58 protein-coding genes, 2 tRNA genes, 1 rRNA gene and 1 pseudogene are annotated in these 55,460 nt (G+C 41.6%); 61 read left to right on the forward strand and 1 reads right to left on the reverse strand.

The features are described from left to right. From rrf to rsmI, 14 genes are all read left to right on the forward strand, one after another. Nucleotides 1-91, forward strand: a 5S ribosomal RNA gene (gene rrf, locus M2369_RS18315); the annotation flags it as partial. 170 nt (nt 92-261) lie between these two features. After that, nucleotides 262-453 carry a sigma factor G inhibitor Gin gene (locus M2369_RS18320; RefSeq protein ID WP_017359334.1) on the forward strand — a complete coding sequence of 64 codons (192 nt, stop codon included), beginning with the start codon at nt 262-264 and terminating at the stop codon, nt 451-453. Between the two features lie 128 nt (nt 454-581). Next, the gene (locus M2369_RS18325) at nt 582-1,196 is read left to right on the forward strand and encodes a 5-bromo-4-chloroindolyl phosphate hydrolysis family protein (RefSeq protein ID WP_017359333.1); all 615 of its coding nucleotides are present in this window, start codon (nt 582-584) and stop codon (nt 1,194-1,196) included. Nucleotides 1,197-1,217: 21 nt separating this feature from the next. Further along, entirely contained in the window at nt 1,218-2,279 is a 1,062-nt protein-coding gene (locus tag M2369_RS18330; RefSeq protein WP_259255581.1) for a toxic anion resistance protein, read from the forward strand. Nucleotides 2,280-2,356: 77 nt separating this feature from the next. Beyond that, nucleotides 2,357-3,763, forward strand: a complete 1,407-nt coding sequence (locus M2369_RS18335; protein ID WP_259255583.1) for an aminotransferase class I/II-fold pyridoxal phosphate-dependent enzyme — start codon at nt 2,357-2,359, stop codon at nt 3,761-3,763. Further along, a complete protein-coding gene (tmk, locus tag M2369_RS18340; protein WP_007496237.1) occupies nt 3,760-4,398 on the forward strand; it encodes a dTMP kinase in 639 nt (212 codons plus the stop codon). The genes M2369_RS18335 and tmk overlap by 4 nt, the downstream gene beginning before the upstream one ends. A gap of 79 nt (nt 4,399-4,477) precedes the next feature. Continuing rightward, the gene (locus M2369_RS18345; RefSeq protein WP_012008640.1) at nt 4,478-4,807 is read left to right on the forward strand and encodes a cyclic-di-AMP receptor; all 330 of its coding nucleotides are present in this window, start codon (nt 4,478-4,480) and stop codon (nt 4,805-4,807) included. Between the two features lie 12 nt (nt 4,808-4,819). Further along, entirely contained in the window at nt 4,820-5,260 is a 441-nt protein-coding gene (locus M2369_RS18350) for a YaaR family protein (RefSeq protein ID WP_259255586.1), read from the forward strand. Nucleotides 5,261-5,271: 11 nt separating this feature from the next. Continuing rightward, complete coding sequence (gene holB / locus M2369_RS18355; protein WP_024719351.1) at nt 5,272-6,261, forward strand: DNA polymerase III subunit delta'; 990 nt, start codon at nt 5,272-5,274, stop codon at nt 6,259-6,261. Nucleotides 6,262-6,263: 2 nt separating this feature from the next. Beyond that, the gene (gene ricT, locus M2369_RS18360; RefSeq protein WP_024719352.1) at nt 6,264-7,091 is read left to right on the forward strand and encodes a competence/sporulation regulator complex protein RicT; all 828 of its coding nucleotides are present in this window, start codon (nt 6,264-6,266) and stop codon (nt 7,089-7,091) included. A gap of 14 nt (nt 7,092-7,105) precedes the next feature. Continuing rightward, the gene (gene yabA / locus M2369_RS18365; protein ID WP_007496228.1) at nt 7,106-7,459 is read left to right on the forward strand and encodes a DNA replication initiation control protein YabA; all 354 of its coding nucleotides are present in this window, start codon (nt 7,106-7,108) and stop codon (nt 7,457-7,459) included. Nucleotides 7,460-7,514: 55 nt separating this feature from the next. After that, the gene (locus M2369_RS18370; RefSeq protein WP_017359328.1) at nt 7,515-8,258 is read left to right on the forward strand and encodes a tRNA1(Val) (adenine(37)-N6)-methyltransferase; all 744 of its coding nucleotides are present in this window, start codon (nt 7,515-7,517) and stop codon (nt 8,256-8,258) included. After that, nucleotides 8,245-8,544, forward strand: coding sequence for a GIY-YIG nuclease family protein (locus M2369_RS18375; RefSeq protein ID WP_019744059.1), 300 nt, complete (start codon nt 8,245-8,247; stop codon nt 8,542-8,544). Before M2369_RS18370 ends, M2369_RS18375 begins: the two co-directional genes overlap by 14 nt. Continuing rightward, on the forward strand, nt 8,519-9,400 hold the full coding sequence (rsmI, locus tag M2369_RS18380; RefSeq protein WP_039170319.1) for a 16S rRNA (cytidine(1402)-2'-O)-methyltransferase: 882 nt from the start codon (nt 8,519-8,521) through the stop codon (nt 9,398-9,400). The genes M2369_RS18375 and rsmI overlap by 26 nt, the downstream gene beginning before the upstream one ends. Before the next feature lie 44 nt (nt 9,401-9,444). Here the strand turns inward: rsmI and M2369_RS18385 are convergent, their stop codons facing one another. Continuing rightward, nucleotides 9,445-9,735, reverse strand: a complete 291-nt coding sequence (locus M2369_RS18385) for a transition state genes transcriptional regulator AbrB (protein ID WP_087975202.1) — start codon at nt 9,733-9,735, stop codon at nt 9,445-9,447. Nucleotides 9,736-10,250: 515 nt separating this feature from the next. Between M2369_RS18385 and metG the strand changes: the two genes are divergently transcribed. From metG to lysS, 47 genes and pseudogenes are all read left to right on the forward strand, one after another. Beyond that, nucleotides 10,251-12,251, forward strand: coding sequence for a methionine--tRNA ligase (gene metG, locus M2369_RS18390; RefSeq protein ID WP_041506541.1), 2,001 nt, complete (start codon nt 10,251-10,253; stop codon nt 12,249-12,251). 81 nt (nt 12,252-12,332) lie between these two features. Further along, entirely contained in the window at nt 12,333-13,100 is a 768-nt protein-coding gene (locus M2369_RS18395; protein ID WP_017359325.1) for a TatD family hydrolase, read from the forward strand. A gap of 244 nt (nt 13,101-13,344) precedes the next feature. Then, entirely contained in the window at nt 13,345-14,547 is a 1,203-nt protein-coding gene (locus tag M2369_RS18400) for a G5 and 3D domain-containing protein (RefSeq protein ID WP_259255594.1), read from the forward strand. 160 nt (nt 14,548-14,707) lie between these two features. After that, the gene (gene rnmV, locus M2369_RS18405; RefSeq protein WP_008341876.1) at nt 14,708-15,268 is read left to right on the forward strand and encodes a ribonuclease M5; all 561 of its coding nucleotides are present in this window, start codon (nt 14,708-14,710) and stop codon (nt 15,266-15,268) included. Next, nucleotides 15,261-16,139, forward strand: a complete 879-nt coding sequence (gene rsmA / locus M2369_RS18410; RefSeq protein ID WP_008341873.1) for a 16S rRNA (adenine(1518)-N(6)/adenine(1519)-N(6))-dimethyltransferase RsmA — start codon at nt 15,261-15,263, stop codon at nt 16,137-16,139. Before rnmV ends, rsmA begins: the two co-directional genes overlap by 8 nt. Nucleotides 16,140-16,428: 289 nt before the next feature. Next, nucleotides 16,429-17,313, forward strand: coding sequence for a sporulation peptidase YabG (yabG, locus tag M2369_RS18415; protein WP_007496216.1), 885 nt, complete (start codon nt 16,429-16,431; stop codon nt 17,311-17,313). Nucleotides 17,314-17,526: 213 nt separating this feature from the next. Continuing rightward, nucleotides 17,527-17,784, forward strand: a complete 258-nt coding sequence (veg, locus tag M2369_RS18420) for a biofilm formation stimulator Veg (protein WP_003217979.1) — start codon at nt 17,527-17,529, stop codon at nt 17,782-17,784. A 162-nt stretch (nt 17,785-17,946) separates the two neighbouring features. Beyond that, complete coding sequence (locus M2369_RS18425) at nt 17,947-18,132, forward strand: small, acid-soluble spore protein, alpha/beta type (protein WP_017366434.1); 186 nt, start codon at nt 17,947-17,949, stop codon at nt 18,130-18,132. Between the two features lie 147 nt (nt 18,133-18,279). Next, complete coding sequence (ispE, locus tag M2369_RS18430) at nt 18,280-19,149, forward strand: 4-(cytidine 5'-diphospho)-2-C-methyl-D-erythritol kinase (RefSeq protein WP_017359321.1); 870 nt, start codon at nt 18,280-18,282, stop codon at nt 19,147-19,149. 55 nt (nt 19,150-19,204) lie between these two features. Beyond that, entirely contained in the window at nt 19,205-20,038 is an 834-nt protein-coding gene (gene purR / locus M2369_RS18435; protein WP_007496210.1) for a pur operon repressor, read from the forward strand. Between the two features lie 38 nt (nt 20,039-20,076). Then, entirely contained in the window at nt 20,077-20,454 is a 378-nt protein-coding gene (gene ridA / locus M2369_RS18440) for a 2-iminobutanoate/2-iminopropanoate deaminase (protein ID WP_008341860.1), read from the forward strand. A gap of 225 nt (nt 20,455-20,679) precedes the next feature. Continuing rightward, nucleotides 20,680-20,976 (forward strand): septation regulator SpoVG, encoded by a 297-nt coding sequence (spoVG, locus tag M2369_RS18445; protein WP_008357439.1) that lies wholly within the window; start codon nt 20,680-20,682, stop codon nt 20,974-20,976. A 198-nt stretch (nt 20,977-21,174) separates the two neighbouring features. Continuing rightward, nucleotides 21,175-22,545 (forward strand): bifunctional UDP-N-acetylglucosamine diphosphorylase/glucosamine-1-phosphate N-acetyltransferase GlmU, encoded by a 1,371-nt coding sequence (glmU, locus tag M2369_RS18450; protein ID WP_259255606.1) that lies wholly within the window; start codon nt 21,175-21,177, stop codon nt 22,543-22,545. A 22-nt stretch (nt 22,546-22,567) separates the two neighbouring features. Then, entirely contained in the window at nt 22,568-23,521 is a 954-nt protein-coding gene (locus tag M2369_RS18455) for a ribose-phosphate diphosphokinase (protein WP_003217907.1), read from the forward strand. Nucleotides 23,522-23,659: 138 nt separating this feature from the next. Then, nucleotides 23,660-24,286, forward strand: a complete 627-nt coding sequence (locus M2369_RS18460) for a 50S ribosomal protein L25/general stress protein Ctc (RefSeq protein WP_259255607.1) — start codon at nt 23,660-23,662, stop codon at nt 24,284-24,286. Nucleotides 24,287-24,426: 140 nt separating this feature from the next. After that, the gene (gene pth / locus M2369_RS18465; RefSeq protein WP_007496201.1) at nt 24,427-24,993 is read left to right on the forward strand and encodes an aminoacyl-tRNA hydrolase; all 567 of its coding nucleotides are present in this window, start codon (nt 24,427-24,429) and stop codon (nt 24,991-24,993) included. 55 nt (nt 24,994-25,048) lie between these two features. Then, nucleotides 25,049-25,279: an anti-sigma-F factor Fin gene (gene fin, locus M2369_RS18470; protein WP_003217967.1), complete on the forward strand. Its 231-nt coding sequence runs from the start codon at nt 25,049-25,051 to the stop codon at nt 25,277-25,279. 67 nt (nt 25,280-25,346) lie between these two features. Further along, nucleotides 25,347-28,880, forward strand: a complete 3,534-nt coding sequence (mfd, locus tag M2369_RS18475) for a transcription-repair coupling factor (protein ID WP_019743557.1) — start codon at nt 25,347-25,349, stop codon at nt 28,878-28,880. Between the two features lie 139 nt (nt 28,881-29,019). Then, the gene (spoVT, locus tag M2369_RS18480) at nt 29,020-29,556 is read left to right on the forward strand and encodes a stage V sporulation protein T (RefSeq protein ID WP_007496196.1); all 537 of its coding nucleotides are present in this window, start codon (nt 29,020-29,022) and stop codon (nt 29,554-29,556) included. Nucleotides 29,557-29,762: 206 nt separating this feature from the next. Further along, on the forward strand, nt 29,763-31,367 hold the full coding sequence (locus M2369_RS18485; RefSeq protein ID WP_259255609.1) for a putative polysaccharide biosynthesis protein: 1,605 nt from the start codon (nt 29,763-29,765) through the stop codon (nt 31,365-31,367). Further along, on the forward strand, nt 31,357-32,841 hold the full coding sequence (gene yabN, locus M2369_RS18490) for a bifunctional methyltransferase/pyrophosphohydrolase YabN (protein WP_259255610.1): 1,485 nt from the start codon (nt 31,357-31,359) through the stop codon (nt 32,839-32,841). The genes M2369_RS18485 and yabN overlap by 11 nt, the downstream gene beginning before the upstream one ends. Then, nucleotides 32,838-33,098, forward strand: coding sequence for an RNA-binding S4 domain-containing protein (locus M2369_RS18495; RefSeq protein ID WP_008341839.1), 261 nt, complete (start codon nt 32,838-32,840; stop codon nt 33,096-33,098). Before yabN ends, M2369_RS18495 begins: the two co-directional genes overlap by 4 nt. Before the next feature lie 74 nt (nt 33,099-33,172). Next, entirely contained in the window at nt 33,173-33,481 is a 309-nt protein-coding gene (gene yabP / locus M2369_RS18500) for a sporulation protein YabP (protein ID WP_007496190.1), read from the forward strand. Next, nucleotides 33,478-34,116, forward strand: a complete 639-nt coding sequence (gene yabQ, locus M2369_RS18505; RefSeq protein WP_039170118.1) for a spore cortex biosynthesis protein YabQ — start codon at nt 33,478-33,480, stop codon at nt 34,114-34,116. The genes yabP and yabQ overlap by 4 nt, the downstream gene beginning before the upstream one ends. A gap of 18 nt (nt 34,117-34,134) precedes the next feature. Beyond that, on the forward strand, nt 34,135-34,509 hold the full coding sequence (locus M2369_RS18510) for an FtsB family cell division protein (RefSeq protein WP_007496186.1): 375 nt from the start codon (nt 34,135-34,137) through the stop codon (nt 34,507-34,509). An 82-nt stretch (nt 34,510-34,591) separates the two neighbouring features. Beyond that, nucleotides 34,592-34,990, forward strand: a complete 399-nt coding sequence (locus M2369_RS18515; RefSeq protein ID WP_003217901.1) for a S1 domain-containing RNA-binding protein — start codon at nt 34,592-34,594, stop codon at nt 34,988-34,990. A gap of 179 nt (nt 34,991-35,169) precedes the next feature. Beyond that, a tRNA-Met gene (locus M2369_RS18520) sits at nt 35,170-35,243 on the forward strand. 25 nt (nt 35,244-35,268) lie between these two features. Then, nucleotides 35,269-35,340, forward strand: a tRNA-Glu gene (locus M2369_RS18525). 202 nt (nt 35,341-35,542) lie between these two features. Beyond that, nucleotides 35,543-38,026 (forward strand): stage II sporulation protein E, encoded by a 2,484-nt coding sequence (gene spoIIE / locus M2369_RS18530; RefSeq protein ID WP_025206603.1) that lies wholly within the window; start codon nt 35,543-35,545, stop codon nt 38,024-38,026. 76 nt (nt 38,027-38,102) lie between these two features. Further along, nucleotides 38,103-38,837, forward strand: a complete 735-nt coding sequence (locus M2369_RS18535) for a vWA domain-containing protein (RefSeq protein ID WP_008341829.1) — start codon at nt 38,103-38,105, stop codon at nt 38,835-38,837. After that, nucleotides 38,821-39,831 (forward strand): protein kinase domain-containing protein, encoded by a 1,011-nt coding sequence (locus M2369_RS18540; RefSeq protein WP_056703768.1) that lies wholly within the window; start codon nt 38,821-38,823, stop codon nt 39,829-39,831. Before M2369_RS18535 ends, M2369_RS18540 begins: the two co-directional genes overlap by 17 nt. Before the next feature lie 96 nt (nt 39,832-39,927). Beyond that, nucleotides 39,928-41,350, forward strand: a pseudogene (gene tilS / locus M2369_RS18545) (tRNA lysidine(34) synthetase TilS). Beyond that, a complete protein-coding gene (gene hpt / locus M2369_RS18550) occupies nt 41,347-41,886 on the forward strand; it encodes a hypoxanthine phosphoribosyltransferase (RefSeq protein WP_007496175.1) in 540 nt (179 codons plus the stop codon). Before tilS ends, hpt begins: the two are co-directional and overlap by 4 nt. A 95-nt stretch (nt 41,887-41,981) precedes the next feature. Continuing rightward, on the forward strand, nt 41,982-43,886 hold the full coding sequence (gene ftsH / locus M2369_RS18555; RefSeq protein WP_024719367.1) for an ATP-dependent zinc metalloprotease FtsH: 1,905 nt from the start codon (nt 41,982-41,984) through the stop codon (nt 43,884-43,886). 164 nt (nt 43,887-44,050) lie between these two features. After that, entirely contained in the window at nt 44,051-44,827 is a 777-nt protein-coding gene (locus M2369_RS18560; protein WP_008341820.1) for a type III pantothenate kinase, read from the forward strand. 15 nt (nt 44,828-44,842) lie between these two features. Next, complete coding sequence (gene hslO, locus M2369_RS18565) at nt 44,843-45,718, forward strand: Hsp33 family molecular chaperone HslO (RefSeq protein ID WP_007496169.1); 876 nt, start codon at nt 44,843-44,845, stop codon at nt 45,716-45,718. Nucleotides 45,719-45,764: 46 nt separating this feature from the next. Then, entirely contained in the window at nt 45,765-46,673 is a 909-nt protein-coding gene (locus M2369_RS18570) for a peptidyl-prolyl cis-trans isomerase (RefSeq protein ID WP_396126130.1), read from the forward strand. Nucleotides 46,674-46,750: 77 nt separating this feature from the next. Further along, complete coding sequence (gene cysK, locus M2369_RS18575) at nt 46,751-47,674, forward strand: cysteine synthase A (RefSeq protein ID WP_017359310.1); 924 nt, start codon at nt 46,751-46,753, stop codon at nt 47,672-47,674. Between the two features lie 124 nt (nt 47,675-47,798). Further along, nucleotides 47,799-49,217 (forward strand): anthranilate synthase component I family protein, encoded by a 1,419-nt coding sequence (locus M2369_RS18580; protein WP_249670788.1) that lies wholly within the window; start codon nt 47,799-47,801, stop codon nt 49,215-49,217. A gap of 13 nt (nt 49,218-49,230) precedes the next feature. After that, the gene (gene pabA / locus M2369_RS18585) at nt 49,231-49,824 is read left to right on the forward strand and encodes an aminodeoxychorismate/anthranilate synthase component II (RefSeq protein WP_008341810.1); all 594 of its coding nucleotides are present in this window, start codon (nt 49,231-49,233) and stop codon (nt 49,822-49,824) included. Then, nucleotides 49,821-50,669, forward strand: a complete 849-nt coding sequence (gene pabC, locus M2369_RS18590; RefSeq protein WP_061417642.1) for an aminodeoxychorismate lyase — start codon at nt 49,821-49,823, stop codon at nt 50,667-50,669. The genes pabA and pabC overlap by 4 nt, the downstream gene beginning before the upstream one ends. Before the next feature lie 9 nt (nt 50,670-50,678). Further along, nucleotides 50,679-51,536 (forward strand): dihydropteroate synthase, encoded by an 858-nt coding sequence (folP, locus tag M2369_RS18595; protein WP_259255613.1) that lies wholly within the window; start codon nt 50,679-50,681, stop codon nt 51,534-51,536. Continuing rightward, complete coding sequence (gene folB, locus M2369_RS18600) at nt 51,529-51,891, forward strand: dihydroneopterin aldolase (protein WP_024719372.1); 363 nt, start codon at nt 51,529-51,531, stop codon at nt 51,889-51,891. The genes folP and folB overlap by 8 nt, the downstream gene beginning before the upstream one ends. After that, a complete protein-coding gene (gene folK, locus M2369_RS18605) occupies nt 51,888-52,391 on the forward strand; it encodes a 2-amino-4-hydroxy-6-hydroxymethyldihydropteridine diphosphokinase (RefSeq protein WP_203143928.1) in 504 nt (167 codons plus the stop codon). Before folB ends, folK begins: the two co-directional genes overlap by 4 nt. Continuing rightward, nucleotides 52,343-52,576 (forward strand): helix-turn-helix domain-containing protein, encoded by a 234-nt coding sequence (locus M2369_RS18610; protein ID WP_008341798.1) that lies wholly within the window; start codon nt 52,343-52,345, stop codon nt 52,574-52,576. Before folK ends, M2369_RS18610 begins: the two co-directional genes overlap by 49 nt. Continuing rightward, nucleotides 52,569-53,570, forward strand: a complete 1,002-nt coding sequence (gene dusB, locus M2369_RS18615; RefSeq protein ID WP_008341796.1) for a tRNA dihydrouridine synthase DusB — start codon at nt 52,569-52,571, stop codon at nt 53,568-53,570. Before M2369_RS18610 ends, dusB begins: the two co-directional genes overlap by 8 nt. A gap of 90 nt (nt 53,571-53,660) precedes the next feature. Beyond that, nucleotides 53,661-55,160: a lysine--tRNA ligase gene (gene lysS / locus M2369_RS18620; protein ID WP_057078729.1), complete on the forward strand. Its 1,500-nt coding sequence runs from the start codon at nt 53,661-53,663 to the stop codon at nt 55,158-55,160. Nucleotides 55,161-55,460 lie beyond the last annotated feature (300 nt).

Consider the following 55,460-nt stretch of genomic DNA (forward strand, 5'->3'; position numbering starts at 1 on the left):
CACCCGTTCCCATACCGAACACGGAAGTTAAGCTCTTCAGCGCCGATGGTAGTTGGGGGTTTCCCCCTGTGAGAGTAGGACGCCGCCAAGCTTTTCAAAGGATCAGTTCCAGTCGGAACTGGTCTTTTTTGTATTTTAAAAAAGGAACAAACACTCGATCTGGCATGGATACATATACTAAACTATCATCTAAAACATTCTTAATTTTGTATACAATTGAAAGCGCTAGGGCATACTGAAGCTATAAGTGGAGGTGTCACAATGAGCAAAAAAGAGCGAGAAGCAATTTGTTTGATTTGTGAAGAGAAAAAAACAAAGGGAATTTATTTATATCATCAGTTTTTATGCCGAGATTGTGAACGGAAGTTAATTTCTACATCAACCTCGGATCCTAGTTATGCTGATTATGTAAGAAAGCTTAAAAATCTTCATACGCCGCCTTTGTATTCATAGACCATTAGATGGTCTTTTTTTATGGGCAATCGGGGATTGGGCCTGTTTTTTGGAACTTAGTTTGGACATCAACCGTAATAAATAATAAGATAAACAGAGAGCCTGATTATTCATAGGAGTCGATGAACATGAAATCAATTTTTTACACATTTGTATGGGCCGTTCTCTCTACTCTTTTTTCGCTGGTGATTTTAACTGTCAGTATTGGTGTTTTCCATCATCATGTTGGATTGTCGATACTGTATGCGATGATTGGGTGGGGTGTGATGTTTGCAGGAAGCCGATGGGCTGCCTTCCAGTTGTTTTTGAAGAAACACGGACTGTCTCGCAGTGATTATGTATATATTAAACAGCACTTAAAAGAAGCTGGGCAAAAGCTGGTTCGTTTGAAGAAAGCTTTATTTGCTGTGAAGAACGTACAGACGATCAAGCATAATTATGAAATTCTTCGGCTTGCACGACGCATCTATACGATAACAAAAAAGGAACCGAACCGGTTTTATGATGCACAGCGGTTTTATTTTGAGAGTTTAGATTCTGTTGTTGAATTAACTGAGAAATATGCACTGCTGTATAATCAGCCGAATCGTAGCCATGAGCTTGAAATGACATTAAGCCAAACTCGAGTCACGCTGACTGAACTGCAAAAGCAATTAACGAATGATTTACAGCAAGTTTTAGGAAGAGATATAGAAGCACTTCATATTGAACTTGAAGTGGCCGATAAAATGATTAAAAAATAGACATGAAAGGAGTCAAACTCGATGAAACCAGAAGATCCAGTCATACCACCAGCCCCATCTACTACAGATCTTCCGTTTCGGGTGTTTGATACCTTATCTGATGAGGAAAAGCAGGAGGCGCTACAGCGAGCTGAGAAGATCCCTGACCATCCACAAAAACTGCTTTTCTATGGCACACGTGTGCAGGAACGATTGTTAGAACAATCAAAACAAATGATGCAATATGTGGAGAAAAAAGATATTGACCAAATCGGAGACGTTCTAGAAGCTTTTTTACAGCAACTGCATTTAGTGGAGCCAGAGGATTTATTGCCAAAGAAGCGAGGCTTTTTTTTAAGGTTATTTCAGCGAGAAAAGCGTTCTACTCAGGAGATCATATCTCGTTTTAAACAAGCAGAAGCACAGATAGAGAGATTGTCAGCAAGGCTTCGTTACGCAAGAGGCGTGTTAATTTCGGACCATAAGTTATTGGAGCGTTTATTTGAAGAAAATCAATCATACTTTCAAGAGATGACGTTACAGGTTGCAGCAGTTGAAGCAAAATTGACGCTGTTAGAGCAACATGCCCTAACAGAATCACAGTCACATGATCGGACATTAGAGGAACAATTGATGAGTCGGGAAGTCGATGAAGAAGAATATATGGAGAGATTAAAAGAACGGAAGTATGATTTGTTGTTGAGCCGTCAAATCGCACTGCAATGTAATGCCCAAATTCGAATGATTCAGCATACAAACCATACATTAGCCAATCATATTCAATCAACTGTTTCCGCATCAATTCCTTTATGGATCAACCAAATGTCGATTGCGTTCAATCATATTCAGCAGCGAGCCAATTCAGCGCTTGAGCAGCGTATCCAGCAAACATATGAACAGGTATCGAAGCAGCAAGGACAGCTGATTGAAGATGCATCCTTAACGCCTATAGATACGTTGAAAAAGGTTCAGCACCAATTGGCCGAAACATTGCAGGAAACGTTGCAGGTAAAAGAACATGGGAGCCAAGAACGAGCTCAATTAAAAAGTAGCATGCATGAGGCAGAGCAGAAGCTGGTGAATCATAAACCAATAAAGGAATGAGAATCCATCTTTCAGTTCACTTGTTTGAACGTTATAATAGATATAAGATATCGTTTAAGTGAAAAGGGTCGATTTGTTTGAAAACACCTTTATATACAGCATTATCACAACATGCGGAAAAGAAGCCCTATTCTTTTCACGTTCCGGGACATCACAATGGAGATGTCTTTTTTGATGAGGCACGGTCCTATTATGCATCCATTCTTCAGCTGGATGTGACAGAACTTGAAGGTCTAGATGATCTTCACCATCCGACTGGGGTGATTCAAGAGGCAGAGGATTTATTGGCAAAGCTATATGGAGCTAAACAAAGTTTTTTCCTTGTGAATGGCACAACCGTTGGCAATTTGGCGATGGTGATGTCTGCGTGTCAGGCTGGGGAGGGCATTTTCGTTCAGCGAAATTGTCATAAGTCTGTGTTCCATGCGATTGAGCTTGCGGGAGCGACGCCTATTATGTTAGAAACTGAGAGTGATCCGCACTTGCACGTCCCAACTCATGTGACGGAGGAAACAGTTAAACAAGCTATGGCGACACATCCTAACTGCCGGGCAATCGTTTTGACATATCCGAACTACTACGGACATGCAGCTGATTTATCAGGACTCATTCAAATGTGTCATGAAGCTGGCATCATTGTATTAGTTGATGAGGCACATGGTGCTCATTTTGTATTAGGCGGTGCCTTTCCTCCATCTGCCCTTTCCTATGGAGCAGACGTGGTGGTACAATCAGCACATAAAACCCTTCCGGCAATGACAATGGGGTCTTATCTCCATCTTCAAGGAGACCGAATTGATATGAAGCGGATAAAGACGTTATTAACGATGCTTCAAAGCAGTTCACCTTCCTATCCAATTATGGCTTCGTTAGATGTGGCGAGAGCTTATGTGGAGGAGTTGAAGGGAAAAGGGTTAATGGACGAAATCCTGAGAGACTTGGCAAAGCTGAAAGCACAGTTCAATATGATTTCCAATCTCGAAGTGGTTGAGTCTGACTCTTTACCTATGGATCCATTAAAATGTGTCATTCGTTCAACAAAAGGGCTGACAGGCTATGAACTCAAAAAGGTGCTTGAGTCGGTGGATGTTCATCCAGAACTTGCGGATGAACATCAAGTCTTACTCGTTTTTGGTCTAAGGCAGACAAAGGACATTCCTTTTACAGCTATAGAGCAGGCTCTTCAGCAAAGTGATTCATTGCTTGTAAAAAAAGAACCTCAAACGGGATCGCTCTTCTTAGAGGACGATCAGCAAAAGCGAGATGTAGAAGCTGTTCCATTCGAAAAAGCAGTTGGCCGGATTAGTGCAGAATCGGTCATTCCCTATCCGCCTGGCATTCCTTTGATGATTAAAGGAGAACCGATTGAATCAGATCAAATTGCGACGTTAAGCCGTTTGCTTGGGCATCAAGTTCATGTGCAAGCAAGTCAGGTGATTCACCAGAGAAAATTATATGTTTATATAGAAGAGGAGACACTATGAGCGGTATGTTTATTACGTTTGAAGGGCCTGAGGGTGCTGGAAAAACGACAGTGATTCGAAAAGTGTACGAAGAAATGGAACGTCAAGGCTATGCAGTGATGGCGACACGTGAGCCTGGAGGCATTGACATTGCAGAGCAAATTCGTGAAGTCATTTTAAATGAAAAAAATACAAAAATGGACGCAAAAACAGAGGCATTGCTTTATGCAGCAGCTAGAAGGCAGCATTTGGCTGAAAAAGTAGAACCGGCATTGAAGCGGGGGGAAACTGTTTTATGTGATCGTTTTGTCGACAGCTCCCTTGCTTATCAGGGCTATGCGAGAGGGCTTGGGATTGAAGAAGTCAAATCCATTAATGATTTTGCCATTGATGGTACGATGCCGCAAATGACCATTTACTTTTCCATTACACCAGAGGAAGGTCTAAAGCGAATTGATGCCAATCAAGGAAGAGAAAAAAATCGATTAGACATGGAAACATTGAATTTTCATCAAATGGTCAGAGAAGGATATGAGCTGCTGATTGCGCAATCACCAGAACGATTCCGTGTAGTAGATGCGTCTCAGCCTGTTCAGGATGTCTTTAATGAGGTGTTTCAGCTGATTCAGGACACATTAAAGAAAAATCAAATATGACCTCATTCCCAATCGTTGTTATAATATAGAGGAAGACATCGGCATGTCACCTGTGCCTAAAATGAAGGAGGCCAATCAAATGAAATTAATTGTTGCCGTTGTACAGGATCAAGATAGCAGCAAGTTATTGAAAATATTGACCGAACATCAATTCGGCGTGACAAAATTAGCTTCGACTGGTGGATTTCTAAAGTCTGGGAATACGACTTTTATCATTGGTTGCGATGATGTCCGAGTGGATAAAGCGTTACAGCTAATCAAGGAAAATTGCCGTAAACGTGATCAAATGATCGCGCCTGTATCACCAATGGGTGGAAATGCAGATTCATATGTACCATACCCTGTTGAGGTTGAAGTTGGTGGAGCTACCGTCTTTATTCTGCCAGTTGAACAATTTCATCAATTTTAAGGATGGGTTGCTGTGAAAATTAATCAAGATATGCGGCTGCTTTTAGAAAAGCGTGAACTTCAAGCGATGAAAGGAAGCCAAACTTCAGCATCGTTTAAATCATCGATGGAGACACAAAGCGGTAAAATGCGTTTAGAGCAGCTGACAGTCATGCTGAGCGATATCGAAGTCTTCGGCAAGAAACTGACAAAGTCACGAAACCTTAAAGATTTGGCTAAGTTTAAAGGACTTGTGAAACGCTTTGTAAAAGAAACAGTCGATAATGGATTAAATATAGAGACATCAAGGAGCTTTGACATTTATGGCAACACACGAACACTCGCTTTAGTCAAAGCATTAGATGAAAAGCTGATTGAGTTAACAGAGGATATGATGAATCAAGAGAAACCCTCGATTGATTTGCTTGAACGTATTGGAGAAATAAAAGGTTTATTGATTAACCTTTACACATAGAGAGTGATAACATGGCAATTAGCTGGGATGACATGAATGATCTACAGCCGCGCGTCATGCGGCTGATTTTTAATAGTATTGATAAAGACCGACTGGCTCATGCTTACTTATTTGAAGGAAAAAAAGGGACAGGAAAGCTAGATGCTGCGATGCTTTTAGCGAAGAGCTTTTTTTGTTTGGAAGCAGGAGTGAAACCATGCGAGTCCTGTCAAAACTGCAAAAGAATTCAGTCTGGCAACCATCCAGATTTACATCTAGTGCAGCCTGACGGTCAATCAATTAAGAAGGCGCAAGTGCAGGCTTTGCAGGAGGAATTTACAAAAGCAGGCGTAGAATCGCATCGGAAAATGTATATCATTCTCCATGCGGACAAAATGACGGTCAATGCTGCGAACAGTTTATTAAAGTTCCTAGAGGAGCCCAACCGGGAAACGATGGCAGTTTTAATCACCGAACAATCGCATAAAATGCTGGATACGATTATTTCAAGATGTCAGATGCTTAGCTTTCAGCCGCTGCAGCCGCAATCTTTGGAGCAGCAGCTTTTACAAGAAGGCGTGTCTCAGGATCTCGCAAGGCTTTTGTCGAATTTAACCAATAATTTAGCAGAAGCACTCGAATTAAGTCGAAATGATCAGTTTGCAGAGTCTAGAGCGAAAGTGATAAAATTGTATGAAGTCTTACACCAGCGAAAAGAACATGCATTTTTTTATATACAAGATCAATGGATGCCTTTTTTCAAAGAGAAAGACCTTCAAGAAACTGGTCTTGATATGCTTTTATTTATATATCGTGATGTATTGTCGATTCAAATAGGAAATGAAGATAAAGTCATTTATCAAGACTTATTCCAGACAATGAAGCAGCACGCGCTGCATTCCACACAGCAAATGGTGACGAATCAGATCCTTGCTGTATTAGAAGCGAAAAAGAGACTTCAATCCAACGTGAATGCCCAAGGGCTAATGGAGCAATTGGTGTTGATGTTGCAGGAGGGATAAGCTTGTACAACGTAATTGGTGTTCGCTTTAAAAAAGCGGGCAAAATCTATTATTTCGATCCTAATGGATTTCATATAGAAAATGATAGTTGTGTCATTGTAGAAACGGTTAGAGGTGTTGAGTACGGGCAAGTGGTCATCGCCAATAAAAAAGTAGATGAACACGATGTGGTTCTCCCTTTGCGTAAGGTGATTCGCGTCGCAGACGAACGAGACCGGCTCATCGTTGAGGAGAACAAAGAAGCAGCGATGGCAGCCTTTGACACATGTCTTCAGAAAGTAAGTGAACACGGCCTGGAAATGAAACTGGTCGATGTCGAATTTACATTCGACCGCAACAAGGTCATCTTCTATTTTACAGCGGATGGCAGAGTAGATTTCCGTGAGCTGGTCAAGGATCTTGCATCTATCTTCAAGACGAGAATTGAACTTCGTCAAATCGGTGTAAGAGACGAGGCGAAAATGCTAGGCGGCATTGGTCCGTGTGGACGTATGCTTTGCTGTTCAACTTTCTTAGGAGATTTTGAACCTGTGTCCATTAAAATGGCAAAAGATCAAAACCTCTCGTTAAACCCTACCAAAATTTCAGGGCTTTGCGGTCGTTTGATGTGCTGCTTGAAATATGAGAATGATGAGTACGAAACAGCAAAAGAACAATTACCGGACATCGGTGAAACGATTCAGACGTCTAATGGCTCTGCAAAGGTAGTAGGGCTTAATATTTTAGAACGAATTTTGCAAGTTGAATTAACCGGGCAAGAAAAAGTGATAGAATATACTTGGGAAGAATTAATACAAGAAGGCGTTGTATCTGCACAAACAACTGAGTAACGAGGTGTGCCACCTTGGATAAAAAGGAACTATTTGATACGGTGATTAATTTAGAAGAACAAATCGGTTCTCTTTATCGCCAGCTAGGTGATTTGAAAAATCATATCGGTGAAGTGATTGAAGAAAATCACCAGCTGCAGATGGAGAATCAGCACTTGCGTGAACGTCTGGATCAATCCGATCGAGATAAATCGTCTGAGGCAGAGCATGATTCTGCCCAGAAGCCAAGTCATTCTGATATAGGAGAAGGTCATGATAACCTCGCTCGTTTATATCAGGAGGGCTTCCATATTTGTAATGTACATTATGGGAGCATTCGGAAAGAGGGAGACTGTTTGTTCTGTCTGTCATTTTTAAATAAAAAATGAGAAAAGGCTTCCGCTGAATCGGGAGCCTTTTTCACAGGAAAAGAAAGGATACATCATGGTTTCGTTAAGAGAAGATGAACGTTTAGACTACTTGCTTGCAGAAGATATGAAAATTATACAAAGTAAAACGGTGTTCGCCTTTTCATTGGATGCAGTGTTATTAGCAAAATTTGCGTATGTGCCGATTCAAAAAGGGGAGATTATTGATCTTTGTACGGGAAATGGCATTGTTCCATTGCTGCTTTCGACGAGATCTAAAGCCTCTATTACAGGGGTTGAAATTCAAGAACGCCTGTTTGATATGGCAAAGAGAAGTGTGGCGCATAATCAACTGGAGCAGCAGATTGAGTTGATCCATGGTGATTTAAATGATATGCCTAAACGGTACGGAAACCACAAAGTAGACGTGATTACTTGTAATCCGCCATATTTTAAGACTCCTTCTAAGGATGAAATCAATGAAAATGAGTATTTGGCGATTGCACGTCATGAGATTCATTGTACATTAGAAGATGTCATTCGTGTTTCTTCCACTTTGTTAAAGCAAGGAGGCAAACTGGCAATGGTTCACCGCCCTGGACGGCTGCTTGAGATTGTTGAAATGATGAAGAAATATCGAATTGAGCCAAAACGAATTCAATTTGTATATCCGAAACAGGGAAAAGAAGCGAATACCATTTTAGTGGAAGGGATGAAAGATGGAAAACCGGATTTGAAAATCCTCCCGCCGCTTTTTGTTTATGGAGAAGACCAAGAGTATACAAAAGAAATCAGGACGATACTGTATGGAGAAGCATAGTCATTATTTCTATGTATTGAAATGTGCAGATGGCAGTTTGTACGCTGGGTATACAAATGACTTACAAAAAAGGCTGACTGCCCATAATAGTGGGAAGGGTGCAAAGTATACGAGAGCTAGACGGCCGGTGGAACTCTATTACCACGAATGCTTTTTAACCAAAAGAGAAGCCATGCAACAGGAATATCGTTTCAAAACGTGGACACGTCGAAAAAAGGACATGTATATAGAAGAAAAGCGAATCAAAAAGGAGGCGGCACATGAAAAAGACACAGAAAAGCTTTGATGGTCAATCAGAAATGGGGATTCTTTATCTCGTACCAACCCCGATTGGAAACTTAGAAGATATGACGTTTCGAGCGATACAAACGTTAAAAGATGTAGACTATATTGCCGCAGAAGATACGAGACAAACGAAAAAGCTTTGTCATGTCTATGAAATTGATACCCCATTAACGAGTTATCATGAACATAACAAAGATAGCAGTGGTCACAAGTTAATCGAATGGTTAAAAGAAGGAAAGAACATTGCACTCGTGAGCGATGCCGGTTTACCGACGATCTCTGATCCAGGAGCCGAAGTGGTTCGCGACTTTACGAACATCGGAGGCTATGTCATTCCGTTACCTGGTGCAAATGCAGCACTTACGGCGCTCATTGCGTCAGGAATCGCACCTCAGCCATTTTTCTTTTACGGTTTTCTTGATCGTCAAAAAAAGGAAAAGAAAAAACAGCTGGAAGCATTGAAGAAACGCCAAGAAACAATTGTTTTCTATGAAGCGCCCCATCGGTTAAAAGAAACGCTGACTGTGATGAAAGAAGTGTGGGGGAACCGGAATATTGCCATTACGAGAGAACTGACAAAGAAATTTGAAGAGTTTATTCGTGGAGATTTAGAATACGCGCTGACCTGGGTGACAGAACAACAAATCCGTGGTGAGTTCTGTCTCGTTGTACAAGGAAATGATCAGGATGAAGAAGAACTGAATGAAGAAGCTTGGTGGAATTCTTTATCTGAAAAAGAGCACGTGATCCATTACATAGAGGAAGGGTTAACGTCAAAAGAGGCTATTAAACGTACAGCGGTTGAACGTGGTGTGCCAAAGCGAACGATCTATGATGCGTATCATATTGAACAATAAAGAAAGGTTCTTGCAAACGGTGCAAGAACCTTTTTATATAAAACTTATTTTTGTGATTGAAGTTGGTTTTGGATTTCGTTAATGATTTGCTCTGCACCTTCACGGCTAAGAACTAATTTACCATTAGCAAGTTTAAGGTTATCGTCTGATACTTCACCTGTTACTTGGCAAGTCATGTTTGGTTTATATTTTTTTAGGATAATTTTTTCATCATCAACATAAATTTCCAAAGCGTCTTTTTCTGCGATTCCTAACGTACGGCGAAGCTCGATTGGAATCACCACGCGTCCTAATTCGTCAACTTTACGTACAATACCTGTAGATTTCATCTTCATTCTCCTCCCAAAAAGTTCTTATTCTTAATATAATATTATCTTCGTCATTATTCGACAAATTCCTTACATTCCTAGCATAACAAGGTTTCCATAAATCGTCAATCATTTTGTTTACTATTGTTTGTAAAATATGACTCTTAAAGTCAAAGGACCTTGAAACTACCGGTGTATAAGGATTTTTCAGAATTTATCTATAAAAATATGAAAAATGACGATAACAGATTAACAAGACTTTTGCCCTAATTTAGCCAATTGTAAATCTGAAAATAGATTTCATACGACAATATTCGACAAAATGTCGACAGGTTTGTCGTTTTTTTCGAAAAACTCCTCTTTTTCGATCTTTTCATCTTGTTCTATGTATATATGCTTGATCTTAAAGGCTAAGATGGTATCATAGAGGAAGCACAAGCGCAACAAATAATTGAATAATGCACATTTTAATGATTTCATAACCGCTCTCGTCCATTGGGCGGGAGTTTTTTGACATTTACACACAAGCAGGAGGTTCCGACATGCCGGAAAAGAAAAAAACGTTTTATCTGACTACACCAATTTACTATCCGAGCGGAAAATTACATATTGGACATGCTTATACGACAGTGGCAGGGGATGCCATGGCTCGATATAAACGTCTGCAAGGCTATGATGTGATGTATTTAACGGGTACAGATGAGCACGGACAAAAAATTCAGCAAAAAGCTGAAGAACAAAATATTACACCGATTGAGTATTTAGATCCGGTCGTTGCTGACATTAAATCATTATGGAAGAAACTCGACATTTCAAACGATGATTTCATTCGTACAACGGAAAAAAGACATACGAAAATCATTGAGCAAGTCTTCCAAAAGTTGCTTGATCAAGGAGATATTTATTTAGATCAATATGAGGGCTGGTACAGTATTCCTGATGAAACATTCTATACGGAAACACAGCTTGTTGATGTTGAGCGAAATGAGAAAGGGGAAGTCATTGGAGGGAAAAGCCCAGACAGTGGACACCCTGTTGAATTGATTAAAGAGGAATCATATTTCTTCCGTATGAGTAAGTATGCAGATCGCTTACTAGACTATTACGAAAAGAACCCGTCGTTCATTCAGCCTGAATCAAGAAAGAATGAAATGATTAATAACTTCATTAAACCGGGGTTAGAGGATTTAGCTGTATCAAGAACAACCTTTGATTGGGGCATTAAAGTACCTAATAATCCGAAGCACGTCATCTATGTATGGATTGATGCGTTATTCAACTACTTAACAGCGATTGGCTACGGAACCGATCAAGATGAAAAATATAAAAAATATTGGCCTGCCAACGTACACCTAGTTGGGAAAGAAATTGTACGATTCCATACAATTTACTGGCCAATTATGCTGATGGCACTTGATCTGCCGTTGCCAAAACAAATTTTTGCACATGGCTGGCTGCTCATGAAAGATGGCAAAATGTCTAAATCAAAAGGGAACGTAGTAGATCCTGTTACGTTAATTGATCGCTATGGTCTTGATGCTCTTCGTTATTACCTGCTACGCGAAGTCCCATTTGGTGCAGACGGTGTGTTTACACCAGAAGGATTCGTGGAACGTGTAAACTATGACCTTGCCAATGATTTAGGGAACTTACTTAACCGTACAGTGGCGATGGTGCAAAAATACTTCGACGGTACATTAAGCAGCTATAAGGGACCAGTCAATGAGTTTGATGAGGAACTAAAAGCTGTAGCTGAACAAACGGTGAAAGCTTATGAAGAAGCGATGGAGAACCTCGAATTCTCGGTGGCTCTTTCAAATGTTTGGACATTAATCAGCAGAACGAATAAATATATTGATCAAACAGCTCCTTGGGTATTAGCGAAGGATGAAACAAAACGAAAAGAACTGCATTCTGTGATGTACCATTTAGCAGAATCACTTCGAATCACAGCTGTATTGTTAACACCATTCTTAACAAAAACACCTGAAAAAATCTTCTTCCAGCTTGGAATTGAAGAAGAGAAACTCAAAAGCTGGGAAAGCATTCTTTCTTTCGGTGCGATTCAAAAAGCGACGGTACAAAAAGGTGAGCCGTTGTTCCCTCGTTTAGAGGTTGAAGAAGAAGTGGCATACATTAAAGAGAAGATGCAAGGAAGTGCGCCTAAGGTAGAAGAAGAGTCAGTTGAAATAGAAGAAACTGAATTACCTGAACTGGGTGCCGAAATTGCCTTCGATGATTTTTCGAAAGTTGACCTTCGTGTAGCACAAGTATTGGAAGCAGCACCAGTGAAAAAAGCTGACCGTCTCTTAAAGCTTCAGCTTGATTTTGGATTTGAAAAGAGACAAATTGTCTCAGGGATTGCCAAGCATTATCAACCAGAAGAATTGGTAGGGAAGAAGCTCGTCTGCGTAGCGAATCTCACACCAGTTAAACTAAGAGGGGAAATTTCCCAGGGAATGATTTTAACTGGAGAAACTGGTGGTAAATTGCAGGTTCTTGAAGTAGATCAATCTCTAGCAAATGGAACAAAAATTTTATAATTCAACAAAGGTGTTCCACGTGTAACATTTCGTCGAACACCTTTTGTTTTTCAGAAGAATTGTCGAAAGGAGAAATCAACCATGTTATTTGACACACATGCCCACTTAAATGCTGAACAATATAATGAAGACTTAGAGCAGGTGATTGAAAGAGCCAAAAGTGAAAAGGTAGAGAAGATTGTGGTGGTCGGGTTTGATCGTCCAACCATTACGAGAGCGATGGAGCTAATTGAAGCATATGATTTTATGTATGCAGCCATCGGCTGGCATCCCGTTGATGCCATTGATATGACAGATGAAGATTTGGCTTGGATCAAAGAATTATCTCAGCATGAAAAGGTTGTTGCCATTGGAGAAATGGGTCTAGATTACTATTGGGACAAGTCGCCTAAAGATGTGCAAAAAGAAGTCTTTAGACGTCAAATTGCTCTTGCAAAAGAAGTGAATCTGCCAATTATCATTCATAACCGTGACGCTACGGAAGATGTAGTGACGATCTTAAAAGAAGAAGGAGCGGCAGAAGTCGGAGGAATTATGCACTGCTTTACTGGCAGCCTCGAAATTGCAAAAGCGTGTATGGAAATGAACTTTTATATCTCATTCGGTGGACCTGTGACATTTAAAAATGCGAAAAAACCGAAAGAAGTTGTAAAGGATATTCCAAGTGATCGTCTTCTGATTGAGACAGACTGCCCGTATTTAACTCCAGCGCCATTTAGAGGGAAACGAAATGAGCCGAGCTATGTGAAATATATCGCAGAACAAATTGCTGAATTGCGAGAAATAAGCTTTGAAGAGCTTGCTGCATTGACAACAGAAAACGCGAAAAAAGTTTTCCGTATAAACTGACAGTATATGATGTCAATCCTTGTTTAAGCTTGTCCAATTGTGAAACATAACGAAAAAGTTCTACACGTTTGCGCCTCCTCATAGGATAAGTTGTCGATAAGTCTTTCTTCCCTTCCTTCCAAAAATCTCCCATAATAGATTTACAATCGAGCATTTTTGTACAGTGGGTGGAAGGGTTGACAGGTTTTGAGATACTCTATATAATCTCTCCGAGGAGAAGGAGGCGTTTTTCATCGTACAAAAAATGAAAAATCTGTTTTCTGTCAAGCTAGGAAAAGGCAAGGTTTTATTTCTAGTCGCTTGCTTGCTTTTAGCTGGAACTGGGACGGCTTACGGTGCGCATGAGCTCACTAAGCAGTCTATTACCATTTCAATCAATGGCAAAGAGAAGACAATTCGTACACATGAAGAGACAGTAGCACAGCTGCTTTCAGACCTTGGAATAAGGACCAGGGCGGAGGATCATATCTCTCCAAGTCTAAATACAAAGATTCAAGACAACATGAACATTGTGTATGATGCGGCTATACCGGTTCATCTCACCCTAGATGGGAAAGAGAAAACGATATGGACAACAGATCAGACGGTTGGAGCATTATTGAAGAATGAGAAGATAGATATTGGGAAGCACGATCAAGTAACTCCAGGAAAGAATGACAAGATTAAAAAGAATATGGATCTTGTGGTTCAGCAGGCCTTCCAGGTCAGCTTAAACGATGGAGGAAAGGATAAGAAAGTGTGGACCACTTCGACTACGGTCGCTGACTTTTTAAAGCAACAAGAGCTGAAGCTCAAGAAGCACGATAAGATCAAACCTGCGTTACATAGTCACCTTTCTAAAAAAAGCGCAGATGTGAAGATCACTCGGGTGGAAAAAGTCACCGATGTAGTGGAAGAGAAAATTGCTTTTGATACCAAACATAAAAAGGATCGATCTCTTGAAAAAGGAAAAGAGAAGGTGCTTGAAAAAGGTGAAGAAGGTAAATTGAAGAAGCACTATGCCATTGTGAAAGAAAACGGCAAAGTGGTGTCTAAAGAATTAATTAAAGAGGTTACTGCAAAAGACAGTAAGGATCGTTTAGTGGCCGTTGGTACACAAGTGTCCAAGAAAGGACCTAAAGCGTCACCTGCGGTTTCAAGAAGTAATGAATCGTCAGGAAAAGAGTTCTATGTGACGTCCACAGCCTATACAGCGGGCTGTGCTGGATGTACGGGCAGAACGTCTACAGGCTTTAATTTAAAAGCAAATCCAGGTGCAAAGGTCATAGCAGTTGATCCGAGTGTCATTCCGCTGGGCTCTAAAGTGTATGTGGAAGGCTATGGGTATGCCGTTGCATCAGACACTGGATCTGCTATAAAAGGGAATAAAATTGATGTGTTCGTCCCAAGTAAGTCGGCAGCTTATCAATGGGGGAATAAACGAGTGAAAATTAGAGTGCTCAAATAAACACATCAAATCATTTATATGAACAGAGGGCTTTGCGCACCCTCTGTTTTTTTGGTTATAATAGAAGCACTGTTTTCTAATTAATTAGACGCAAAAACAGCATGGAAGGTTTCATTTTTTGACAAAAAAATGTAGATTGTTTTTGCAAGCGGAGGAATACATGAAAATCAAAGAAATCATTGTGGTGGAGGGTCGTGACGACACTGCTAGAGTAAAGATGGCAGTTGATGCAGATACGATTGAAACGAATGGATCTGCCATTGGCGATACAGTCATTCAACAAGTGCGTCTTGCTCAGGAGACGAGAGGGGTTATCATTTTAACTGATCCTGATTTCCCTGGGGAAAAGATCCGTAAAACCATCGCAGAGGCTGTCCCTGGCTGTAAGCACGCCTTTTTACCAAAACACCTTGCGAAAGCGAAGCGGGACAAAGGAATTGGTGTCGAGCATGCTTCCTTGGATAGTATTCGAGAATGCCTTGCACATGTCCATGAGGAAATGGAAGAATCAGAAAGCGAGATTACGTTAGACGATTTATTTGACGCAGGCCTTATCGGAGGCGAAGCATCAAAACGCCGCCGCGAACGATTAGGTGTGCTTTTAAATATAGGATATACAAATGCGAAGCAGCTGCAAAAGCGTCTTCACATGTTCCAAATAACGAAAGAGGATTTTATTGCGGCCTTAAAGACCGTCATGCAGGAGGAAGCCGATGAATAAAGATATTGCGACGCCCATCAGAACGAAGGAAATACTGAAGAAGTACGGTTTCTCTTTTAAAAAGAGCTTAGGGCAAAACTTTTTAATTGATACGAATATTTTAGATCGCATTGTCGATCATGCAGAGATTACGGATGAGACCGGTGTGATTGAAATTGGCCCTGGTATCGGTGCGTTGACTGAACAGCTCGCTAAACGGGCAAAGAAAGTCACGGCTTTTGAAATCGACCAGCGCTTATTGCCGATTTTAAACGATACGCTTTCTCCATATGATAATGTCACCATTATTCATCAAGACGTATTAAAAGCAGATGTAAGAAAGGTGATTGAAGAACAATTTGCTGACTGTAAAGAAGTAATGGTCGTAGCAAACCTTCCTTATTATGTGACGACACCAATTATTATGAAATTGCTTGAAGAAAACCTTCCATTGAAAGGAATCGTTGTCATGCTGCAAAAAGAAGTAGCAGATCGCATGGCTGCTGTTCCTTCATCAAAAGAATACAACTCTTTGTCGATTGCAGTGCAATTTTATACAGAAGCGAAGACGGTCATGGTTGTGCCGAAAACGGTTTTCGTCCCACAACCAAATGTGGATTCAGCGGTAATCAAACTAACTGTTCGTGAAACGCCTGCGGTCTCAGTAGACAATGATACGTTTTTCTTTCAACTGATTCGTGCGAGTTTTGGCCAGCGCCGGAAGACATTGATGAATAACTTGATGAACAATCTGCCAGATGGTAAGAAACATAAAGCTATCATTGAAGAAGCCCTTGTAACAGCTGAGGTTGATGGGAAACGCCGCGGTGAATCATTGTCAATCGATGAATTTGCCCGTTTGTCCAATGTTTTACACAAAGCCCTCTCATAAGGGCTTTTCAGCGCGTGTAGACAAACCCTCGCATTCGGTGTCAGTCCTGCGCGCTGGTGCTCACGAATGTCAAATTCGCTCCGCGTCAGTACTCGTCCTTCCTAGACTGCAAAGGTTTTCTATCACGCTGAAAAGAAGACAAGGCCCTTTCATAAGGGCTTTTTTCTTTTGGTTTTCACCACTTCACCTGTTCAGGCATAGGCTAGAAAGAACAACACGCCTGAAAGAAGAACAAGTGTAGCGTAAGACGATACCAACAGGATAAGAGCCTGATTGTGGAGTGAAAAGCATGCAATTTCAAATAGGAGATATGGTGACGAGGGCATCCTATCAGATGGATATTATGTTTCGTATCATTCGAATTGATGAGACAGACCAGCACGAAGCCACCGCCATTTTGCATGGGAATGAAGTGAGGCTGATTGCCGATGCGAAGATGTCAGATTTGGTCTTGATTCAAAAAGAGGAGCAGCTGACAAGAGAGAAGGACGATGAACGGAAAATTAACGAATCGCTCGACTTACTCAGGCAAGATTATCAGCTGCTTCGTGAAAAACAAGAGTATTATACGTCTGGACAATATCAGCATCAGGAGCAGTATTTTCATATGCCCGGAAAGGTTCTGCATTTAGATGGAGATGCTTCATACTTAAAGAAATGCTTAGATGTATATGAAAGAATCGGTGTACCTGTGTATGGTGTGCATTGCCACGAGAAGAAAATGCCAAGCATGATTGATTCATTAATTGATCAATACCGGCCTGATATTTTGGTCATCACAGGACATGATGCGTATTCTAAACAAAAGGGCGGTGTACACGATATCGGTGCATATCGTCACTCTCGTCATTTCGTTGAAACGGTTCAAAAGGCAAGAAGGAAGGTTCCGCATTTAGATCAGCTCGTGATCTTTGCAGGTGCCTGCCAATCTCATTTTGAATCATTAATTCAAGCAGGTGCTAATTTTGCAAGCTCACCCTCACGTGTCAACATTCATGCACTTGACCCCGTCTATATTGTTGCCAAGATCAGCTTCACTCCATTTGTAGATCGAATCAACGTGTGGGATGTGCTCCGAAATACGCTGACGAGAGAAAAAGGTCTCGGAGGGATTGAAACAAGGGGTGTTTTAAGGGTAGGTATGCCATATAAAAGAGACCATGAATCGACATAACCCGACTGATTTCAGTCTGGTTTTTTTTATGCTCAAAAAGAAATTTCATATGAATACATAATTCACCGGAATTTGAGAAAAATAGGGAGGAGAAAAGGTAGAAGTTTGTCAAAATTATTTTGTTGACAATGGCTCGTGTTGGTTGATATAATTTAATTTTTATTTGACAAAAATGGGCCGTTGTTGTATAATTATCTCAGTGAGGTGGATGCAATGGCGAAGACTTTGTCCGACATCAAAAGATCGCTTGATGGTAACTTAGGTAAACGTTTGACGTTAAAGGCTAACGGAGGCCGCCGAAAAACAATTGAGCGTTCGGGCATTTTAGCTGAAACGTACCCTTCTGTTTTTGTGATTCAATTAGATCAAGATGAGAATTCGTTTGAAAGAGTTTCTTACAGTTATGCAGATATACTGACTGAGACGGTCGAATTAACATTCGATGATACCGCTAGCTCAGTCGCCTATTAATGGGCAGTGAACTTTTTGTTTACTGCTTTTTGTTTTGCCTTTTTTTCTGTATGGGAGGCTGTCCATTATTTGAAAGGGGTAAAAGGCAGGAATCGATGCAAAATAAGAAAGCCACAAATGAGTGGCGATGATTCGAATTCTCGACCAAAGGGGCTGTTTCGTTTGGGTAGACGCCGAGGCATTATGTCAGATGAGTTCAAATACGAGCTGGCGAAGGATCTTGGATTTTATGATACCGTCAAAAATGGAGGCTGGGGAGAGATTCGTGCGCGTGACGCAGGAAATATGGTCAAGCGTGCCATTGAATTAGCTCAACAGCACATGGCTCAAGAAGAGAATCAACGATAAAGAAATGATCAGGGATACCTCGGGTGTCTCTGGTCTTTTTTGCTTGAAAAAGTGAGTGTGCTGGGGGCAAAAGCCAATATTCATCAGATCCATCAAATGTGATACAATATTGATACTTATGTTTAGATGGAGAAGTAGGTGAAATGTTTGCGTATTTTAGAAAAAGCACCGGCAAAAATTAATCTCTCACTTGATGTTCATGGAAAAAGACCGGATGGATATCACGAAGTGGAGATGGTGATGACAACAATAGATCTTGCAGATCGACTAGAGCTGACGGAGCTGGACAAAGACGAAATCCGTGTATCATCTCATAATCGTTTTGTGCCAGATGATCAACGGAATTTGGCTTATCAGGCAGCTAAATTATTAAAAACAAGATTCGGTATTCAAAAAGGCGTATCGATTGTCATCACAAAAGCAATTCCCGTCGCAGCAGGTTTAGCTGGAGGTAGCAGTGATGCCGCAGCAGCGCTTCGCGGCTTAAACCGTTTGTGGAAGTTAAATCTCACGTTAGATGAACTAGCTGAGCTTGGAGCGGAGATCGGCTCAGATGTCTCTTTTTGTGTACACGGAGGGACAGCGCTAGCGACAGGACGTGGAGAGAAACTAAAGCATATTGCGACACCGCCGCATTGCTGGGTGATTTTAGCGAAGCCGGTGATTGGGGTATCTACAGCTGAGGTCTACAGACAATATGACGCAAGCAAAGTAGAACACCCAAATGTACAGCGTATGATTGAAGCAATTGAAGCGAAAGATTATAAAGAGATGTGCGGCTCACTCGGTAACGTGTTGGAATCTGTGACATTAAAGATGTATCCGGAAGTCGATATGATTAAGAGACAGATGAAGCGTTTCGGAGCAGATGCTGTATTAATGAGCGGCAGCGGGCCAACTGTATTTGGCTTGATTCAATATGAATCGAAGGTACAAAGAATATATAACGGACTGAGAGGATTTTGTGATCAGGTTTACGCTGTCCGCATGATCGGCGAACAAAATACCCTTGATTAAATCCGTATATTAAGTTATATTATTCATAAATTATTCGGGTTCTGGGGGTAAGTTCATGAAGTTTCGTCGAAGCGGCAGATTGGTGGACTTAACAAATTATTTGTTAACCCACCCGCACGTACTAGTACCTTTAACTTTTTTTGCAGAGCGATATCAATCTGCGAAGTCCTCTATTAGTGAAGACTTAACGATTATCAAACAGACCTTCGAACAGCAGGGAATAGGGACTTTACTTACTGTACCTGGCGCTGCTGGCGGAGTGAAATATATTCCAAAGATTCATCTAAAAGAAGCAGACGAAGTCGTCAACGATATCGGAGAGGCATTATCAACTCCTGAACGTGTGCTTCCTGGCGGTTATTTATATTTAACTGATGTTTTAGGCAATCCATCGATTCTTGCGAAAATCGGTAAGCTTTTTGCGACCATTTTTTCGGATCGACCGATTGATGTTGTCATGACTGTTGCGACGAAAGGTATTCCGATTGCCTATTCTGTTGCAGGTTATTTAAATGTGCCTGTTGTGATCGTTAGAAAAGATAATAAGGTAACTGAAGGATCAACTGTGAGTATTAATTATGCATCAGGTTCTTCTAACCGAATTCAAACCATGTCACTTGCAAAGCGGAGCTTAGATAAAGGATCCAATGTGTTGATTATTGATGACTTTATGAAAGCAGGCGGAACCATTAATGGCATGATGAATCTTCTAGAGGAATTTAATGCAAATGTTGCAGGGATCGGTGTTTTATTAGAAGATGAAGGCGTAGATGAACGTCTTGTCGATGAATATGTATCACTTTTAAAGCTTTCAACCATTGATATGAAGCAGAAAATCATTGAGATTAATGAAGGTAATTTCCACGAGTTTTTTCATTCGAAAGCTTAAGCTTTGATCAAACATGTATTTGAATGGGAGAGATTGATATGACAAAAGTTGTTCAAACCAAAAACGCGCCAGCAGCCATTGGACCTTACTCTCAAGGGATTATCGTCAATAACATGTTTTACAGCTCAGGGCAGATTCCGTTAACGCCAGCTGGAGATTTTGTGAATGGAGATATTAAAGAACAAACACATCAAGTGTTTCATAATCTTAAAGCCGTCCTTGAAGCAGCGGGTGCTTCCTTTGAAACAGTCGTGAAAGCAACGGTTTTCATTAAAGATATGGAACAATTCGCTGAAGTGAATGAAGTGTACGGTGAATACTTCCATACACATAAGCCAGCTCGTTCATGTGTAGAAGTAGCCAGACTTCCAAAAGATGCACTTGTAGAAATTGAAGTTGTGGCATTAGTGAAATAAACAGGCCATCTCTTTGGAGGACGTTTGGTTTCATTATATGTATGAAAAGACATCATCATGATGTCTTTTTTTCACGAAGAGAATGTAAGCGCCGTCACGAAGATGACAAAAAATGTATAAATATCCCGATATTTCAAAAAAAGTTTAAAAAAAGAGCAGGAGAATCACCACAATCGTTGAATACCTAATTAATGCTTTTATATTGGGAAAAGGTGGTGAACTACTGTGGAAGTTACTGACGTAAGATTACGCCGCGTGAATACCGATGGTCGCATGAGGGCGATTGCATCCATCACGCTGGACCACGAATTTGTTGTTCATGATATTCGTGTGATTGATGGAAACAATGGCTTGTTTGTTGCAATGCCTAGCAAACGTACGCCTGATGGAGAGTTTCGCGACATTGCACATCCAATTAATTCAAGCACTCGGGGTAAAATCCAAGATGCTGTTTTAAATGAGTATCATCGCTTAGGCGAAGAGGAAGAGACAATTGAATATGAAGAAGCTGGAGCTTCTTAAAGATATGTGAACCTAAAAAGACAGCTTTAAGAGAAAATGAATGTTTTCTTTTAAATGCTGTCTTTTTTGCGTTTTTTCTCTTGTTCCTTATGTCTCCCGTTCATTAGAAAATTAATGCACTTCCTCTTGTATCCTTGAAATCAGTCCTTATTTAGGATATATTTTTCTATGGATAATAGGGATATTGGAGGCCAATCAATGGATAAGCGGTTCGCAGTGATTTTAGCAGCGGGAAAAGGAACAAGAATGAAGTCAAAGTTATACAAAGTACTTCATCCAGTTTGCGGAAAGCCAATGGTCGAGCATGTGGCAGATCAAGCGTTAAAGCTATCTTTAGCCAAACTTGTGACGATTGTCGGTCATGGAGCAGAGGACGTCAAGAAGCAGCTTGGGGACAGAAGTGAATATGCACTTCAAGAAGAACAGCTGGGAACAGCACATGCCGTCAAACAAGCCAAATCGTTCCTCGCGCAGGAAAAGGGAACAACCATTGTCATTTGTGGAGATACACCATTATTGACAGCGGAAACAATGGAAGCCATGTTAAGCGAGCATCAAAAACAACAAGCGAAAGTCACGATTTTGACAGCACACGCGGATGATCCAACAGGTTATGGACGTATTCTTCGTGATGAAACAGGTGCTGTGGTAAAGATCGTCGAGCATAAAGATGCAAATGATGCTGAACGTCAAGTGAATGAAATTAATACTGGAACCTATTGCTTTTCAAATGAAGATCTCTTCCGTGTGATTGAGCAAGTGTCAAATGAAAATGCACAAGGTGAATACTATTTGCCGGATGTCATTGAAATTCTAAAGAATGAAGGACAGACGGTTGCAGCGTATCAAACACCGCATTTTGAAGAAACACTTGGAGTCAATGATCGTATCGCTCTATCACAAGCAGAGCAATTCATGAAGCGACGTATTAATCATCAGCATATGAAGAATGGTGTAACCTTGATTGATCCTGAGAACACGTATATCTCGCCAGATGCAGTCATCGGTGAAGATACAATGATTTATCCTGGGACGGTCATCAAAGGGAATGTAAAGATTGGTGCAGATGCCACAATCGGTCCGAACACTGAAATTGTTGATAGCGTAATTGGAGATCGGACAGTCATTAAGCAGTCTGTTGTCTGCGATAGTGAAGTTGGGGTAGATGTGACAATTGGACCGTTTGCTCATATCCGCCCATTGTCGAAAATTGGCGATGAAGTGAAGATCGGAAATTTTGTCGAAATCAAGAAAACAGTTTTCGGTGACCGAAGCAAAGCGTCTCATCTCAGCTATATTGGAGATGCAGAGGTCGGAACGGATGTAAACCTTGGTTGTGGATCTATTACAGTTAATTATGATGGGAAGAACAAATTCTTAACGAAGATTGAAGATGGCGCATTTATTGGCTGTAATTCAAATCTCGTTGCACCAGTCACTGTCGGAAAAGGGGCATATGTTGCAGCCGGTTCAACGGTTACAGAAGATGTACCGCAGAATGCATTGTCTATTGCTAGAGCAAGACAAGTCAATAAAGAAGATTATGTGAAAAATATTCATAAAAAATAATCCAAATACCCGGAGGTTTACCATGTCTAATCGTTATGCTGATGCGAATTTAAAGATATTCTCTTTGAATTCAAACCCTGAACTTGCCAAAGAAATTGCCGATCGTATCGGAGTTGATGTAGGAAAGAGCTCTGTTAAACGTTTTAGTGACGGTGAAGTCCAAATCAATATTGAAGAAAGTATCCGTGGCTGTGATTGTTATGTTATTCAATCTACTAGTGCGCCAGTCAATGAGCACATTATGGAGCTACTCATTATGGTAGATGCACTAAAACGCGCTTCTGCGAAAACGGTCAATATTGTCATCCCTTATTACGGATATGCACGTCAAGATCGTAAGGCGAAACCTCGTGAGCCAATCACGGCGAAGCTTTTTGCGAACTTACTTGAAACAGCAGGTGCTACACGTGTCATTGCACTTGATCTTCATGCACCGCAAATCCAAGGTTTCTTTGATATTCCAATCGATAACTTAATGGCTGTGCCAATCTTAACAAACTATTTCGAACAGAAAAACTTGAATGATATCGTTGTTGTGTCTCCTGACCACGGTGGTGTTACGCGTGCGCGCAAAATGGCGGACCGCCTGAAAGCACCAATCGCAATTATCGACAAACGTCGTCCGAAGCCGAACGTGGCTGAAGTGATGAACATCATTGGGAACATTGAAGGCAAAACGGCGATTCTCATCGATGATATCATTGATACAGCTGGTACGATTACACTTGCTGCAAATGCACTTGTGGAAAATGGAGCGGCTGAAGTCTATGCTTGTTGTACTCACCCAGTATTGTCTGGACCAGCAGTAGAACGTATTACAAACTCTAAAATTAAAGAATTAGTTGTGACAAACAGTATTCATTTAACAGATGACAAGAAAGTTGGAAAATTCATTCCGCTTTCAGTTGGGCCTTTGCTTGCAGAAGCCATCATCCGTGTACATGAAGAAGAATCTGTGAGCTACCTTTTCAGCTAATTTTCTGATTGAAAAAGGCCCTAGGCATCAGCTTGGGGTCTTTTTGCTGTGATAAATGAAAGACAAACATGTTTAAAATGATTCAGTTATGGGTATTTATGAAAGTAGTGACAAAAAAGAAATAGGATGGTGCTGAATATGGCAACTTTAAAAGCAAATAAAAGAACTGATTTCAAACGTTCCACACTGCAAAAAATCCGTCATTCAGGACACGTTCCTGGTGTCATATACGGAAAAAATATAGACAACCTTGCTGTTTCATTAGACAGTATTGATTTATTAAAGACATTACGTGATGAAGGAAAAAACACAATCATCACATTAGACGTTGGCGGTGAAACAAAATCTGTGATGGTAACAGAATTGCAAACAGATCCGTTGAAAAATGAGCTTGTCCACGCTGATTTCCAAGTGGTCGACTTACAGCGAGAAATTGACGCAGATGTACCTGTACAACTCATTGGCGAATCCAAAGGTGTAAAGGATGGCGGTGTGCTTCAGCAGCCACTATTTGAGCTATCCATTACAGCAAAACCAAAGGATATCCCGCAAAATATTGAAGCTGATATTACAAACTTAGAAGTAAATGACGTACTAACAGTTGGTGATCTGACTGTTCAATCTACGTATCAAATTAATAATGATCCAGAAGAAGTTGTTGCTTCGATCTTACCGCCTCAGCAATCAGAGGTTCCAGAGCCAGATAGTGAAGAGGAAACGCAAGAGCCTGAGGCCATTAAAGAAAAAGATGACAGCGAAGAATAACTGGTCAATTAGAGACGTAACCCTCCCGCGGTTACGTCTTTTGTGCTAGAATGAAAAGAATTCATACGTTTTGCATGAGGCAATCACATTGGCTCATTTTTTAGGCGTGTGCATGTGCGACAAAGGAGGTTATTGGTTTCATGATTGCGTTCGTTGGATTGGGTAATCCAGGAAAAGAATATGAAAAAACAAGACATAACGTCGGGTTTATGACAATAGATGAACTATCAAAAAAATGGGACATCCCATTAAATCAATCAAAATTCCATGGACAATATGGAACTGGGTTTGTTTCGGGGCAAAAGGTTCTACTTGTGAAGCCTCTTACATATATGAACTTATCAGGGGAATGTGTGCGTCCGCTGATGGATTACTATGATATTCCCCTTGAACATTTGAAGGTCATCTATGATGATCTTGATTTGCCAACGGGCCGGATTCGTTTGCGTACTAAAGGAAGTGCAGGCGGACATAACGGAATCAAATCGTTGATTCAGCATTTAGGTTCACCAGAGTTTGACCGATTCCGTATCGGCATCGGCCGTCCACAAAACGGCATGAAGGTCGTCGATTACGTACTAGGACGCTTCTCAGAGGAAGAACAGCCTGATATCTCATCTGCTATTCAAGCATCTGTTGAAGCTTGTGAAGCGGCTTTAACAAAGCCATTTTTAGAAGTGATGAATGATTTTAACAAGAAGGTATAAGAATGATAAGCAAAGCACATACTGATCATAAAATCTCAGCATGGGAGGATCACGTATGGCTTTGCACTATTACTGCCGGCACTGTGGTGTAAAGGTTGGCAGTCTAGATGAATCCGCTGTCCAAAGTGAAGCACTTGGATTTCATCACTTAACAAATGAGGAAAGAAACGATATGATTTCTTATAGGGAAAATGGTGATTTACATGTACAAACCATTTGTGAGGATTGCCAAGAGGCGCTCGAAAGAAATCCTGATTACCATCAGTATCATACCTTTATTCAATAAAAAGCTTTGGTGTAGATAATAGACCAAAGCGTTTTTCTGTTTTAAACAAGCAGGGAGGAGGAGCCAAATGAAAAATATACAATCATTTATCAAACAAAGTGATGATTTTCAGTCCATTTTTAATGGGCTAAAGGAAGGTTTAAAAGAACAACTGCTCGCCGGACTATCAGGCTCCGTCAGATCTTTATTTACAGCCGCCATATCAGACGAATTAAAGCGGCCGATGTTTATTGTGACACACAACTTATATCAAGCGCAGAAGGTCACAGATGATCTAGCAAGTGTGATGCCAGATCGCTCGGTCCTTCTTTATCCTGTCAATGAACTCATTGCATCTGAAATTGCTGTGGCAAGCCCGGAGCTTAGAGCGCAGCGTCTTGATGTATTGAATCGTCTCGCGAATGGAGAAAATCCGATTGTCGTGACCCCAGCAGCTGCAGTGCGTAGAATGCTTCCTCCTGTTGAGCTCTGGAAGGAGAGTCAGATCCATTTAAAGGTTGGTGAAGAAATTGATTTGGAGGCGTTTTCAAAACAACTCGTGCAAATCGGTTATGACCGGACGTCCATGGTCGCTGCGCCCGGAGACTTTAGTGTGCGCGGAGGCATCATTGACATTTATGCGTTAACGGAAGACCACCCGATCCGTATTGAGCTGTTTGATACAGAAGTGGATTCTATTCGGTCCTTCCACTCTGACACGCAGCGTTCATTGGAAACACTTCAAGAAATCAAGATTGGCCCGGCGAAAGAGCTGATTGTAAGAGGGCCTGAACGAGTGAGAGCGATTGAACAGCTTGACGAAGGTCTTGCCAGTAGCTTAAAGAAATTCAACTCGGATAAACAAAAAGAACTGCTCCATCAGAATATTTCTGCTGATCGTGAGAAGCTGCTAGAAGGTATTGTGACACAAGAAATGACGAAGTATCTGTCCTATTTCTATGAAAAGCCTGCTAGTTTGCTAGATTATACATCGCAGGATACGATTATCATTCTAGATGAAATCAGCAGAATTCAGGAGATGGAAGAACAGCTTGAACAGGAAGAAGCAGATTGGACAATTAGTCTGCTGGAAGAAGGAAATATCCTGCATGATCTAGCCCTTTCCTTCCCATTTCAAGAGCTGTTCAATCAGCAATCGAGATCGATTCTGTACTATTCCTTATTTTTGAGACATGTTCAGCAGACCAATCCGCAAAATATCGTCAATGTATCTAGTAAGCAAATGCAGAATTTCCATGGGCAGATGAATGTGCTTGCAAGTGAAATTGAACGCTACAAAAAGCAGAATTATACGGTTGTCTTTTTAGGTGCGGATGAAGAGCGGACAGAGAAGCTGTCATCTGTCTTGCATGATTATGACATTGAAGCAGCTCTTGCTAAACCTGATGCTGAGCTTGTCAGCGGGCAAGTATATATTTTACAAGGTGAGCTGCAAACCGGTTTTGAACTGCCTTTATCCAAAATTGCTGTCATTACAGAGGGTGAACTTTTCAAGAAACGTGTGAAGAAGCAGGCACGTAAGCAAAAGCTGACGAACGCAGAGCGAATCAAAAGCTATTCAGAGCTGCAAGTGGGCGATTATGTGGTGCACATTAACCACGGGATCGGTAAGTATTTAGGAATTGAAACGCTTGAAATTGGCGGCATTCATAAAGATTATTTAAATATTCATTATCAAGGAAGCGACAAGCTTTATGTCCCTGTTGAACAAATTGATCAGGTGCAGAAGTATGTAGGGTCAGAAGGAAAAGAACCAAAGCTATACAAACTAGGCGGTAGCGACTGGAAACGCGTGAAGAAAAAAGTAGAATCATCTGTGCAGGACATTGCAGATGATCTGATTAAGCTGTACGCAGAACGTGAAGCAAGCAAAGGGTATGCCTTCTCGCCTGACCATGAGATGCAGCGCCAGTTTGAATCGGCATTCCCTTACCAAGAAACAGATGATCAAATTCGCTCGATTCATGAAATCAAGCAAGACATGGAGCGGGAGCGCCCGATGGATCGTCTGCTTTGTGGAGATGTGGGCTATGGAAAAACAGAGGTGGCGATTCGAGCGGCCTTCAAAGCCATTGCTGACGGGAAACAGGTGGCACTGCTTGTACCAACAACGATCTTAGCGCAGCAACATTTTGACACGATTATGGACAGATTCCAAGACTATCCTGTTAAAATCGCTCAGCTTAGCCGCTTCCGTACACGAAAAGAAACAACAGAAACCTTAAAAGGGCTGAAAAACGGAACGATTGATATGGTCATTGGGACGCATCGTCTTCTTTCAAAAGACATTGTGTACAAGGATTTAGGACTGTTAATTATCGATGAAGAGCAGCGCTTCGGTGTGACGCATAAAGAGAAAATTAAACAAATGAAAGCCAATATTGATGTGCTGACGTTAACGGCAACGCCAATTCCTCGTACTCTTCATATGTCGATGCTTGGCGTACGTGACTTATCTGTTATTGAAACGCCACCTGAGAACCGTTTCCCAGTTCAAACCTATGTTGTCGAGTACAATGGTGCGTTAGTTAGAGAAGCCATTGAGCGAGAACTGGCAAGAGGCGGTCAAGTGTACTTCCTTTATAACCGAGTGGAGGATATTGAACGAAAAGCAGATGAAATCTCGATGCTTGTTCCAGACGCAAAAGTAAGCTACGCACACGGGAAAATGAGTGAGAACGAGCTGGAATCCGTGATGATTAATTTCCTAGAAGGTGAATCGGATGTACTCGTCAGTACAACCATTATCGAAACGGGCGTAGACATACCAAATGTGAACACGCTCATTGTTCACGATGCTGATAAAATGGGGCTTTCGCAGCTGTACCAGTTAAGAGGACGAGTTGGGCGCTCGAATCGTGTGGCCTATGCTTATTTCACTTATCGAAAAGATAAAGTGCTTTCTGAAGTAGCTGAGAAAAGACTTCAAGCTATTAAAGAATTCACCGAGCTTGGGTCAGGCTTTAAAATTGCGATGCGTGACTTAACGATTCGAGGAGCAGGGAACTTACTTGGTGCACAGCAACATGGATTTATTGATTCTGTTGGATTCGACCTTTACTCTCAAATGCTGAAAGAAGCCATTGAAGAAAGAAGAGGCGATACGACTGCTCAAGAAAAATTTGAGCCGGAAATTGATCTCCAAATTGATGCCTACATTCCAGATAGCTATATTTCTGATGGCAAACAAAAGATCGAGATGTATAAACAGTTTAGAGCGATTGGATCAATAGAAGAGCGGAAAGAGCTTCAAGATGAAATGATTGACCGATTCGGAGAATATCCGCAAGAAGTGGCTGATTTGTTCACGATTGCGACGATGAAGGTGTACGCTGTGCAGGAACGTGTCGAGTTGATCAAGATGGAGAAAGGCATTGTCAGACTTACTCTCGATGAAAAAGCTAGCAGCGACATCGATGGTCAAAAATTATTTGAGCTTGGCAGTCAATATGGACGTGATATCGGTCTTGGCATGGAAGGCAGCAAGCTGATTATTTCTGTCCAAACAAAAGGCAAGAAAACGGAGGAGTGGCTTGAAGTCGTTCTTCGTATGCTTCGAGGTCTTCAAGATGTGAAAAAAGAAACCATTCCATCTTCATAAAATTTTGTTGGTCTCTCGTGTATATTACGTTTGATGTGACAGATACTAATCTCAGGGTCAAGTGGTGAATGTTGCATAAAGTGGACGCTTTTGTTCCATTCACCCAACACATCATCAAACGAAAGAGAGGCAGCAGTGAATGAAAGCAACTGGAATTGTACGCCGCATCGATGATCTAGGTAGAGTGGTTATACCGAAGGAGATTCGCAGAACATTGCGCATCCGGGAAGGAGATCCACTTGAGATTTTTGTCGACCGCGATGGAGAAGTCATTTTGAAGAAGTATTCACCGATTAGTGAGCTAGGAGACTTTGCGAAGGAATATGCTGATGCTTTATTCGACAGTTTGGGTCATTCTATCCTCATCTGTGATCGTGATACGTATATTGCTGTATCCGGCAGTTCAAAAAAAGAGTACTTAAACAAATCCATTAGTGATTTACTTGAACGAACAATGGATCAGCGTAATTCTGTATTAGAGGACAGCAAGAAAGAAATTCAGCTTGTGGATGGTATTGATGATGATGTATCAGCTTATACCATTGCACCTATTGTTGCAAACGGAGATCCAATTGGCGCCGTCGTCTTATTTTCTAAAGAGCGTTCAATGGGAGAAGTGGAGCATAAAGCGGCAGAAACGGCAGCTGGCTTCTTAGCCCGTCAAATGGAACACTAGGTCTAATAATTGTATATCATTTTGATAAAACGAAAGAATGCCGATGAAATCATTTTGATTTTGTCGGCGTTTTTTTATATGGAATGAAACAAAACGAGGAATGTGCCGTCTACTCCTTATAAAGAAACGGCTTTTCATTCACATATGATATAATGAGTGCGTTTAAATGCAGGTATATTTTTTGATTGAACATAAAGGAGTCATCCATGAAAAATGCTGTGAATCAGCCGCATTGGCTTTTCCAAGGTGCGGTGATTTTAACCATCGCAGGCTTGTTATCAAAGGTACTGAGTGCCGTATATCGTGTCCCTTTTCAAAATATCGTAGGAGACACAGGTTTTTATATTTATCAGCAGGTCTATCCCTTTCTTGGCATTGCGATTATGCTCGGCACCACTGGTTTTCCTGTGATGGTGTCCAAGCTCCTGAGCGAGCATGGTGAGGAGAATCGCCGAATCATTACAAAGGTATCCTTGGTGTATATCACTTTGCTGAGCTTGGTCTTATTTCTTTGTTTATATATAGGAGCAGGCACAATTGCGAATCTCATGGCGGACAGTCAATTAATGCTTCTCATCCAGATGAGTTCGTTTGTGTTTTTATTTCTGCCACTTACCGTGATGCTGAGGGGTGTTTTTCAGAGTGATGGGCTGATGCTCCCCACTGCGGTCTCTCAATTGGCTGAGCAGCTCATCAGAGTAGGCGTCCTGCTTGTTTTATCTTTCTATTTTGTGAGACATGGCTATTCGCTTTATGAAACAGGAGCGGGTGCGGTGTTCTCTTCTATAGCTGGAAGTGCTGCTTCACTCCTTTTGCTTCTTTTCCTTTGGCTGACCTATCGGAAGCGGTTGTCAGCGAGCAAGACATTAAAACAGGCTACACTGCGGAAAAAAGATGTGCTGAAGAGTTTGGTGCTGTATACATTGACGATTTGTGTGAGTGGATTGCTGATCCTATGGATGCAAATGATCGATGCTTTTCACTTGTATGCGCTGCTGCGCAGTGAGGGACTGAGTGAAGCAGCTGCAAAGGCGGCAAAAGGCATATATGACCGAGGTCAGCCGTTCCTGCAGCTCGGGACGGTGTTTGCAATTAGTATCGGGACGTCTCTTGTTCCGTTTTTGTCGTCGGCCTTAAGAAAAGGGCAGCATGAAGCAATTCGTGAAAAAGTACGTACATCGTTTAAGGCAACATCGGTGCTGGGGGTTGGTTCAGCTGTCGGGCTTATATGTATTTTATCGTCTGTAAACATTATGCTTTTTCGTAATGACTTAGGGACAGATGCGCTGCAAATATTTTGCATATCCATTGCCTTTACATCAATGGCGATTACGCAAACCGCTTTACTTCAGGGTCTGGGACATACCGTGTACCCGGCTATTGTGGTCCTGATCAGTGTACTGGTGAAATGGGGGCTGACGCTGGCTCTTGTCCCGTTATTCGGCATTTATGGAGCCGCATGGTCGACTGTTTGTGGGTTTCTCGCCGCCGCTGCGCTCAATGCGGTGTATTTGAAGCATAAAGGGTGGATTTCAATAAGAGAGCTATTCCCAGTGAAAATTCTTTTATCAGCAGCATTCATGGCCGTCGTTTTAATTGGATATCAGGCATTGTTTTCTTGGGTCATTCCCTTTGAGAAACGTCCGTTTTCTGTTTTAGAGAGCCTGACTTCAGTTTTTATTGGTGGTTTCGCCTTTTTATATAGTATTCTTAAGCTAGACGTATTTACGGAAGAGGAATGGAGACTCATTCCATTAGGAGAAAAGATTTTATATTTTAAACAGATGAGAGGGAATCGAAATGGCAGGTAAGATTACAGTCGTTGGTCTTGGGGCAGGCGACATGGATCAGCTGACGCTCGGTGTATATAAGCAGCTGAAGCAGGCGAAAGAAGTATACATGAGAACGCAGGATCATCCACTCACCGCAGAATTGATGCAGGAAGTCCCGTCTCTGACCTTTTTTGATGAGATATATGAAAAGCATGATCAGTTTGATGCAGTGTATGAGGAAATCACAGACATTCTCTTCCGAGAGGCTGAGGGGAAAGATATTGTTTATGCAGTACCAGGTCACCCGTTTGTAGCGGAAAAGACAGTGCAGCTTCTTGTTTCACAACAGAAGGAGCGCGGGGTTGAGGTGTACGTGGCTGGTGGACAAAGCTTTTTGGATGCGACGTTTAATTCCTTACAGATTGACCCAATTGAAGGGCTGCAATTCGTTGACGCAGGGGATATGAGAGCGGATGATCTAAAGTTGACCCAGCATGTGCTGATCTGTCAAGTATATGATCAGATGACAGCCTCGAATGTGAAGCTGACCCTCATGGAAAAGCTACCTGACGATTATGAAGTCTTTATCGTAACGGCAGCTGGAAGCAGTCAGGAACAGATTACAGGTGTTCCTTTATTTGAACTTGATCGAGATGTGTCGATAAATAACTTAACGAGTGTTTATGTGCCTCCAATCCAAGATGAAAAGCTACTCTATCAACAATTTGACACTTTCCGTGAAGTCATTCGTACATTAAGAGGTCCTGGCGGCTGTCCTTGGGATCAAAAACAAACGAATGAGTCGCTCAAACCATATTTAATTGAAGAATGTTATGAGCTGCTGGAAGCCATAGATGAAGACGATCCAGATCATATGGTTGAAGAACTCGGAGATGTACTGCTTCAAGTTTTACTCCATGCCCAAATTGGTGAAGATGATGGTTATTTCTCAATGGATGACGTCATCCAGCATGTCACAGAAAAAATGATTCGACGACATCCGCATGTGTTTGGTGATACCGATGTGTCTGAAGCATCAGATGTCGTCGCCAACTGGGAAAAAATCAAGCAGCAGGAAAAACCGGAGCGTGCAGCATCTATTTTGCAATCCATTCCAACGACTCTTCCAGCTTTAACAAAAGCCTATAAGCTCCAAAAGAAAGCAGCGAAAGTGGGCTTCGACTGGACAGAAGTAGAGGATATTTGGAACAAATACGAAGAGGAAAAGCAGGAATTCCTTGTGGAAGTGGCAGATAAGACGGATGAAGGTGCAACAAAGCAGATGAAGGATGAATTTGGGGATCTTTTGTTTGTTCTCGTCAACATCGGCAGATTTTATCAGCTAGAGCCTGAAACCGCCCTCTCTTCTGCAAACACAAAATTTATGCGGCGCTTTCAGCATATTGAACAAAAAGCAAAGGACATAGGGCGTTCACTAGAGGACTTGACCCTAGAAGAAATGGACGATCTGTGGAACGATGCTAAACGCATAGAAAGAGGTGAACATACATGAGACTAGATAAATTCTTAAAAGTGTCTCGTTTAATCAAAAGAAGAACATTGGCAAAAGAAGTAGCCGATCAAGGGAGAATTTCCATTAATGGCACGCAGGCGAAAGCCAGCTCTGACGTGAAAGAAGGGGACGAGCTTCAAATCCGCTTCGGCCAAAAGCTTGTGACCGTTCAAGTCAACGAGTTAAAAGACACAACGAAAAAAGAAGAAGCTGCTGGCATGTATACCGTGCTAAAAGAAGAGAAAACAGCAGAATAGGGCTTGTTCTAAATGTCCCGCCTGTCACATACAATGCAGTAACAATGCAAGTATGAGATATGGGGGATGTATAAATGAATCAATATTATAATCAACCTCAAGGCACGAAGTTGTCATCAGAAGCCGAGCATCATGTCACAATGCGCAACAGAAAGCATTTAGATATTACCGGGGTCAAACAAGTCGAGAGCTTTGATAATGAAGAATTTCTGCTTGAGACTGTCATGGGAGTCCTCGCCATTCGCGGAGAAAATCTGCAAATGAAAAACTTAGATGTAGAAAAGGGCGTTGTGTCCATTAAAGGGCGTGTCTTTGACTTAATCTATGTAGATGAGCAGCACGGGGAGAAAGCTAAAGGATTTTTTAGCAAGCTGTTTAAATGACACTGACGGTCCAGTTTTATACGATGCTTTCGATGGCGGCGATGGGCATCTGGCTGGGCGCATCGCTGGATACGTACAAGCTGTTTGTGAACCGGGAAAAAACAGCAAAATGGCTGCTGGTCATTCACGACCTCCTTTTTTGGGTGGTGCAGGGTCTCTTATTCTTTTATGTCCTGCTACTGACCAATGAGGGAGAATTCAGGCTTTATATTTTTCTAGCTGTTGCTTTAGGTTTCTCGATGTACCAGGCATTGATGAAACAGCTGTATATGAACATCCTCAAGTTTGTGATGAGGTGTATTTATCAGACTGTTCTCGTCCTGAAAAGGCTGATCATGTCGATGGTTTTCCAGCCCATTCGCTGGATCGTTGGTTTGATCATAAGTGCTCTTCTGTTCTTGTTCCACTTGCTCTTACGCCTTGTTCGTTTTGCGTTTCGACTCGTGTGGAAGGTGCTGTATATTGTTTGTTATCCGCTTATTTGGTTACTCAATGTAACCATTATTCATCGAATTCCCGAAAAATGGCGAACATCAATGAGGTTGTTTTTCTCAAAAGGAGCAGGAATTTTACAAGGGATCAAGAAAGTATCTCGTACCATGAAAACGAAATGGAAACAATTCTGGACAAAGTAAGAGAGGAGGCCTTCATCCTTGAACGAGAGAAAAAGAAATATCGCACAAATTCAAAATGATTATCAAAAACAAATGGAACAGCAAGCGCAGCGCCTAAAACGCAAACGCCGGGGACTCCTTAGAAGGCTTACCGTGTTTGGAGTCATTGTGCTCATGTTTGCTGTTTTGGTAACAAGTGCCCTCTGGTCGCAATCGTCTGCATTGAAAGAAAAAGAAGAGAAGAAGGTTGCGCTTGAAAAAGAATTGAAGCAATTACAAACAAAGCAGGAAGATATTTCTGATGAAATCAAAAAGCTGAAAAGCAAGGAATACGTACTCGAACTGGCACGACGGGACTATTATATGTCCAAAAAAGGCGAAAAAATCTTTGATGTGGGCAATAAGAGCGATTAGCCTTGTTGACACTTAAAATTCAGTTTATGTATAATTGAACAAATGAGATTTTTTTATAAGTCTAAGGAGGAGCACTTTTTTTATGTCGATTGAAGTTGGCAGCAAGTTACAAGGGAAAGTTACGGGCATTACAAATTTTGGAGCTTTTGTGGAGTTGCCAGGCGGTTCAACTGGTCTCGTTCATATCAGTGAGGTAGCCGATAACTATGTAAAAGATATTAATGAGCATTTAAAAGTCGGTGAACAAGTTGAAGTGAAAGTGATTAACGTTGAAAAAGACGGTAAAATCGGCTTGTCCATTAAAAAAGCAAAAGATCGTCCTCAACAACAACAATCAAGACCGAGCAGAAATGATTTCCGTCCGAAGGAATCGTTTGAGCAAAAAATGAACAAATTCTTAAAAGATAGTGAAGACCGCTTAACATCTTTAAAACGTAACACGGAATCAAAACGTGGGGGACGCGGAGCAAGAAGAGGTTAACTTGTTGCTGCTTTCTATATATCTTTCACAACAAAGCACCTGCTGTTTAGCGGGTGCTTTTTTTCAATACAAATTCAACGTTTTTTGTGATTTCGCCATTTAATTTAAAACTTTCTATTGACGGACAAGCGAATCCTTTGTATTATAGTTCTTGTGCTTCTTAGCGCATTTTATATTATGGCGGTGTAGCTCAGCTGGCTAGAGCGTACGGTTCATACCCGTGAGGTCGGGGGTTCGATCCCCTCCGCCGCTATCCTTTTAAAAAGAACGATAAGCAAGGCCCGTTGGTCAAGCGGTTAAGACACCGCCCTTTCACGGCGGTAACACGGGTTCGAATCCCGTACGGGTCATCTTCAAAACAGCTTTCTATAGGAAAGCTGTTTTTTTGTGCTTTCGTAAAATTCTGATGAAAGACATCGACTTTCAAGAAAGTATGCCTTTTTGGCAAATAAAGCGTCGAACGTTTTATGGAAACGACAACTTCTTTTGACAAAATTTCTTTTTCACCTTCGCTATAATGCAAGCAACGAATATCAGGTGGGGGATGAAAAGATGGAAAAACTAGAAAGAAGAACTGATTTAACGGGAGCCGGGTTTGAAAGAATCAGTGCAGGGTTAAAAAAGATGAAAAACCTGTTTCTTCATCATACGCATTCTCTTTTTTTCTATAAAGGGTTTATTTATGTTGTTCTGGGCTTTTTATTGGGACGAGCCTTTATCTTATCTGAAATTATGCCGTTTGCATTGCCTTTCTTTGGGTCCATGCTGCTCATTAAAAGGGATAAAGCAATGCTTGCTTGTCTTGCTTTACTCGCTGGAGCGATGACGATATCACCTCAAAATGCATTATTCGTGTTTGCGTCATTGATCGTATTCCTCCTCATGTCAAAGGTCGTTTCATTTATCATCAAAGACCCAGTGAAAACATTACCGGTTGTGATTGTGCTCTCAATGCTGATGACCAGGGGAACTTTTGTTTACCTCGAGCAGGGTGCGGTTCAAAGCTATGACTATGTGATGGCGGGGGTTGAAGCTGGACTTGCCTTCATTTTGACACTGATTTTTCTTCAAAGTTTGCCGATTTTTACAGTCAGGAAAATCAAACACTCTTTAAAGGTTGAAGAAATTATTTGCTTTATGATATTAATCGCTTCAGTTTTAACAGGTCTGGCTGGGATCACATTTCAAGGAATGCAGGCAGAGCATATTTTGTCACGATATGTAGTGTTGAGCTTTGCCTTTATTGGAGGAGCGAGTATTGGTTGTACAGTGGGTGTTGTAACTGGATTAATTCTTGGTCTCGCCAACATCGGCAACCTTTATCAGATGAGTCTGCTTGCCTTTTCGGGCTTATTAGGCGGATTACTAAAAGAGGGGAAAAAAGCAGGAGCCGCCATCGGCTTGATTGTGGGTTCTTTACTAATCTCCCTCTACGGTGAAGGGTCAGCAGGGCTGATGACAACGCTATATGAATCACTCATCGCAGTTGCACTGTTTTTGCTCACGCCACAGTCAGTAACGTCCAAGGTGGCAAAATATATTCCTGGTACGGTAGAGCATGTACAGGAACAGCAGCAATATGCCAGAAAAGTACGAGACGTGACAGCAAAAAAGGTAGATCAATTCTCTAATGTATTTCATGCGCTGTCTGAGAGTTTTGCGACATTTTACGAATCCATTCCTGAGGAGAAGAAGCAGGAAGAGGATGTAGATCTTTTTTTAAGTACGATCACAGAACGTTCCTGTCAAACGTGCTATAAGAAAAATAAATGCTGGGTGCAGAACTTTGATACAACCTATGAACTCATGAAACAAGTTATGCATGAATCTGATGAAAAAACGTACGAGCATAACCGGAAGTTGAAAAAGAAATTCAGTCAGCACTGCTCAAAATCAAAGCATGTAGAAGAATTGATTGAAGAGGAGATAGCTTACTATAAAGCAAATCAGACCTTAAAGAAAAAGGTCCAAGACAGCAGGCGCCTTGTGGCCGAACAACTGATGGGTGTTTCGCAAGTCATGGAGGATTTTTCCCGGGAAATAAAACGAGAAAGAGAGCAGCATTTTATTCAGGAAGAGCAGATGATAGAAGCACTTCAGAACTTTGGAATTGAAATTCAGCAAGTTGAAATTTATAGCTTAGAACAGGGAAATGTTGATATAGAGATGAGAATTCCCTATTGCCAAGGTCATGGGGAATGCGAAAAAATCATCGCTCCAATGCTCTCGGATATTTTAGAAGAACAAGTTTTAGTCAAAGCAGAGCAGTGTGCGGAGCATCCAACAGGTTATTGTCATGTTGTATTCGGTTCTGCAAAATCGTATCGAGTGTCTACAGGTGTAGCACATGCAGCGAAAGGCGGAGGATTAGTATCTGGAGACAGCTACAGCATGATGGAGCTGGGTGCAGGTAAATATGCCGCAGCTATTAGTGATGGGATGGGAAATGGAGCAAGAGCCCATTTTGAAAGCAATGAAACGATCAAGCTGTTAGAAAAAATCTTGGCGTCTGGTATTGATGAAAAAGTAGCGATTAAAACGATTAATAGCATTTTATCTTTACGGACAACAGATGAAGTCTATTCCACATTAGACTTATCCATCATTGATTTACAGGATGCGAGCTGTAAGTTCCTCAAGATTGGCTCCACTCCAAGTTTTATTAAACGTGGTGATCAAGTGATGAAGGTACAGGCCAGCAACTTGCCTATTGGCATTATTGATGAATTTGAAGTAGAAGTGGTGAGTGAACAGATGAAGGCAGGAGATCTCCTTATCATGATGAGCGACGGTATCTTTGAAGGACCAAAGCATATCGAAAATCATGATTTGTGGGTCAAACGAAAAATGAAGAGCTTTAAAACAGAAGATCCGCAAGAGATTGCTGATTTATTAATGGAGGAGGTCATTCGCACAAGAGCAGGTCAAATCGATGACGATATGACGGTTGTCGTCATTAGGCTTGACCACAATACACCAAAATGGGCATCCATTCCGACAGGTACATTCTATCTCCAGAAACAAGAGATTTCTTGAAATATCGTATAATATGAATTTCTTCTGGCGATGATGGGGATATAAGCATTCAGTTACAATCCCAGGAGGAATGAAGATGCGAAAAGGTCACGTAAACCAAATCTTACTGATTACAGATGGCTGCTCAAATCATGGGGAAGACCCACTTGCGATTGCCGCATTGGCAAAGGAGCAAGGGATCACAGTCAATGTCATTGGCATTATGGAAGAGAACAGACACGATCATGAAGCGATGAAAGAAGTAGAGGGGATTGCTCTAGCAGGCGGAGGCATTCATCAGGTTGTCTACGTTCAGCAATTGTCTCAAACCGTACAAATGGTTACAAAAAAGGCGATGACGCAAACGTTACAAGGTGTTGTGAATAAAGAATTGCAGCAAATTCTTGGCAAAGATACTGAAATTGAAGAACTTCCCCCAGATAAGCGTGGAGAAGTGATGGAAGTTGTGGACGAGCTCGGTGAGACGGTTCATCTTCAAGTGCTTGTGCTTGTGGATACGAGTGCAAGTATGAAACCGAAGTTGCCAACGGTCAAAGAAGCACTCATCGATCTCTCTATTAGTCTAAATTCGAGAATTGGTGAAAATCAGTTTGGGATGTGTGTATTTCCCGGGAAAAACTCAGATGCAGAAATTGTGTTGAACTGGACGCCACGGTTCGATTCGTTATCATCGATTTTCCCGAAGCTGACAACAGGAGGAATTACACCGACAGGACCAGCAATTCGAGAAGCACTCCAGCATTTCAAATCAGTTCGATCACGAAAAGGGCTGCTTGAAGCGAAGGAAGAACATGATGAATTCGGCTTCTAACATCCCATTAGGTACAATGATAAAGGGAAAGTGGCATCACCAACATTACCGCATTGTAAAAGAGCTGGGAAAAGGGGCGAACGGTGTGGTTTATCTGGCCGAATCGCCAAAGGGACAAGTGGCCCTTAAAGTGAGTGATGACAGTATGCTCATTGCATCTGAAGTCAATGTATTAAAATCCTTTTCAAAGGCTCCTGTGAAAACCATGGGGCCTTCTTTTTATGATATGGATGATGCTCTTTATCCTGGAATGTCAGAGAAACGGTCGTTTTATGTCATGGAGTATGTCAGAGGGCCATTGCTGCTTGAATTTGTGAAACAAAAAGGCGATGAATGGATCGTCGTTCTCATGATTCAACTGTTGTCTAACCTTGCTCACTTACATAAGGAAGGCTGGATCTTCGGTGACTTGAAGCCTGATAATCTCATCGTTTCAGGACCCCCAGCTACGATTCGTTGTATTGATGTTGGAGGAACAACGAAGGCAGGAAGGGCGATTAAGGAATACACCGAGTTTTTTGACCGCGGCTACTGGGGCTTCGGTACAAGAAAAGCAGAACCTTCTTATGATCTATTTGCCTTAAGTATGGTCATGGTGAACTGTGCCTATAAAAAAGAATTTAAAAAAGGGGCAGAACCAGAAAAGCAGCTTTATCGAGCGATTGAAGGACATCCTTTATTAAAGCGATATGAGAGGGTGTTAAAAGCGGCTCTCCAAGGCAAATATCAATCAGCGGCAGACATGAAAAGCGCGATGCTGAAAGAAGGACAATTGCTTGCTTCAAGAAAATCACGACAAAAGAAGCCATCACAGCAAAATAGGCAAAAGTCAGCTGTTCCTCAACATCAACAGACCGTACCTTCACGATCAAGAGTTGCTGCTGCGAAAAGAACATCAGTACGCAAAAAATCAGGCGGTCTTTTTGAAACCATTCTCATCTTATGCAGTGTGCTCGCTCTTTACTGTGCCTATGTGGTTTTATTCCTATTATAGAGCTGTAAAAAAGCAGGCTTCTTCTTTGCTTGGAGCTAATGAAAGTGATAGGATATGTATATCTTTAAATTACCTGCTCTTTGTGAGGAGGAAGTTGTGAATAGAATTGAATCTTTTTTGAAAAAACATGATGTTTTCCTTGAAAATACGACAGTCATTGTCGGGGTTTCTGGCGGACCAGATTCTATGCTCTTGCTGCATGAACTAAACAAACGTCGAAAAGGTTCCTTTCAGCTGATTGCAGCCCATGTAGATCACATGTTCAGAGGAGAAGAATCCTTTGCTGATTTGGCATTTGTTGAAGCGTACTGTAAAGAGCATGAGATCCTTTTTGAATCGGCTCGTATACAGGTCACCCAATATGCAAAAGAAAACCGCTTAAACAAACAGGCAGCTGCAAGAGAGTGCAGATATGCTTTCTTTCGTCAATTGATGGAACAGTACAACGCTCAATTTATAGCGCTTGCACATCATGGAGACGATCAAGTAGAAACAATGGTGATGAGGCTGACAAGAGGGACTGTTGGAATAGGAATCGCAGGTATACAAGCAAAGCGCCCTTTTCAAGAAGGGTGGCTGATTCGTCCGCTGATTGGATATTCTAAGGATGATGTACTCACTACTTGCGAAAAAGAACAAGTTCCTTATGTCATTGATCAAAGCAATCACACCGATGACTACTTGAGAAACCGGATCAGAAGACACGTTCTTCCCGTGTTAAAAGAAGAGGCACCTCATGTGCATGAAAGCTTTCAGTTTGTAAGTGACATGCTGACTGAGGATGAGCAGTACTTGCAGGCATTAACAAAGGATCAAATGCATCAAGTCATTACGAATCAAACGCCTAAGCAAATTGAGATCAAAACGAAGCCTTTGCTTGACCTGCCTTTGCCTTTACAAAGAAGAGGCATTCAACTAATATTAAACTATCTTTATGAAAACACTCAATCAGCGTTTTCAAACCAGCATATTCTAGGGACTTTGGACTGGTTATCTCATACTGATCAACCGTCTGGATCATTAGATTTGCCAAAAGGTTTACAAGCTGTCAAATCTTATGATCACTGTATGTTTACCTTTGAACGATCGCTTGTCATAGATCAGTCATATACTCATCATTTAAAAGGTGAGCTTGGCGAGGAACTTTTTCTCCCGAATGGACAGTCTATCTTGGTATCAAATCATGTTCCGAAGGATGCACGGAACGGAAACCATTTTTTCTTGCTTCAAAAAGATCATGTTCGTCTTCCTTTGATCATTCGCTCACGAAAAAACGGTGATCGAATCAAACTTAAAGGGATGAATGGATCAAAAAAGGTGAAAGATATATTTATTGATAAAAAAGTGCCTCTTGCAGAAAGAGACAGCTGGCCGATCGTCACTGACTCGGATCATCAAATCATCTGGATCCCAGGTCTGAAAAAATCCGTTTTTGAAGAAATTGATATGACAAACAGCGATCTCATTGTATTACAATATAGACAGCACGAAAATTTGTAGGGGGCAAGCAAAAGCATGAAACAAGATATTGAAAAGATTTTGATCTCAGAAGAAGAGATCCAGCTAAAAGTGAAAGAACTGGGTGCAACATTAACCAGCGATTATGATGGTAAATTTCCCCTGGCTATTGGTGTTTTGAAAGGGGCTCTTCCATTCATGGCAGACCTGATCAAACACATTGATACATATTTAGAGCTTGATTTTATGGATGTATCTAGCTACGGAAAGTCTACCGTATCTTCTGGAGAAGTGAAGATCATCAAAGATCTAGATACTTCTGTTGAAGGAAGAGATATTCTAATTATGGAAGATATCATCGACAGTGGGTTAACTTTGAGTTATCTGGTAGAGCTTTTCCGATACCGTAAAGCAAACTCCATTAAAATTGTGACATTGCTTGATAAACCAAGCGGCCGCAAAGCAGACATCAAAGCAGATTATGTTGGGTTTGAAGTACCAGATGCATTTGTTGTTGGCTATGGATTGGATTTTGCCGAACGTTACCGAAACCTCCCGTATATTGGAGTGTTAAAACCATCTGTTTACGAAGGCTAATGAGCACACGTTTACATGAGGTTATTGGTTGTGTTGGAATGATTTTCTATGATACTATTGAACATAGTTGTGCTTACTGTGGGAGGAGGTAAGGAATGAATCGGGTTTTTCGTAATACGATTTTTTATATACTTATTTTATTACTTGTGATAGGGGTTGTCAGTTGGTTAGGATCCCCTAATCAAAAGCCTGAGAACATGTCTTACAGCAAATTTTCGCAAAATTTAAGTGCGGGAAAAGTGGAGAGTATCTCCATCCAGCCTGTAAGAGGGGTTTATGAAATTCGTGGTCAATTAGATGGCGCGAAGAAAGATGAATACTTCATTACCCATGTTCCAGATGGTCAAGGTGTTGACCAGATTTACAGTGCACTGAAGAATACAGATGTAAAAGTAGAACCAGCACCTGAAACAAATGGATGGCTGCAAGTTCTGACAACCATCATTCCATTCATCATCATCTTTATCCTGTTCTTCTTCTTATTGAACCAAGCTCAAGGCGGTGGAAGCCGTGTCATGAACTTTGGTAAGAGTAAGGCAAAGCTTTACACAGAAGAGAAGAAACGTGTGAAATTTAAAGATGTTGCCGGTGCGGATGAAGAAAAACAAGAGCTCGTAGAAGTGGTTGAATTCTTAAAAGATCCACGTAAATTTGCGGAGCTTGGCGCAAGAATCCCTAAAGGGGTTTTACTAGTAGGACCTCCAGGTACAGGTAAAACATTGCTTGCGAGAGCATCTGCAGGAGAAGCAGGCGTTCCTTTCTTCAGCATCAGTGGTTCTGACTTCGTCGAGATGTTCGTCGGTGTCGGTGCATCACGTGTACGTGATTTGTTTGAAAATGCGAAAAAGAATGCACCTTGCTTAATCTTTATTGATGAGATTGATGCAGTGGGTCGTCAGCGTGGAGCAGGTCTTGGCGGTGGTCATGATGAGCGTGAACAAACGCTTAACCAGCTTCTTGTTGAAATGGATGGTTTTAGTGCCAACGAAGGGATTATTATCATTGCTGCAACGAACCGTGCAGATATCCTAGATCCTGCATTGCTACGTCCGGGACGTTTTGACCGTCAAATTACGGTTGACCGCCCAGATGTCATTGGCCGTGAAGAAGTACTGAAGGTTCATGCGAAAAACAAACCGCTTGATGATACAGTCAACTTGAAAGCCATTGCAAGCAGAACACCAGGGTTCTCTGGGGCAGATCTTGAGAACTTACTAAACGAAGCAGCACTTGTTGCTGCCCGTCAAAACAAAAAGAAAATTGATATGCGTGATATCGACGAAGCGACTGACCGTGTCATTGCTGGACCGGCTAAGAAAAGCCGTGTCATTTCGAAGAAAGAACGTAATATCGTGGCGTACCATGAAGCAGGTCATACCGTCATTGGGCTTATCCTAGACGAAGCGGATATGGTTCATAAAGTAACGATCGTTCCTCGTGGTCAGGCAGGCGGATATGCGGTCATGCTTCCAAGAGAAGACCGTTATTTCCAAACGAAGCCAGAGCTTCTTGATAAAATCGTCGGCTTGCTCGGCGGCCGTGTTGCAGAGGAAATTACGTTTGGTGAAGTAAGTACAGGTGCACACAACGACTTCCAGCGTGCAACAGGCATTGCAAGAAGAATGGTCACAGAGTTCGGTATGTCTGATAAACTTGGTCCTCTACAATTCGGTCAAGCACAAGGAGGTCAAGTATTCCTTGGCCGTGATTTCAACAACGAGCCGAATTATAGTGAAGCGATCGCTTATGAAATTGACCAAGAAGTTCAGCGCTTCATCAAAGAAAGCTACGAACGTGCGAAACAAATTCTCACTGAGAATAAAGATAAGCTAGAAATCATCGCACAAGCTCTTCTAGAAGTGGAAACATTAGATGCTGAACAAATTAAATCTCTTTACGAAACTGGAAAGCTTCCAGAGCGTGTATACGCAGATGACGAAGAGAAAAACGATGATGTGAAAGTGAACATCAAGAAAAAAGAAGAAGACGAGGAGATCTAATCTCCTTCTATAAAAAGCTGTCGGGCTCACCGGCAGCTTTTTTTTATTTCGATTCATGAATGGATCGGTTTCGAATTGTTTACAAATGGAACTCAATTCGTGTATGGTATGATAGAAAGTCGAAAAATGCTCTTTTTGAGACACTATTCAAAGTGGTGATGAAGTTGTTACTCGTGATAGATGTAGGAAACACAAATACCGTTTTAGGTGTTTATCATAATGGCGATTTGAACTACCATTGGCGGATTGAAACAAGCCGTCATAAAACAGAAGATGAATTTGGTATGGCAATCCGATCCTTATTTGACTATGTAGGGCTGATGTTTGACCAGATAGAAGGGATTATCATTTCTTCTGTTGTCCCGCCAATGATGTTTGCTCTGGAAAGAATGTGCGAAAAGTATTTTCACATTACTCCTCAAATCGTTGGGCCTGGCATGAAGACTGGATTAAACATTATGTGTGACAATCCAAAGGAAGTCGGCGCTGATCGAATTGTAAACGCAGTGGCGGCCATTCATCTGTATGGGGCGCCTCTCATTGTGGTAGACTTTGGAACAGCCACAACCTACTGCTATATCAATGAACAAAAACAATACATGGGTGGCGCAATTGCACCGGGTATTACCATCTCAACAGAGGCTTTATATACAAGAGCGGCTAAGCTGCCAAGGATTGAAATTGTTCGTCCAGATCATATCGTAGGGAAAAACACGATTAGTGCGATGCAATCAGGTATCCTGTATGGATATGTTGGTCAAGTCGAGGGAATAGTGAAACGGATGAAGCAGCAAGCCAAACAAACACCGAAAGTCATTGCAACAGGCGGTTTGTCTACATTGATTGGAAATGAATCAGACTGTATTGATATTGTCGATCCGTTCCTCACATTAAAAGGACTTCAATTAATTTATGAACGCAATCGTGTCGGTGTATTATAGGAGGGTTTAATCAAAATGGATTATTTAGTTAAAGCGTTAGCATATGACGGGAAAGTCCGTGCGTATGCTGCGAACACAACAGATACAATCAACGAAGCGCAGAGAAGACACCATACGTGGCCAACTGCTTCAGCTGCAATCGGCAGAACCATGACAGCGACTGTCATGATGGGAGCCATGCTGAAAGGCGAGAATAAATTAACTGTCAAAATTGAAGGCGGTGGGCCGATCGGAGCCATCATTGCAGATGGAAACGCAAAAGGTCAGGTGCGCGGATATGTCTCAAACCCACAAGTTCACTTTGATTTAAATGAACATGGGAAGCTGGACGTTAGACGTGCTGTTGGAACATCTGGAACGTTAAGTGTTGTCAAAGATATCGGACTGAAAGACCACTTTACAGGGCAAACGGAAATTGTCTCAGGTGAAATTGGAGATGACTTTACTTATTACCTGGTCTCCTCTGAACAAGTGCCATCCTCTGTAGGTGTGGGTGTTCTTGTCAATCCAGACAACTCGATCCTTGCAGCAGGCGGTTTCATCATTCAATTGCTGCCTGGAACAGAAGATGCAGTCATCGAAAGACTCGAAAAGAGATTATCAACCATTGAACCGATCTCTAAACTGATTGAAAAAGGGATGACTCCTGAAGAAATTTTAGAAGAAGTGCTCGGTGAAAAACCTCAAATCTTAGAAACTGTACCTGTCGAATTTTCTTGTAACTGCTCAAAAGAACGGTTTGCCAACGGTATTATCAGCCTAGGGAAAGCCGAAATTGAGGATATGATTGAACAAGACGGACAAGCAGAAGCTCAATGCCATTTTTGTAACGAAACGTATGTATTTACAAAAGAAGAGCTAGAAGAGCTACGTGAAGAAATAACCCGCTAAGCTCTAAGCAGCGGGTTTTCTTTTTAGAATGGAAAGGAGACGAAAGATGAGACTGAAAGCAAGAGTGGTATGGACATTTATCCTCGTTCTGCTCATGATTAATGCCGTTGTCATTGCATATGTATTAACAAAGTCACAAATGTCGCAGGCTTCTTCAAATGGGAAGAGCGGTGAAGAAATTGCTTCTATTGGGAAAGAGAAAGTCACACGTCAAGAATGGTTAAAGAAAATGGAAGATCGCTACGGAAAGGCAACACTTGAACAAATGATTAATCAGAAGGTAGTCAATCAGCTTGCGAAAGAAAACAAGCTGGAGGTATCTTCAAAAGAGATCAATCGTGAGCTGCTGATGCTGAAAGCGGTATCTAATAATTTCTACGAAGACGGTCATACAAGTGAAAAGGAATGGAAAGAGCAGATTCGTTATCAAATTTTATTAGAACAGCTTCTAACGAGAGATGCGGTCGTTTCTGAAAAAGAAGCCACATCCTTTTATGAAAAAAACAAAGACTTGTATCAATATGATGACTCATACCGAATTCGCCACATTGTTGTGAAAACAAAAGACGAGGCACAAAGTGTATTAAAAGATTTAAAGGGCGGATCTAGTTTCGAAGCTGTAGCAGCTGAGCGATCCACCGATCGATATACCTCTCCTTACGGCGGAGATCTTGGATTTGTCACAGAAGAGCAAGAAAGCATTCCAGCCCTATACATACAAGAAGCCCAAAAGCTTAAGCCAGATGAATGGACGAAAGAGCCGATCGAGATCAAAAATGGTTATGCCATCATACAATTAAAAGAAAAATTAAATGGCCGCTCTTTCTCTTATGAAGAAGTCAAAGATCAGATCAAAAGGCAGATCGCCATGGAAGATCTGGGTGAAAAGGCGAATGTCAAAACCCTGTGGAAAGAAGCAAAAGTCACATGGTTTTACGATGGAGAGCAGGACTAAAAGCATTGACAAAATTTTTCGAAATTGATAATTTAATATTAATACAATAAAATTACTCGGAGATAGAGGTGTTAGTGATGGCTCGTATTGCAAATTCAGTTTTTGAACTAATAGGAAATACACCAGTCGTTAAATTAAACCGTTTAGTAGATGAAGACAGTGCGGATGTCTACTTGAAACTTGAATATATGAACCCAGGTAGCAGTGTAAAAGATCGTATTGCGTTAGCGATGATCGAAGATGCTGAAGCAAAAGGTACATTAAAAGCTGGTGACACACTCATTGAGCCAACAAGCGGAAACACAGGAATCGGTCTTGCGATGGTCGCGGCTGCAAAAGGAATCAATGCGATTTTAGTTATGCCGGATACAATGAGTCAGGAGCGCCGCAACCTTTTACGCGCTTACGGTGCAGAGCTTGTCTTAACACCGGGTGCAGAAGGAATGAAAGGTGCCATCAAAAAAGCAGAAGAATTAGCGGAAGAGCACGGATACTTCATGCCTCAGCAGTTCAGCAATGAAGCCAACGCTGAGATTCACCGCCGCACAACAGGGAAAGAGATTCTTGAACAGTTTGACGGCGAACTTGATGCATTTATTGCAGGAGTTGGTACGGGTGGTACGATTACAGGTGCTGGTGAAGTCCTGAAAGAAGCCATTCCATCTATTCAGCTTTATGCGGTAGAACCAACAGATTCTCCTGTACTATCAGGCGGGAAACCAGGTCCGCATAAAATTCAAGGCATCGGAGCAGGGTTTGTTCCATCTATCTTGAACACAGAAGTATATGACGGCATTATCCAAGTGAAAAACGAAGATGCATTTGAACTTGCAAGAAAGGCAGCGAAAGAAGAAGGAATCCTTGGTGGTATATCTTCAGGAGCAGCCATTTATGCAGCGCTTCAAACAGCGAAGAAGCTTGGTAAAGGGAAAAAGGTTCTAGCGATTATTCCAAGTAACGGTGAACGTTACCTTAGTACGCCGCTTTATCAATTTGATTAAACAATACACCCCAGCATTTGCTGGGGTTTTTTTATGAATTCTGAAGATGGAAAGCAAATACTATTTTCTAATTAAAATGGATTGCATTACAATAAGATTAATGAAAATAAAAAAGGATGATTACATGACACAACGTAGGCCGATGGGCATCAAAATTCCTTTTACGAAAGATGCATTCTTGAAACGATACGAACAATTAACGGCTCATGAATCACATCACGTCCTTCTTGAAAGTGCACGTGGAGGAGAATACAGTATTGCCGGCATTCATCCGATCGCTAAAGCGAAAGGGAAGGACGGGATGACCACCATCCATTATCAGAATGAGGTGTTGTTCAAAGAGGGAGATCCTTTTAGGGCATTTGCTGATTGGTTTCAAACCCTACAAACCGAAACGAACGACGAATACCCTGACTTCCAAGGTGGAGCGATTGGATTTTTAAGCTATGATTACGCAAGATATATCGAGCATTTTAAAATGCTGTCCATCGATGATTTGAAGACGCCTGATTTGTATTTCCTCGTATTCAATGATGTCGCTGTCTTTGATCATAATAAAGACGTCCTCTGGCTGATGACTCATACAGAAGGAGACGAACCTGTCAGTGAAGTTCATCAAAGACTCGAAGAATTAAAGCACAGCTGGACAAGCACATCAGAAGAATCAGCACATTCACCTGTCAATGTGTCTTCTTCGGAATGTGTACCTGCTGCACCTTTTACTGAAGAAGCTTTCGGGGAAGCTGTAGAAACGATTAAACAATATATCGCGAACGGTGACGTGTTCCAAGTGAACCTATCCATTAGACAAGATGAACAGCTTCATACCCACCCATATCATTTATACAAAACATTACGTCACGTGAATCCATCTCCATATATGTCATATCTGCACACGCCAGATTTCCAAATTGTCTGTGGATCTCCAGAGCTGCTTATTAAGAAAAAAGGCATTCAGCTCGAAACAAGACCGATCGCTGGCACAAGATCAAGAGGCAAGGATGATGCGGAAGATCAAGCGCTGGCAAAAGAACTCATTGAAGATGAAAAAGAACGCGCAGAACATGTGATGCTCGTTGATCTTGAGCGGAATGATCTTGGACGAGTGTCTACTTATGGCTCAGTCAAGGTGAACGAGTTTATGGCCATTGAGAAATATTCACACGTGATGCACATTGTATCAAATGTCCAAGGGGAGCTGCGTGATGATTGTGATGCAGTAGATGTCATGAGAGCTGTATTCCCAGGCGGCACAATTACAGGTGCGCCAAAAGTGAGAACAATGGAAATCATAGAAGAGCTTGAGCCGACAAGGCGTGGGCTTTATACTGGATCTATAGGCTGGTTTGGATTCAATCAAGATATGCATTTTAATATCGTCATTCGCACGGCTTATTGTACAGGGGGCAGAGCCTTCATGCAGTCAGGTGCAGGCATTGTCATCGATTCTGTACCAAAGCACGAATACAAAGAATCGATTAAAAAAGCCTATGCAGTGAAAAAAGCATTACAGTTGAGCAAAGAAGAGACTATTTTGAGTTAGAGGTGAGCAGAGTATGATATTAATGATTGATAATTACGATTCATTTACGTACAACCTGGTCCAGTATTTAGGTGAGCTTGGGGAAGAACTGATTGTAAAACGAAACGATCAAGTCACTATTCAAGAAATCGAAGAGCTTAAGCCAGACTTTCTGATGATTTCTCCAGGACCTTGCAGTCCGGATGAAGCAGGAATTAGTATGGAAGCGATCAAACATTTTGCTGGGAAGATTCCGATCTTCGGTGTCTGTTTAGGTCATCAATCCATTGCACAAGTATTTGGTGGAGATGTCATTCGTGCGGAGCGGTTAATGCATGGGAAAACATCAGAGATTGAACATGACGGCAAAGGTGTCTTCACGGGACTCCAAAATCCGCTCGTCGCAACGAGATATCATTCATTAATTGTTAAAGACGAGACGCTACCGGAGTGCTTTGTCAGAACAGCGAGCACAAAGGAAGGCGAACTCATGGCCATTCGCCATAAAGAACTTCCGATTGAAAGTGTTCAATTCCATCCAGAATCGATTATGACGTCCTTCGGTAAAGAAATGCTCAGAAATTTCATTGAAACCTATCGTAAAAAGGGGAATGAAGTAAACGCATGATCATTTACCTGAACGGTCAGTATATAGAGGAGAAAGACGCGACTCTTTCTCCTTTTGATCATGGTTTTCTATATGGCATCGGTGTATTCGAAACATTTACCTCTCTAGCAGGACAAGTCTTCTTGTTAGACTGGCATCTTGAAAGGCTCAATCAATCATTGCGTGACCTTTGCATCGAATCCACAATAGAGAAACCATTTGTACTCGACATCATTCATACATTATTCAATCAAAACCAAATAACGGACGGTCATGCGAGGATCCGCTTCAATGTTTCTGCGGGCAGAGGCAATGGATTTTCTGCAGACCCTTATGAGGAGCCTGTTGTTTTTGTGATGATCTCCCCCTTCCGGCCTGAATCAATAGTAGATGAAAAACAGGGAATCATTCTTGATACAAGAAGAAACACACCGGAAGGTCCAAGACGGCTCAAGTCGCATCATTACATGAACAACCTGCTGGCGAAAAGAGAAGTAGGGAACGATCCGTCGGTAGAAGGGATCTTTTTAACAAAAGAAGACGATGTGGCAGAAGGCATTACGTCAAATCTATTTTGGCGAAAAAAAGATGTGATCTATACACCTTCACTTGATACCGGCATTTTAAACGGGGTTACCCGTCGATATTGTATCGAAACGCTGCAAGCTTCGGGGATCCCACTAATAGAAGGAAGATATCCACTCTCGCACTTGCTCTCAGCTGATGAGGCGTGGATGACCAATTCGGTTCAGGGAATTGTGCCTTTTAAAAATATCGGAGACACCGTTCTGCAAAACCACAACCGAACGATTTCGACCAAGCTGAGAACAGAATATACAAAAGAACGTCTAGAACATAAAGAGTAGGTGGACACAATGACACAACAATTGATAAAACAGCCTAAAATCATACAAGCCAAGCACCATACCCTTAGTTATGAAGAAAAGACATTGGTCATGGGCATTTTAAATGTCACACCGGACTCTTTTTCAGATGGAGGAAAATTCAATCAAATTGATAAAGCGCTAGCTCATGCAACGCAGCTCATAGAAGATGGGGCGCATATTATTGATATTGGCGGTGAATCGACTCGGCCGGGAGCGGCACTTGTCTCAGAGCAAGAGGAGCTTTCAAGGGTCATTCCTGTCATTGAGAAGATCACAAAAGAATTGGACATACCTATTTCTATTGATACGTATAAAGCCCATGTCGCAGATGAGGCAGTGAAAGCGGGAGCCTCAATCATTAATGATGTATGGGGGGCGAAAGCTGATCCTCAAATGGCGCATGTGGCAGCGAAGCACAACGTGCCAATCATCTTAATGCACAATCGACCAGAGCGGAATTACACCCATCTGGTTTCAGATATGATTGCAGATCTGAAAGAAAGTGTTCAAATTGTAAAACAAGCGGGTGTCGGTGATGACATGATTATATTAGACCCTGGTGTAGGATTTGCGAAAAATAAAACTGACAACCTCATGGTCATGAATGAACTTGAACATTTTTGCCACCTAGGGTATCCGCTGCTTCTAGCAACATCCCGCAAACGATTCATCGGTGCAGTTTTAGACCTGCCGCCTGAAGAACGTACTGAAGGAACGGGTGCGACGGTCTGTCTTGGGATTCAAAAGGGCAGCGCGATGGTCCGAGTGCACGATGTAAAAGAAATCGCAAGAATGGCAAAAATGATGGATGCCATGCTGAATAAAGGAGGCGCTTATCATCGATAAAGTATATGTAAACGGAATGGAATTTTACGGCTATCACGGTGTATTTGCAGAAGAGAATAAACTAGGCCAGCGCTTTCGTGTGGACCTAACAGCTTCACTGGATTTAAGTAAGGCAGGACAAACGGATGACCTAAATGAGACCATCAACTATGCTGAGCTCTACAACATCTGCAAAAATATTGTAGAAGGGGACCCAGTGAACCTCGTTGAAACGCTGACAGAAAGAATTGCAAATCAAGTGTTAAAGGACTTTCCGACAGTTCAAGAATGTACAGTAAAAGTAATCAAACCAGATCCGCCAATTCCAGGACACTATCAGTCCGTTGCCATTGAAATGACGAGATCACGCGCATGAACAATACAGCTTATATCGCTTTAGGCTCAAACATAGGAAAAAAGGAAACCTACTTAAAAGAAGCTGTCAAAAAACTTCACGAACATCCAGGTGTTCAAGTTGAATCCATTTCATCTATATATGAGACAACACCTGTAGGCTACGAGAATCAGGATGACTTCTTGAACATGGCTGTGAAGATTTCCACCTCGCTTCGTCCTGAAGAACTTCTATCACTGACTCAGAACATTGAGCAGGAGTTGGGCAGAACAAGAGAAGTGAGGTGGGGTCCACGGACAGCTGACCTTGACATTTTACTTTATAATCGTGAAAATATTGAAACAGAACAACTTGTAGTGCCGCATCCTAGAATGTACGAACGTTTATTCGTTCTTGTTCCGATGAGTGAGATTTGCCCAGAAATCGGCGAAGCCCAGATAAAAGCCGTAACAGACCAAGAAGGTGTAAGCATATGGAAAAAGACATGTGGGGTAGAAGAATTCGTGCATACCGAAAGCTAAAAGGGTATACTCAGGAAGGGTTCGCCAAAAGACTGGGCATCTCTGTCTCTGTCTTAGGGGAAATTGAGCGAGGCAATCGATTACCAACAAACCAAATGGTTGGTCAAATAGCAGATGCTTTAAATATAACGGTGGAAGAACTTTCACCAATTCTTGAAGAAGAAAGGAGGGGACATGATGTTTAAAATCGGAGATATCGAAATTAAAAACAAAGTAGTGCTCGCACCAATGGCTGGTGTGTGTAACTCTGCTTTCAGACTCACGGTGAAAGAGTTTGGAGCGGGCTTAGTCTGCGCTGAAATGGTCAGTGACAAAGCGATCTTGATTAATAATGCCAGAACGATGGGCATGCTGTACATTGATGAACGTGAAAAACCGTTGAGCCTTCAGATATTTGGGGGAGAAAAGGACACGCTCGTAGAAGCGGCCAAGTTTGTAGACCAGAATACAACGGCGGACATTATTGATATTAATATGGGATGTCCTGTACCAAAGATCACGAAATGTGACGCAGGAGCGAAATGGCTGCTGGATCCAAACAAGATTTACGAAATGGTATCCGCAGTCGTAGAAGCTGTAGATAAACCTGTTACTGTGAAAATGAGAATGGGCTGGGACGAAGACCATATCTTCGCTATCGACAATGCCCGTGCTGTTGAACGAGCAGGTGGACAAGCGGTTGCGCTTCACGGACGGACACGTGTGCAGATGTACGAAGGAACAGCGAATTGGGATATTATAAAAGAGGTCAAACAATCTGTTTCCATTCCAGTCATCGGCAATGGAGATGTCAAAACCCCTCAAGATGCAAAACGTATGCTTGATGAAACGGGTGCAGATGCTGTCATGATCGGAAGAGCCGCACTAGGAAACCCGTGGATGATTTACCGGACGGTTCATTATTTAGAAACGGGTGAACTAAAAGAAGAGCCTAATGTGCGTGAGAAAATGTCTGTGTGCAAACTTCACTTAGACAGACTCATAGACCTGAAAGGCGAGCATGTGGCTGTCAGAGAAATGAGAAAACATGCAGCATGGTACTTAAAAGGTGTCCGAGGCAATGCAGATGTAAGAAACCAAATCAATCAAAGTGAAACGAGAGCGGAGCTTGTAAAAGTTCTAGATGACTTTACGATCGAAGCCGAGGCAAAAGAGCTTCAAAGAATAAAAGTAGGATAAGACTATCTTTCTTTTTGTAGCTCACTGCTAGTGCACGTACTGGCAGTTTTTCTGCTTTTCTCTGCAAAATACATTATTGGAGTGATATAAATGAGTAATGAAGGGCTTAATAACGAAGAATTAAATGATCAATTCCAAGTAAGACGTGACAAAATGAATAAAATGAGAGAAGAGGGTATCGATCCATTCGGTGAACGATATGACCGTTCTCATCAATCCGCACAAATTATTGCTGAATATGACGAGTTTTCAAAAGAAGACTTAGAAGAAAAAGCAGCTCAAGTAACAATTGCTGGCCGTATGATGACAAAACGCGGAAAAGGGAAAGCTGGCTTTGCACACATTCAAGACTTAGAAGGACAAATTCAAATCTATGTACGTAAAGATAGCGTAGGAGAAGAAGCTTACGAATTATTCAAAAGCTCGGACCTAGGCGATATTATCGGTGTGACGGGAACCGTATTTAAAACGAATGTAGGAGAACTTTCAATTAAAGCGACTAGCTTTGAGGTTCTTACAAAAGCACTTCGCCCGCTCCCTGATAAATATCACGGACTAAAAGATGTAGAACAACGCTATCGTCAGCGTTACCTTGACCTGATTGTCAATCCAGAAAGTAAGCAGACGTTCATCATGCGAAGCAAAATCATTCAATCAATGAGAAGATACTTAGATTCAAAAGGATACCTAGAAGTTGAAACACCAACAATGCATAGCATCCCTGGTGGTGCATCAGCTCGTCCTTTCATTACTCATCACAATGCACTTGATATGCCGCTTTATATGCGTATTGCGATCGAGCTGCATTTAAAACGTCTAATTGTCGGTGGTCTAGAGAAAGTATACGAGATTGGCCGCGTATTCCGTAATGAAGGAGTCTCAACTCGTCATAACCCGGAATTTACTATGATTGAGCTGTATGAAGCATATGCAGACTACAAAGACATCATGAACCTAACGGAAAACTTGATTGCTCATATTGCCCAAGAGGTACTAGGAACAACAACGATTCAATATGGAGAAGATGAAATTGATCTAAAACCTGAATGGAAGAGACTCCATATGGTTGAAGCAGTCAAAGAAGCAACAGGTGTAGACTTCTGGCAGGAGATGTCTGTAGAAGAAGCAAAACAGCATGCTGCTGATCACGATGTTGAAATCACAAAAAACATGACAGTAGGTCATATTATCAATGAGTTCTTCGAGCAAAAAGTAGAAGAAACACTGGTTCAGCCTACCTTTATTTACGGGCACCCAGTTGAGATTTCTCCATTAGCTAAGAAAAATCCTGAAGACCCGCGCTTCACGGACCGCTTTGAGCTATTCATCGTGCGTCGCGAGCATGCAAATGCATTCACCGAACTGAATGATCCAATTGACCAAAGAGAACGCTTTGAAGCTCAATTAAAAGAACGTGAAGAAGGAAATGACGAAGCGCATCTCATGGATGACGATTTTGTTGAAGCATTAGAATATGGCATGCCGCCAACAGGCGGACTAGGAATCGGTATCGACCGATTAATCATGCTGCTAACAAATTCTCCATCAATCAGAGATGTACTGCTTTTCCCGCAAATGAGAAACCGTTAATACATCAACAAAAGCGCCATTTGATCTGTGGCGCTTTTTATTTTTCATAAAATGAAACTTTTTTCAAAAAAACTATTGCAAGAAAAGAATTCAGATGGTATATTATTATTCGTTGCCGCAAAACAGCAACGAGGTTGAAAAAAGAAAATGAAAAAAGTTCTTGACTTCAACCGAAGCGAAATGTTAAGATATTAAAGTCGCTTACGAGCGATAACGAAAATGATCTTTGAAAACTAAACAAGACAAAACGTACCTGTTAATTCGAGTTTTTATAAAAAAATCCTATGATACATCATAGGT

This window comes from Bacillus sp. JUb11, assembly GCF_024807925.1.
GTDB classification, from domain to species: domain Bacteria; phylum Bacillota; class Bacilli; order Bacillales; family Bacillaceae; genus Bacillus; species Bacillus altitudinis.

Coding starts and splice junctions, on each gene's coding strand:
- M2369_RS18320 (WP_017359334.1), top strand. CDS start 262: ATGAGCAAAAAAGAGCGAGAAGCAATTTGTTTGATTTGTGAAGAGAAA.
- M2369_RS18325 (WP_017359333.1), top strand. CDS start 582: ATGAAATCAATTTTTTACACATTTGTATGGGCCGTTCTCTCTACTCTT.
- M2369_RS18330 (WP_259255581.1), top strand. CDS start 1,218: ATGAAACCAGAAGATCCAGTCATACCACCAGCCCCATCTACTACAGAT.
- tmk (WP_007496237.1), top strand. CDS start 3,760: ATGAGCGGTATGTTTATTACGTTTGAAGGGCCTGAGGGTGCTGGAAAA.
- M2369_RS18345 (WP_012008640.1), top strand. CDS start 4,478: ATGAAATTAATTGTTGCCGTTGTACAGGATCAAGATAGCAGCAAGTTA.
- holB (WP_024719351.1), top strand. CDS start 5,272: ATGGCAATTAGCTGGGATGACATGAATGATCTACAGCCGCGCGTCATG.
- M2369_RS18370 (WP_017359328.1), top strand. CDS start 7,515: ATGGTTTCGTTAAGAGAAGATGAACGTTTAGACTACTTGCTTGCAGAA.
- M2369_RS18375 (WP_019744059.1), top strand. CDS start 8,245: ATGGAGAAGCATAGTCATTATTTCTATGTATTGAAATGTGCAGATGGC.
- rsmI (WP_039170319.1), top strand. CDS start 8,519: ATGAAAAAGACACAGAAAAGCTTTGATGGTCAATCAGAAATGGGGATT.
- M2369_RS18385 (WP_087975202.1), bottom strand. CDS start 9,735: ATGAAGATGAAATCTACAGGTATTGTACGTAAAGTTGACGAATTAGGA.
- metG (WP_041506541.1), top strand. CDS start 10,251: ATGCCGGAAAAGAAAAAAACGTTTTATCTGACTACACCAATTTACTAT.
- M2369_RS18395 (WP_017359325.1), top strand. CDS start 12,333: ATGTTATTTGACACACATGCCCACTTAAATGCTGAACAATATAATGAA.
- M2369_RS18400 (WP_259255594.1), top strand. CDS start 13,345: ATGAAAAATCTGTTTTCTGTCAAGCTAGGAAAAGGCAAGGTTTTATTT.
- rnmV (WP_008341876.1), top strand. CDS start 14,708: ATGAAAATCAAAGAAATCATTGTGGTGGAGGGTCGTGACGACACTGCT.
- rsmA (WP_008341873.1), top strand. CDS start 15,261: ATGAATAAAGATATTGCGACGCCCATCAGAACGAAGGAAATACTGAAG.
- yabG (WP_007496216.1), top strand. CDS start 16,429: ATGCAATTTCAAATAGGAGATATGGTGACGAGGGCATCCTATCAGATG.
- veg (WP_003217979.1), top strand. CDS start 17,527: ATGGCGAAGACTTTGTCCGACATCAAAAGATCGCTTGATGGTAACTTA.
- purR (WP_007496210.1), top strand. CDS start 19,205: ATGAAGTTTCGTCGAAGCGGCAGATTGGTGGACTTAACAAATTATTTG.
- ridA (WP_008341860.1), top strand. CDS start 20,077: ATGACAAAAGTTGTTCAAACCAAAAACGCGCCAGCAGCCATTGGACCT.
- glmU (WP_259255606.1), top strand. CDS start 21,175: ATGGATAAGCGGTTCGCAGTGATTTTAGCAGCGGGAAAAGGAACAAGA.
- M2369_RS18455 (WP_003217907.1), top strand. CDS start 22,568: ATGTCTAATCGTTATGCTGATGCGAATTTAAAGATATTCTCTTTGAAT.
- M2369_RS18460 (WP_259255607.1), top strand. CDS start 23,660: ATGGCAACTTTAAAAGCAAATAAAAGAACTGATTTCAAACGTTCCACA.
- pth (WP_007496201.1), top strand. CDS start 24,427: ATGATTGCGTTCGTTGGATTGGGTAATCCAGGAAAAGAATATGAAAAA.
- fin (WP_003217967.1), top strand. CDS start 25,049: ATGGCTTTGCACTATTACTGCCGGCACTGTGGTGTAAAGGTTGGCAGT.
- mfd (WP_019743557.1), top strand. CDS start 25,347: ATGAAAAATATACAATCATTTATCAAACAAAGTGATGATTTTCAGTCC.
- spoVT (WP_007496196.1), top strand. CDS start 29,020: ATGAAAGCAACTGGAATTGTACGCCGCATCGATGATCTAGGTAGAGTG.
- M2369_RS18485 (WP_259255609.1), top strand. CDS start 29,763: ATGAAAAATGCTGTGAATCAGCCGCATTGGCTTTTCCAAGGTGCGGTG.
- yabN (WP_259255610.1), top strand. CDS start 31,357: ATGGCAGGTAAGATTACAGTCGTTGGTCTTGGGGCAGGCGACATGGAT.
- M2369_RS18495 (WP_008341839.1), top strand. CDS start 32,838: ATGAGACTAGATAAATTCTTAAAAGTGTCTCGTTTAATCAAAAGAAGA.
- yabP (WP_007496190.1), top strand. CDS start 33,173: ATGAATCAATATTATAATCAACCTCAAGGCACGAAGTTGTCATCAGAA.
- yabQ (WP_039170118.1), top strand. CDS start 33,478: ATGACACTGACGGTCCAGTTTTATACGATGCTTTCGATGGCGGCGATG.
- M2369_RS18515 (WP_003217901.1), top strand. CDS start 34,592: ATGTCGATTGAAGTTGGCAGCAAGTTACAAGGGAAAGTTACGGGCATT.
- spoIIE (WP_025206603.1), top strand. CDS start 35,543: ATGGAAAAACTAGAAAGAAGAACTGATTTAACGGGAGCCGGGTTTGAA.
- M2369_RS18535 (WP_008341829.1), top strand. CDS start 38,103: ATGCGAAAAGGTCACGTAAACCAAATCTTACTGATTACAGATGGCTGC.
- M2369_RS18540 (WP_056703768.1), top strand. CDS start 38,821: ATGAATTCGGCTTCTAACATCCCATTAGGTACAATGATAAAGGGAAAG.
- hpt (WP_007496175.1), top strand. CDS start 41,347: ATGAAACAAGATATTGAAAAGATTTTGATCTCAGAAGAAGAGATCCAG.
- ftsH (WP_024719367.1), top strand. CDS start 41,982: ATGAATCGGGTTTTTCGTAATACGATTTTTTATATACTTATTTTATTA.
- hslO (WP_007496169.1), top strand. CDS start 44,843: ATGGATTATTTAGTTAAAGCGTTAGCATATGACGGGAAAGTCCGTGCG.
- M2369_RS18570 (WP_396126130.1), top strand. CDS start 45,765: ATGAGACTGAAAGCAAGAGTGGTATGGACATTTATCCTCGTTCTGCTC.
- cysK (WP_017359310.1), top strand. CDS start 46,751: ATGGCTCGTATTGCAAATTCAGTTTTTGAACTAATAGGAAATACACCA.
- M2369_RS18580 (WP_249670788.1), top strand. CDS start 47,799: ATGACACAACGTAGGCCGATGGGCATCAAAATTCCTTTTACGAAAGAT.
- pabA (WP_008341810.1), top strand. CDS start 49,231: ATGATATTAATGATTGATAATTACGATTCATTTACGTACAACCTGGTC.
- pabC (WP_061417642.1), top strand. CDS start 49,821: ATGATCATTTACCTGAACGGTCAGTATATAGAGGAGAAAGACGCGACT.
- folP (WP_259255613.1), top strand. CDS start 50,679: ATGACACAACAATTGATAAAACAGCCTAAAATCATACAAGCCAAGCAC.
- folK (WP_203143928.1), top strand. CDS start 51,888: ATGAACAATACAGCTTATATCGCTTTAGGCTCAAACATAGGAAAAAAG.
- M2369_RS18610 (WP_008341798.1), top strand. CDS start 52,343: ATGGAAAAAGACATGTGGGGTAGAAGAATTCGTGCATACCGAAAGCTA.
- dusB (WP_008341796.1), top strand. CDS start 52,569: ATGTTTAAAATCGGAGATATCGAAATTAAAAACAAAGTAGTGCTCGCA.
- lysS (WP_057078729.1), top strand. CDS start 53,661: ATGAGTAATGAAGGGCTTAATAACGAAGAATTAAATGATCAATTCCAA.